Consider the following 55,592-nt stretch of genomic DNA (forward strand, 5'->3'; position numbering starts at 1 on the left):
AGACGGGACGCCGTGTACGGTTGGACTGTCCTGCGATATTTACCAGGGTAACTAATTGGACCCGCACGTACGGGTCGTCGGCGAGGCCGCGTCGACATTATCTGGAACGGCCGCTCGTGCCTGGTTCGAGAGACCGAACCACATTACATGGAGTACATAGATATGAAACCACTCAGATTCGCAGCAGTTAGTGTCGCCGCCCTCGCATTCGGGTACGTTCAGGCTCAGGATATGTCGCCTGCAACGCCGGCCACCAGTCCCGCTGTGTCCTCGACAGAGTCTGTTGGCGGTGTCCCGGCCACGACCAGCGAGTCAGGCATGTCAATGGGCAAAACCCGGGCCCAGGTCAATCAGGAATATCTGCGCGCGCGCCAGTCGGGTGAACTCGACAAGATAAACCAGCAGTATGGCGGGCAATAAAGACAGGGGGTGTACGATTCTAGGGTAGCCGACCGTTACAAGCTCGCCCGAACGCGTCAGGCGGCAAACGGTCGGCAATTGCCATCAAGTCCGGTGCCCGATACTACTTTTACGTGCGCAAGCTTGCAGGCTGGGTTCTGGGTTCATTCCTGGTCGCGGCAATCACGGGACGCACGAAATGACGGAACATCGCATGCGACCCGCAGCTAATTGCTTTCCAGTATGCGCAGCTTCTCATCGATGCCCGGCAGCGCATGCCCGCTGGCCCGGGCATCTCTAACGAGGGCCAAAGCGCCCGCCCTGCAATTAGCCAGGGCGTCATGCAAGCCCGGCTCGGCTGTCATAACGGCCACCGCTTTTGCGATTTCAACAGAGTCCTCGCTTAGCAGCGCGGGCACAACCTCATCGGCCGGCAGCAGCGTGCCTTCGCTCAGGAGATGGCGCATCCAGACCGTTCCATACAGCGCCTCGCGCTGTCTATGCTGGTTAGTTTCGGCCCGATTTAGCACCTCGAGCTGCTCGGGGCTGTTGCCCAGGGCGACGCGCCAAATGTCGAGAACGTGCTTACGCAGCTCCGCAAGAGCTTCTCCTAGGCTTGCGCTCTCACCGCCCTGCACGAGCCGCCGGGTCTCCAAGGTATCTAGGCGCACCCGAATTCCATTCAGAAAAGGGTGCCAGTCCATTGGCAGCTCAGTCTGTCCCAAAAACACCTCCGCGAGTTCTGCCACATCGTCCCGTATCGCCTTGAGCGCCCGAGCGTCCTTCACACGAGCTTCGTAGACGTCGTCCGCGTCAACCACCCGGCGTCGCTCAGAAAAGAGCGGATTGTCGTGGCGGCGCTGCAAGTGCCGCTCGAACGCCCCCGGATGAGCGCTCCACTTCCATTTCGGGAACGTGCGCGGGTCAAACGCGACGAGCGCCTGTTGCATTGGTGTAAAGATGGCGATAGCTTGCTGAGCCGCATGACTCAGGCACTCTGCCAGCGTGATGTCGTCACCGTTCATGTCGTCACCGACTATTCCGAAATAGGGCGAGTCGGAAGTCTGCAGGAGGAACCCAGTCGCCATGAAGAATTCCAACGGCAACTCGGTCGTCTCCCCATCGCGGGACAGGCTCCGTTCCTCGCGCGGAGTGTCCTGGTAGGCTTGGTTCACCCTGTCCTGGAGACTGAGCAGACTCTCAATCATCGTCCCCATCGAGGGGTCCGCCTCGTCGGCAAAAAGACAAAACGCGTCACGCGCCATCCGACTCGCAATTGCGTCGTACTTAGCCGAAAACATCCAGAACCAAATCGCCAATTGATAGCCTCTGGCGGAAATCTCAGCCGTCACTTCGATGTCCGGCGAGAAGGTGACCTCAGGAGTGCGCCATTGCGAGAAGGGGGGAACGTTGTGACTCAGGAACATGCCCAGCAGAAAGCGCACAGAGCCGTAAGCGTCGGTAGGCCACTTGATGGCAGAGGTTTGCGACGTCTTCCAGAATTTCCAGCTCATGTGGGACCCCGGTAGGTGCGGTTGAATGGCACGCGAAATACTACTCCAAACCATGATGCACAGTCGGCGGGTCTGCCCACACTCTTCGAACGTTCAGCGCCAGGGGACAGTGCCAGCCGTCCAATCGAAATAAACTAGGCTGATACAAGTTAAGCAGAACTACGAAACCATCTGGTCGACCATATGAAACCAACACCAAAAACTCTTTCAAAGCGCACTACCTCAAATCCGTCCCAGTCGGTGACCTGACTCGCACGGCATCCTTGTCGTCAACGCGATTTATGAAAACGTAAGCCGCGCAAAGATGGAGGGGCGTGACCTTGCCGAAGGTGAGAGAGACGAAAACGTTGTTTTGGAATTCCGGCCGAATCCGGCGCATGAAATGTTGGTCGCGTGTCTGTGGTCGCGCTGGTCCGGTCCGGGCGAGCCGGACTTGCTGTCATTCGCCGCGATAACAGATGAGCCGCCCCCAGAGATTGCTGCAGCGGGGCATGACCGCTGCATTATTCCCATAAAACCAGAGAATGTAGACGCGTGGCTCAACCCGAATGCATCAGACCTTGCGAGCCTATACGCGATACTTGATGACAAAGACAGCCGTACTTCGAACATCGAATGGCGGCATGAGCTTCACAAGGTCGCGCTAGTTAGCGTTACGCAAGACGCGGATACCGATGCATGGAATCTTGGCCTCACAGTGGCATTCTCGAACGGACGCAGTCTGAGCGTTGCTTTAAAGTACTCGTACACGTCCAGCTATTTCCGCGAAACAGCGTGCAACCAGACCGCTCAGGCATTGATGCCGGCGGTGCGGGACCAGAGTGCAAGGGTCGTGCATGCGCCTGACTTTCTGTCGTTGCTGAAGTGACATAGTCACACTCGCGCGGGGCGTCTGCTGTAGCAGGCAGCGACGCCCATGCTTTTTTCTTGCTCTTAACGAGACCGCAGTCGCGGAAAAAGACTTTGTAGCCGTCGCGCGCTCGACGGAGGTTGTCTGCCGCGGCTTTGCGCTCTGTCGGCGCGTGGCCGAACAGGGTGCCGGCGAACTGCGCGCCAGGTCTCCAGGTCATTGGGTGCTCTGGGGAGGTTCGACTTCCTCCTTGTTCATCTCAGCAATTCACGCGTCATCAGGTTGAGTAACCCCTGACGCGAAGCGCGGGCGCCCCTCATTGCCTGGTTTTCGCGGGACTCAGAGTGTCATCGGGCGACATCGAGTGCATATCGGTTTCGTGCGGGTCCATTTTTTTCATTGCATTTCCCGGCATCGTATCCAGCGGACTCGTGACGGGGTCCCCGTGGTACGTCATTCCTGCCGTTGCTGCACCGTGGGCATTGCCCGCACCGATTCCGCCCTGTCCATTTCCTCCACCTTGTGCGAACGTCGTACTACACACAACGACTGAAATAGCAGCGGTAGAACCAAGCATGAGTTTTAGCGTTAACTTGCGCATAACATTTCTCCTGGCGAGCTCGGCAGGAATTGGGGTCGCTGCGAGCTTACGTAAGCCGCTGATGACAGCCTGGTAGCGCAGCGGCAGAGGGCAGCCAGCTGATTGAGCCGGCAGATGCCGGACTTGCGTGACATCCGGACTCACGCATGTGGTTTAGTCGTGGTTGGGTACTGAAAATGACAGAGGCTGCAGTGGGTGTGCGCTCCTGGTCGTGCCGAAGTCGCATTCGTTTACATCGCCTGACTGCCTACAGTCACAGTCCCGCCGACGGCAAAGGCGTTGGATATTGCCGTCGACCTCGCTGCAGCCGAAAAAATCATCTTGCGTTTCATAACTGGTCTCATGAAAACGCAGCGCACAATTGCCCTGCCCTAACCGCATATACGGGAGACACAGGCTATTGGATTCAAATTGGGACATGCTGGCGAAAATGAAGTGATATTGCGATGGCGCAACGGAAGCACGGATGTTCTGCGGTATCGGAGCCCGTTGGGGAGGCCATTGCACGACCACCGATGCCGATATCCGCGTTTGTCAGGTTCAAAGGGACGTTGTGAAGTCCGTCAGCCACGCGGGGCTTGCAGACAGCAGCGCTGTCTCCAGCGTCTTGTCCAGCCCCGTAAGCACGAGCATGCCGACGGCGATGAACACCGCTCCGAGGATGATTGTCCCTGCCGTTCCCACTGGGCCAAGTCGGCGTCGCAGCTTCTGCGTCGAGGCCCGCGAAAGGGAGCCGAGAACCGCCAGCGGAAGCCCGGCTCCGACGCCAAATATGCCCATCAATAGTGCGATATTGCCGAGACTTCCACCTTGCGCGGCGAGCGTGGTTGCCGCGCCCAATGTTGGTCCGACGCAAGGACTCCAGACGGCTCCCAGCAGCAGTCCGACCGCGAACTGGCCTGGCAGGGTATCGCCCTTTATCCGGCTGAGCCAGTTCTGGCTGGGACCACCTATCCCTGCGGCCGCGCGATTGAAAATGGCCTGCAATCGGTGGGAAAACATCGCGAGTCCAAAAAGAATCATCAGCACGGCGGCCACGCGACGGAACACCTCGTTATCCAGTCCCAACGACACACCGACTGTCGCTACAAAAATGCCGATGACCGAGAAGGACACACCCAATCCGGCGGCGAGTGCAACCACCCCCAGCCGATGTGCCGCCAATGCAGACACAACGAGAATGGGAACGAGGGCAAGCACGCAGGGTGACAACGTCGTCAGGGCTCCGGCGAGGAACCCGAGCGCGTACGTACCAGGAGTGAAATCCATTACAGGGCCTTGGCGAACGTGTTCCTAATGTCCTGCTCGCGTGTCTGCCCCGTCGAGCGTGCAACCTCGTGGCCACCCTTGAAAACAACGAACGTCGACTGCTGAGTCACTTTCATCGCTCGTTTCAGGGCAACTTCCTTGTCGTAGTCGGCCACGAAAATGGTCACGTCCTTCATTTCCGGGCTCGCTGCCAGACGGTCCACAATGGGTTGTTGGACCTTGCAGGTCGGGCACCAGGTCGCATGGAAGTAGACGATGTTTGGCTTCCCGTCGGCGTTCAGCCTGTCGAACCGGGCCTGGTTAAACGGCTGCTCGCCAGCGAAAGCGGTACTGACGACCAGTAATAGGCTCGACGCGAGCAGATATCGGCGAATAACGTTCAGCATCGCGGTCTACCCCGAGATAAGCACAGTCTTATTGTTAGACGTTCGAGAGACGAAATGATTGCGCCTCTCGAGTTGCGGCTGCCGGTAAAGCGCAGGTGGCCTGCTGACCGCCAGACTCGTCACGCTGGTTAGTCCCGTCTCGGTTGTGTCGGTGGTGGTGTGTGCTACCGGCACACCTGGCGCTAACGCGTTCACGGGGTCAGCTCACCGCCGTTCATGAGCGTGTCGATGAGCGGGCACGACACCTTGCCTTTCGACGTCGAACAGCGCTGTACCAGTGTCGCCAACGCGGCTTCCAGCATGGACAAATCCTGGATGCGCTGGCGCACATCGACAAGCTTGTGTTCGGCGATAGCGCGCGCGGAGTTGCACGCTTGACCATCATGCAGAGACAACAGGGCCTCCACCTCATCGAGCGTAAAGCCAAGCGACTGGGACCGCCTGATAAAGCGAAGTCTCGTCAGTACGGCTGTCGGGTATCGGCGGATGCCGCCTGCTGGGCGGGGTGGCGCCGGCAGTAACCCGCGACGATGGTAGTACCTCACTGTTTCGACGTTGACCTCTGCCGCTTCAGCCAGCTGTCCGATGGTCATTTCCTGCATGGTGAGCTTGACTCCGTACTCAGGTACGCACCTAGACTAGACTCAACCAGTCCGAAAAGGAAGTGCCGTGCGACCTCGCTGGGCCACCACCGGCTCCCTGCTAGCCGGAACTGCTGCCGCATTTGGGGCATCCGCTTGCTGCGCAGGCCCCTTGCTCCTTGTCGTGCTGGGAGTCGGGGGCGCCTGGGGCTCGCGCCTGACCGCGTTGCAGCCGTTCCAACCCCTGTTTGTCGCCATATCCATCGCCTTTTTCGCGGTCGCTTTCCGCAGGCTCTACGCCAAATCCGAAGAATGTGCGGTGGGCGAGCTTGCGCGGTGCCTTCGGTGCGACATCGTCAGCGCTTCATTTTCTGGGTCGTGATGCCGGCCGCGCTCGCGCTGATGTCGTTCCCCCTGTATGCGCCGCTCTTCTATTGAGTACCTGCCATGAAGAAACTGATTGCTGTGCTCGTCGCGACGGCGTTGACCGTATCCGCGGCCCTCGCCGAGGGGCTTCGCACGGTCACCCTTGACGTCACGAACATGGATTGCGCTGTGTGTCCGATTACGGTTCGCAAGGCACTTGAGAAAGTGCCAGGCGTGACCTCGGCAAAGGTCGACTTCGCAAGCAAACGCGCGGAGGTGGTATTTGACCCGAAGAAGGTTTCGGTCGACGCGTTGACGAACGCCACGACCGATGCTGGCTATCCGTCTCACGTAAAGCAGGTGCAGTGATGGCTGCAGTCGTGCTGGATTCCACCATCACGTGTCCGGTGTGCGGACACAGGAAAGAAGAGACGATGCCCACTGACGTTTGTGTGTGGTTTTACGAATGCGAGCATTGCAAGGCAGTGCTCAGACCGAAATCCGGGGATTGCTGCGTGTACTGCTCGTACGGCACCAACAGGTGCTCGCCGATGCAGCAGTCCGGTTCCTGCTGCGCCTGACCAGGCTCACGCAATAGGCCACGCGCGACGCCGAGTCGGGGGGGCCGGCAGTCACAGCTTCAGGAAACTGCAGTAAAGAAACTGCTGGCTGGAGCCAGCCGGCGTGTGGTGGTCTTCGAGTGTGCCTGTTACCAACTCGAACCCTGCACCGAATTCATCGGAGAGCTGTTGTGCGTCGTATCGCCTTACTTCCAGCCCGCTGCACCTGTTTGGTCCCAGTGGTCCGAATGTGGCTATCACAACGTGGCCATTCGGCCTGAGTGCTCTCGTCAGCACGCGGATGTAAGCGTCCCGTTGCGATGGCTCCATCAGGAAGTGGAAGGCGGCGCGGTCATGCCACACGTCGTATCGGTGCTCAGGAAGGTCGACCACCGTAATATCGGATTCGACCCACGTTACCTGCCCGGAGATAGAACCCAAACGCTTCCTTGTCGCATCGATAGCGACGGCGGACATATCGAGCACTGTCAGGTCCCGGTATCCGCGCTGAAGTAAATCATCGACCAGCGTCGACTCTCCTCCGCCCACGTCAATAATCGCGGCGTTCCGGTCCGGCGCGATTTTTTCAATCAGCCTCAGTGAAGTGTCGAGGTGTGACCGATACCAACTGACTGCATCAGGAGCTTTGGACCGGTACACGTCTTCCCAGTGATTTTTGCTGTCCATCTCGCATCCTTAAACGCCGCACCTCGGGCAGTTCCATGATAAGCGAAGCCATTTGGCCACGAAACCGGTGCTGTTAGTCGAATAGCCGCACCTGCCTACGCGAAGTTCGATATTTTGGTATAGTTGGTCCAGAATCACTTCTGGATGTGACATGGCAAGGCCACTCGAGTTTGACCGAAACCACGCGCTTACATCTGCGGTCGACGCGTTCTGGCGAGACGGATACGCGTCCCTGTCTGCAAACGACCTGGCGGCACACATGGGCGTGGCCAAGTCGTCCATGTACAACACCTTCGGGTCGAAGCGGGATGTTCTGATTCAGGCAGTTACCAATTACGCAAGCACGCGAACTGCCGCTGTGCGTGCCACGCTTGGCGGGGGAAGCACAGGCGCAAAACTGCGCGCGATGCTGCTTGACGTCGCTAGCCACAATGACGGCGGACGGGGTTGTCTGCTTGTCAACACGGCAGTCGAACTGGGGCCGCACGACGAAGGTGTGAGACAACTCGTCAAAGCGGGGTTCGAGGGCATGATGGGCAGCTTCGAGGAGGTCATCCGGTCCGGTCAGGCACGGGGAGACATCGATTCGAAAGTCGACGCCGCGAAGCAGGCCATGACGCTAGTTGCGGGCATCGCCGGTTTGCGCGTAATGGCGAAGAGCGGCTTCACCAAAAAGCAGCTTGTGCCCTTCGTGGAGACTTTGCTCGCTGGCCTGTTGCTCTAATTTTTTTCTCTGTTTTGGACCGAATGGCTCAAAACATGGCGCTTGAAACCAATCCTTCGCACAAGGAGTTCACATGAACGCTACTGCAAAGCTTTCTTTTCCGCACCTTACCGTAGACACAGCCGATGCCCGCGCACGGGAAGTCCTGGAGACGGCACGCAAGGCAACCGGTGGCATCCCGAACATGTATGCGGGCATGGCCAACATGCCTGCATTGCTCGATACATATCTGCACGGCTATCAGCTCTTCCGGAAGGAGTCGACGCTCACTTCCGCAGAGCAGGAACTGGTTTTTCTTGTCATCTCGCGCGTGAATGAGTGCACATATTGTGTTGCCGCGCATAGCTGGATTGCTGACAAGGTATCGAAAACCCCGGAGCAGGCCATCCAGGCCGTGCGCGACGACGAAATGATTGAGGACCCAAAGCTTCGTGCGCTCGCCGAGTTCACACGGACGATGGTGATATCCCGTGGGAATCCGACACAAGCCCAGTTGGAGGCATTCGTGAGCGCAGGTTATACCGAGAAGAACGTGTTGGAAATCATTCTGGCCCTAGCCGTCAAAACCATCAGTAACTATTCGAATCACCTGCTCCATACTGAGGTTGATGCGAAGTTCGCGAGTACGGCCTGGGCGCCGAAGGCATAGCCCAAGGCTCGTCTGGTTACCGGCCGGTGAACAGAATCGTCTTTGAGCTGCAGCGAGAAAGGAACGTTCGAACGCGTAATTTTCTTGAGGACGCTTCGTTTGCCCTCGTGTGGGGCATCCGGGCGTCAGCGCTGCGCCACCCAGCTCAAAAGTCGATGACCGTACCGGCCACTCAATGACAGATAAAGCGCGGCGACGCCAAGGTTCCACAGCAATATCATCGCCGTTCCGTCGAGCGGGTGGAGAATTGACAGCGCGACCGCAGTTATTGCGGCAACCGCGAGACTGCCTACCATCGTGACCGGACCGGGTGACAGTCGAGCGACGTGGCGCAGCATAATCAGCATCACGAGCGATAGCGGCATACCGATTAATACCAGGGTAGCAAAGCATCTGGCCGTTTCGCCAAGTGACATGCCCTCCGGTCCAATCGTGACCCAATCGGTCAGGCAACCATAGCCAATCGTAGCTACCCAGGCGAGAGAAGCCGGTGCCGGCAACAGAAGCCAATGGCGAGACCTGCCTGGCACGCTGGCAAGAAATGCCGCTGTGGCGGCCAGAATACCTGTTGCCATCGCTGTAGCTACGCCGATGGCGAAGAGGGGCTGATGCAGTTTGACCGGCAGGTCGGCACGCACCCCATGTGCGATACCGACGAAGAGCATCACAGCTGCGGCAAACAACAACCAGCATGCAGCTCTCGCCGCGGGGGGCCGCAGACGCCGGACCGGTGTTGCGTCCGCGACCAGCACGTCAATCAGGTCGGAGGTCCGAGTCATGATTTGCTACCTCGCTGCCGGAACATTTCCCGTAATCGTTTCATTGCCCGGTGAGTGGCTACTTTCAACGCCGCAACCGACGTTCCGCTTGCAGCGGCGGCCTCCTGCAGAGACATTTCTTCCAGTTTGAGCATGCGCATCGCGTCGCGCTGTCCGACAGGCAATTGCTCGATAGCTTCCCTCACCAGGCGGGCATTCACAGCCTCTTCCTGTAAGTTCGCTTCATCAGCAGCAAAGGTTTCAGGCTCATTTTCCACTGAAGATTCATGTGAGCCGACGCGTCCACGCCGGCGCAGACCGTCGACGATGCGTCTGTTTGCGATAGCGACCAGCCACGGTCCGAACGGACGTGACGGGTCGTAGGTGTCGCGTACTGAGTGCAGGGTTAGCAGCACATCCTGAACCGTGTCCTCAATATCGTCGGCATTCCGGATGTGCCGCGCCGTGAGCGCACGAAGATAGGGGGTTATGTCGTGGAGCAGCCGGCGATAGGCTTCCTGGTTGCCGGTTTGCGCGCTGGCCATGGTGATGGACCAGTCCAGTTTGCCATCAGCACGGTTGGCCACAGGCTCAGCCTGACGGGCCGACGTGAACGACTCGCGGCCCTCTTTCTTGGAACCTGGAACGCGACTGGGTGGGGGTGGATGCCTGAGCATGCGGAAATTTTGTGGCGCGGACGGCAGATTGTCACGCAGAAAAACTTTGCCAGGGCCGTAACCTTTTGCAGCGGCCGGCCGAACTTTCCTACACGGCCAGAATGCCCGGCCGCAACCCTCAGGAGGAAGCGTGATGAACAAACATATTATGGCCGCCTCGACCTTGTCTTCGGCAATCGGCCTGGCACTCGCCATGCAGGTGGTACCGGTTCAGGCCCAGACCATGAAGGACATGAGCGGAATGCCGCAAGTTGTGAAGGACAACATGGCCCGGATGGAAGCGAACAAACTGGAGAAGTGCTACGGCGTCAATGCCGTATCGAAAAATGACTGCGCAGAGGGAGCGCACTCCTGCGCAGGGCAAGCCACCCAGGCACGTGATGCCAAGTCATTCGTGCTGCTTCCCGCTGGGGATTGCAGCAAAATCCAGGGCGGCAAGCTGAAGCCGGCTTGAGCGAACGGGGGAGTTCATGGATGCCGCTTATGCTGCGTCGCAATGTGCGCATGGCCTGATTCCGGCGTGCGCCGGGGTCGGGCTGCGCTCTCGTCATCATCATGAGGTTGTCGAAGGGCATCCACCAGCCGCCTGGTTCGAGGTGCACACCGAGAATTACATGGGCGGGGGTAGCGCGCCAGGTTACCTGGAAGCCATCCGCCGGGATTACCCAATCTCGCTCCACGGGGTGGGCCTTTCGTTGGGCAGCGCCGAAGGGATGGATGCCCAGCATCTTGAGCGTGTGCGCGCTGTCATCAAGCGTGTTGAGCCCGGCCTGGTTTCTGAACACCTGTCCTGGAGCCTAAGCGGTGGCGTCTACCTCGCCGACCTGCTGCCGCTGCCGATGACGGAAGAAGCGTTGAGCATTGTCTGCACTCATGTCGACCAGGCCCAGACTTACCTGCAGCGGCGGATTTCATTAGAAAACCCGTCCACCTATCTGCGTTTTCGCCACTCAACCATCCCGGAATGGGAATTTCTTGCAGAGGTCGCGCGACGCACGGGGTGTGGCATTCTCTGCGACGTTAATAATATTTATGTCAGTGCCAGCAATCACGGTTGGAACGCACTCGCCTATCTCGATGCTCTGCCGGCGAAGTCGGTTACCGAGGTTCACCTGGCCGGGCACAGCGTCCGACAGCTTGACCAGGGCCAGATAATTCGCATCGACGACCACGGCTCACGCGTCGCGCCTCCAGTGTGGGACCTGTTTGAGCAAGCCCTCAAGCGCTTTGGACCCGCTCCCACGCTGATTGAATGGGACACTGATGTGCCGGCGCTTGAGGTTCTGATGGAAGAAGCTGCGATTGCAGAGGCCGCTATTGAGAGGCAGCGAAATGACAACCTGTGCACCAACGCTGCTTGAGTTGCAATGTGCGGTCCGCCGGGACTTGCTTGGGATTGCCGATGGCGACGCATGCGAGTACGTCGTGCCGGACGGCCTGGCTCCCCAGGCACGGTTCGCCATTTACCGAAATACGGCGAACAGCACGCTGCTTACAGCGCTGCGGCTGACTTATCCGGCCGTGCAGGCTCTGGTCGGGTCCGAATTCTTCGAAGGCGCAGCCCGACTTTTTATTGAGCAATGCCCACCGTCGAGCGCACTGCTAGACAGCTACGGCGAGTCGTTTGCGGAATTTCTGGCACAGATGCCGGAAGCGGCGTCTCTTGACTATCTGCCAGATACGGCACGACTTGAATGGGCCGTGAATGAGGCGCTGCACGCGCCAGACGCAAAGCCGCTTGACTTACGGCGCCTTGAGCAATTCGACGCAGCCGACATGCACGCCGTAAGGTTTTTGCCGAGCCCTGCCGCACGGGTACTTGCGTCGTCCTTTCCCGTCGATGCCATCTGGCACGCGGTGTTGACGCGGGACGACAGCGCAATGGCGAACATCAATCTGGCCGCTGACCCGGTCTGGTTGTATATCCACCGAGGGCCTTCGGGCGTCGAGGTGAACCGGATGGCGGAAGGGCAATGCCGGTTCACGGCTGCCTTGCTTGCGGGGCGCCCCTTGCATGATGCCCTAGTCGACGTGCCGGACGCAGAGACATCTGTCTGGCTCGCACACCTTCTTGCGTCGGGATGCTTTGTCGACAGCTGCCTATCAGATGAGACATCCATCCAAACCAGCAAAGCAATTGGGAGGCAAATTACATGATGCCGGAATCGCAATCCGCTCATCGCAGTTCGATACTGACTGACCGCATCCTACGTGCCGTCGGGTGGCTGGAGCGGGTGCCGTACACGGTTCTCGCGCTTCCACTGAGGCTCGCGATTGCCACGGTCTTCTGGAACTCGGCGATGACCAAACTGGCCGACTGGAATGCCGCGCTCGAGTTATTCAGGGAAGACTATCGACTACCGTTGCTTCCTCCCGAGTTGGCAGCCTACCTGGCGGTGTCAATCGAACTAACGACACCTGTTCTACTTGTGCTCGGCCTGGCGACGCGCCCCGTAGCGTTGGTCCTGCTCGGCATGACGACTGTAATTGAGGTGTTCGTGTATCCGCAGGCATGGCCCACGCACATTCAATGGGCTGCAATGCTGCTGGTTCTACTGTGCCGGGGCGCCGGAAAATGGTCATTGGACTACTTGTTATACAGACGCTTTAGTAGCAGCCCGGCGTCAAGGGTGTAACGCGATGAATACGAGTGTCCGGAATCGACCATCACGTGTCCCGTGCACTGGCACATGAAGAGCGAGACGTTGCCCGCCAGACGCTTGCTTTCGGTTTTGCGAATGCGAGCATTGCAAGACAGCGCTCAGACCGAAGTCCGGGGATTGCTGCGTGTACTGCTGGTACGGCACGAACAGGTGCCCGCCGATGCAGCGGTCCGGCTCCGGCTGCATTGACTGACCCACTGGCTCATCCTCGTGCTGACCCTGTTCAACGGATTGCTTTATGCGGGCTACCTGTTCATTACCGTGTTGCCAGCGCGTTCACCATTGCACTGGCCAAGCGCTTTCACGAGTTCTTCGGCGTTGTAGCGGGAAAGACGCTGGGCATGATGCTGGCGAACGTGTGAGTCATCTACCTTGGCCACAGGTTCGCCGACCACTTGCCGACGAAGGCAGTCCACATCCTCGCCGCAGTTATCTTCGTCGTGCTCGGTGGACTTGCTCTCAGAACGGCTCTCTATCCTGCGGCGCATCCGATGTTCTGATTGCCCCGCGATGAGCACAGTTGCTGGTTTCAATCTGCTCGCGCTGAAATGCCTGGCGAAAGCGCTTACGGCGGACGAAGGCTAATATCGTGGCGTTCGTCATGGGGAAGAGAAAATTCAGCGCTGCGGTGGCTGACTTCCGTTCGGCGGAATCCTCTGGTAGACACGCTTGCCAGCGTGTCCATCGTTCTTCTTTCGGCCCTCCCATGAACATCGACCAGTCCGCCGACGCCAATTCATTATCTATTGACCAATAAGAGCCAGTGAAATGTTCGCGATTCTGCACGACTGCTTCGCGGATTTCAGGAAACCGTTGGAACAGCGCTTCAGCGACGACGATGTCGGCGGCGTTCACCTCTTGCATCGTGCTGGCCAGGCTGTGGGTCAATCGATTGCTCAGCCCGACGATGTCGCGTGGGGTGAGCGTGACGATGGGACAGAGGCCTTTTCCGGATAAGTCGGGCTCGCTCGGGACAGCCCCGCGTTGCCTTGATTCCCGGCGCGGTGCGACCTATTTTTATGATGTGTCCCCCGACACGTTAAGGAGTCTAAAATGCCATCCCCCAGAAAGTCCACGCAGAGTCCCGAAGCCGACATGTCGAGCCGGAAAAAAGAGGTAGCCGGGCCCAAAAAGGCCGCTGACAAGGCGCAAAGTCATAAGGCCACGCAAGTGGCGAAGCGCACCAAAAGCAGGCAAAAGGCGGAGTGACCCAGACGCCCGTCTACGCAGCTGGGACACATAGCGTTCGCCGCTATACTCGCTGGGGCTTGCCGTACCGAGGCGCGGTAGAGCGGGTCAGCGACTAACGGCGGGCGGCACCAATTTCGTCGTGTGGTGGCAAATTTTTGCAAGTTGCATAGGGTTTATACTTAGCTCGTCTCCTCCATGTCTCCTCCTGATATGGATTCAACCCGCCGCTTGGCGGGTTTCTTTTTGGTGCGCGAAGCATGCGCAACGGCTTGAGCATGCGCAACGGCTTGGGGGCACCCCCAGTCCAACGCGGCGACTCGTTCGTACGAATGCCCGGCGCAATCATCGTTCGACGAAGCCGTTGACCGGGCGTGAAATTGGCTGCCGGAGATGCAACGACCGGTTGCTCAGGTATTCGCGGAATCGATGCCGCTCAATTACCGCGTCCAGCCGCTTCGATGTTACCTGCTGCGCCAGGCTACTTGCAGCGATGCCAGCGCGCGAACATATCGCTCACTGCGCAGCCTATTATTGGTAGTGACGAAAACCTCCCGCTGCCAAGCGCATTTCATTCGGCCCACCGTGCGTTCCACCTTCATCAAATGGCTGTTCATTGTCTGCCTGCTCGGTAGCGGCATCCTGTATTCGATAGGGATACTGGCGTTATTCCCCTTCGTTGGGAGGTCTGGCCGCTACTGGCTCGCGGCGCAGTGGTGTCGTGCTATGGTTGTCGTGATGCGCTGGCTACCCGGCGTCACATGCTCGGTGGAGGGGCTCGAGCAGCTTCCGGCAGGGCCATCAATAATCTTGTGCCGTCATGAATCTACGTGGGAGACGCTGGCATTCCTCGCACTGTTTCCACGACGAATCAGCTTTGTGTTCAAGGAAGACCTTCTGGGTATTCCGTTCTTCGGATGGGTGCTGCGTGGCCTCGACATGGTCAGCCTGAATCGTGGTTCGCCGCGCCAGGCCCATCTGGCAGTGACACAGGAGTGTGCCGAGCGGCTGGCAAAGGGCGACGTCGTAGTCATATTCCCGGAAGGCACCCGCGTGCCGCAAGGGGCACCATTGAGACTGACGTCGGGTGGCATTCGTCTGGCATGCGCGACCGGCGCTCCCGTCGTCCCTGTCGTCCACAACGCCGGAAAAGTTTGGCCCGCGAAGGGATGGCCTGACAGTGTGGGGCACATCCGGGTGGTCGTCGGTCCTGCATTTTCACCCCGAGACACCTCACAACAGGAATTGAGCCGGGCAGTCCACGACTGGATGAAAGCTGAGTTGCTGAGGCTCTGATGGCCTCCGCGCCAGGTGGCTTCCCCATATGCCGTTGTCAGGTTGGAGACCTTCGCTGAAGCGTAGGTCTCCCGTTACCCAGCACCAAAAAATGAACTGATGGGCTCGGCGTGAAAAATGCCTTGGGCATTGGCGGCCCGCGAGCCGTTCGTGCAACACGGAAGACTGCGGCGACTACCCGTGTGCATCGACCCAAGCGCGAGCCCATTCTAGGCCGGCACGTTGCGCTTCATCTTCCGCATCGAAATACCCCAGGACACCAGATGCTTCAATGAGCTTTCCACCCGCAGTAATAGTCCCGCTAGCCGCGTACCGGTCCGGCTGAAGGATGTCTTCCTGTTGAAGGATGGCGTGCCCCCACACGCTGTAGCCGTTGTAACTCTGCGATTCCATCAGCGCGTGACCTCGGCTGACATGTTGCGGGAATCAACGCGAAGCACATTGCCCTCGGGCGTCAGCTGACGCGGAATTTCCGACATGTCTGGTTCGTCTGTCGGCACAGTCTTTTGCATGTTGCTTTGCTTCGCCACGAGCTTGGATTCAGACGTCGGCGCGCGTCGCACGTGCACTTTCACCGCATGGGGAACGACATGCCGATGAATTCCCAGCTTGTGCGCTGCCTTGACCCTCTGTGGGGCGGTCGCACGCGCCTCTGGCGGATTCCAGACCTCCGTATAGACCCCAGCCGCAAACGCGGCCGGCGCGAACGCCATCATCGACACGACTAATCCAACAGTTTTCACGAGTTCTCCTTGCCGGCTGTTCGTTTCAGCCAGTCTTTGCAGCCCATCCCCTGTCCGACGCACCCGCCATCACAGCCGGGGCAATAATGCCGGTCCCGTATGTCAGCGTTGACGCGCCACCCATTCTCGTTTGCTGGACTTGCTGTGCCAATAGCGCGGCTATTTTCGTAGGCGTAAAACGTCGGCTCGCCAGCCTTACCTCGTCTGACTGCCTCGTCAATCGTCTCATCTCCAAAGGCGGAGCGCAGCTTCGCCATGAAGGCGGCCATCTCAGGCATTGGATGACCGAGCCTCCGATTAAAAGTGTCAGTTCACTGTCGCAAAATTGCGTGTACGATACTGTATAAATATACAGGTTTTTTAGTGCGCCATGTCCACCGCTACTGTTCTGGCTGAAGAGATACACCCGTCCCTGTGGCGGGCGTCCCAGCTCGCGCGCGGTCGCGGACGGGTCGTTGACACCGGCTACCCGGCGCTGTCTGCCGAGTTGCCCGGCGGCGGCTGGCCGGTTGGCGCGCTCGTCGACCTACTGGTGCAGCAGGCCGGTGTGGGCGAGCTGCGGCTGCTGCGGCCAGCGCTGAGTGCTGCGGGGAATCGGCCGGTTGCATTCGTGCGGCCGCCGCATACACCGGATGGCCTGGGGCTCAGCTACATCGGCCTTTCCATTGACCACGTGCTGCGCGTGAATGCGAAGAAAACCGCGGATGCGCTCTGGTCGGCGGAGCAGATTCTTCGCGCAGGCAGCTGCAGTGCCTTGGTCTTCTGGACCCAGTATGCGCAGGCGTCATCCCTCCGACGATTACACCTCGCGGCGCAGTCATCTGAGACGCTTTTCATTATGGTCAGGCCGCTCGCCGCAGCGCAGGATTCATCGCCGGCGCTTCTCCGACTGGCGTTGAGACCATCAGCCGACGGCCTGACCGTCGATATCGTGAAACGACGAGGGCCCTCTCGCGCAGAGCCCTTATCAATTCCCCTCCAACCAACACCCGTCTTGCTTTCCCGACATGCGCGTCTTCCTCGCCGTTCAGTTGCCGAAGTTGCCGCTAGAGGTTTTCCGACCGAGGTGGTCGCCTGAGCCGACTCACGGCAGTGTGGTGCTAGAGAAAGACAAGGTGGTCATTGCTGACAGCGCGGCTCGCGCGACCGGTGTGCGTCTTGGGATGAAACGCGGTGGGGTGCTCACCCTGTCTCCCGAGACGGAGATGCACGAGCGTGAGGCGAGTCGCGAAGCAGCTGCGCAGCGTGAGGTAGGCGTGGCCTTGATGCGATTCTCGCCGGATGTTGCGTTGCTTGACGAAGCAACAGTCGTTGTGGAGGTCGGTGCGAGCCTGCGTCTTTTCGGCGGCCTGCTCGCGCTATGCCGCGAAGCAAAAGCGGTGCTGGCGACGCTGGGATTTACGGCGCGCGTCAGTGCGGCTCCTACCGGCCAGGGCGCATGGCTACTGGCAAAGTTCGGGAATCGGCGTGTGCTCAAGCTGGCATCGCTCGAGCAACGGCTGTCCGTGTTGCCAATGATGGCTGTGCCAGAGGTACGCCCCTTCGGAGAGTGGTTCTCCGGGCTCGGCTGCAAAACCATTGCCGACGTGAGACGCCTGCCACGCGCCGGCCTGCAGCGGCGATGTGGCGAACATCTTCTTGATTCGCTTGACCGTGCGTTCGGTACGGCGCCGGAATTGTTTGACTGGCTTGAACTGCCACCAACTTTTTCCGCCCGCATCGAGATGCCGGACCGGCTCGAGCATGCAGACGGTGCCGTGTTCGGCGCGCATCGACTCATCGTGCAACTGTGCGGCTGGCTTTGCGCAAAACAACTGGCGGTCACTGGGATAAAGCTGCTGCTCGAACATGAACGCGGGCGCGACGCCATTGAGCCAACCACCATTGACGTCGCATTGGGCGAGCCGACGTGGAAGGAGGAGCATCTTGTCAGATTGCTCAAGGAGCGTTTGCATCGCATCGAGCTGACTGCACCGGTCATCGCACTGAAACTCGACGCGTCGAAAGTGGAAACTGCGGCGCCGGCTTCCGACACGCTCTTCCCGGAGCCCGGCGGCTCGAGCGAAGACCATGCGCGTCTCCTCGAGTTGCTCGTTGCGCGGCTCGGTGAAGAGAATGTGCTTCGCCCCGCGCCAACTGCCGACCATCGCCCCGAGGTAGCAAACCGCTGGGTTCCAGTGACGCATAAGTCAAGGCAGGAAGCACTCCCACAGGGGCTTCCCAGGCCTACGTGGATGCTGGACAGCCCGGTACGGCTATTGATGCGTCAGCATCGCCCCTTTTTTGGTTCTCCGTTGCGGATGGTGTCGCCCGGTGAACGCATCGAAGCGGGCTGGTTTGATGGCGAACTGGTTACGCGCGATTATTTCGTCGCTCAGGCGGAAGACCAGAGTTGTTTTTGGATTTACCGTGAACGTGTGAGCAGCCGCGACGCAGAAGAAGAGCAGCGCTGGTATTTACATGGCCTTTTCGGATGATGTGCCATGGATTCCACGTTTTCCACACTACCGGCGTACGCCGAGCTGTTCTGCTTTTCAAATTTCACGTTCCTGCACGGCGCTTCCCATGCAGAAGAACTGGCTGAGCGCGCGGCGCAACTCGCCTACTCGGGTCTGGCGATAACTGACGAATGCTCGCTTGCGGGTATCGTGCGGGCGCACGTAGCAGCGAAGGAAGCGAAGCTTCCGCTCGTCATCGGCTCGTACTTCCAGCTCGTTAATGCCGACGGCTCACCGGCATTCGGCCTCATCCTCCTCGCCCAGAACCGAGAGGGATACGGGAACCTCTCCGAGCTGATTACGCTTGCCCGCACTCGTGCGCCGAAAGGCCAGTACCGGCTGACGCCACAGGACCTGTCGCGGCCAGACAGGGAAAACAGTCACCTGCGTGGCATGCCCGACTGCCTCGCGATACTGGTGCCAGACTTTCCCGCGAAAGAGGATGTCCTGGATGTGCAGCTTGAGTGGCTTGACCACACATTCCCGGGGCGTGCGTGGTGCGGGCTGGTGCTGCATCAGCGGGCGATGGATGACATCCACCGCGGCGCCATTGAATACGTTGCTGACAGGCACGGCATACCGGTCGTCGCGCTCGGCCACGTGGTGATGCACGTGCGCTCGCGCAAGCCGTTGCAGGATACGTTGACGGCCATTCGCGTTGGCAGGCCGGTGCACGAATGTGGGTACGACCTCGCGCCGAACGCGGAGCAGCATTTGCGGTCCCGGCTGCGGCTGGCGAACCTCTATCCGGAGTACGCGCTCAGTGAGACGACCAACATCCTCGCGCATTGCACCTTTTCGCTCGACGAGCTTCGGTACGAGTATCCCGACGAACTGGTGCCACCCGGATTGACGCCTGCGGCCTATTTGCGGCAGGAGACGTACATTGGCGCACAGCGACGTTTCCCTTCAGGCATTCCGCACAACGTTCAGGAGCAGATTGAACACGAACTTGAGCTGATTGCGGACCTGCAATATGAGCCGTATTTCCTCACCGTCTATGACATTGTGCGGTTTGCGCGCAGCCAGGACATTCTGTGTCAGGGACGAGGTTCGGCCGCCAATTCCGCGGTCTGCTACTGCCTGGGCGTGACGGAAGTCGACCCCGCGCGCGGCAACATGCTGTTTGAGCGATTCATATCGAAAGAGCGCGGCGAGCCGCCGGACATCGATGTGGACTTTGAACACCAGCGACGGGAAGAGGTTATCCAGTACATCTATCGCAAGTACGGTCGCAACCGTGCGGCGATTGCCGCGGCCGTATCGACATACCGTGCGCGCGGCGTGTTGCGGGAAACAGGCAAGGCGCTCGGTGTCGACATGCAGATAGTGGACGCGGTGGCGAAGTCGCATCAGTGGTTTGATAACCGTGCAGACCTGCTCAAGCGCTTCGAAGAGTTCGGGCTGAATCCGGAGACGCCTATCATCCGGGCGTGGGCATCACTGGCCGCGCAACTGTACGGTTTTCCCCGGCACCTGTCGCAGCACTCGGGCGGCTTTGTTATCAGTCGCGGAAAGCTCACGCGCCTGGTGCCCGTCGAAAACGCTGCCATGGCCGACCGCAGTGTTATCCAGTGGGACAAGGACGACCTCGAGTCGCTGGGCCTGCTCAAGATTGATGTGTTGGCGCTCGGCATGTTGTCGGCTATCCGCCGCACACTTGACCTTGTCTCGGAGCAGCGTGGCGAGCGGTTTGAGATGCAGGACATACCTGCCGAGGACCCACAAACGTACGACATGATTTCGTGCGCGGACACCGTTGGCGTGTTTCAGATTGAGTCGCGTGCGCAAATGTCGATGCTGCCACGATTGAAACCGCGTACGTTCTATGACCTGGTTATCGAAGTTGCCATCGTCCGCCCGGGACCCATTCAGGGTGGCGCCGTCCACCCGTATCTGCAGCGCCGGCAGGGATTCGAGCCGGTGACTTATCCCAGCGAGGCGCTGAAGACTGCTCTGGGTCGCACGCTTGGCGTGCCGATTTTCCAGGAACAGGTGATGCAGGTCGCCATCCTGGCAGCCGGCTTCACTGCTGGGGAAGCGGACCAGTTGCGAAGGGCGATGGCAGCCTGGAAGCGCAAAGGTGGCCTGGATAAATACTACGACCGTATCGTCAACGGCATGCTCGAGCGCGGGTACGACAAGACATTTGCGGATGGCATCTTTCAGCAGATTCTCGGCTTCGGCGAATACGGTTTTCCAGAAAGCCATGCGGCCAGCTTCGCGCTGCTGGTGTACGCAAGCAGTTGGCTAAAGCGTCACGAGCCGGAAGCGTTCCTCGCAGCGATGCTGAACTCCCAACCAATGGGCTTTTACTCGCCGTCACAACTGGTGCAGGATGCGAAGCGCCATGGAGTCCAGGTACTGCCGGTGGACGTCACGATAAGTGGGTGGGACTCGTCGCTTGAGCACATAGGCGGTGCTGAGAAGCCCGCCGTCAGGCTTGGTTTGTCGTTGCTCCGAGGCATGCGCGACGGCGCCGCAGAGCGTATTGAGAATGCGCGAGCCGTGCGGCAGTTCACGACAGTGCCCGACCTCGCGCGGCGCGCGCAACTGGACCGTCACGACCTGCAGGTGCTGGCCGCGGCGAACGCACTGTCATCTCTTGCGGGCAATCGGCGCGAAGCGTTATGGCAGTCGGTTGCCTCCGTGCCTGACAAAGACATGCTCTCGGTTGCGACGGTTGTAGACGAAACACCAGAGCTGGGTGCGCCCTCCGAAGCGGAAGATATCATCGGTGACTACCAGTCGACGGGGCTAACACTGGGACGACATCCTCTTGCACTACTGCGCCCGCAGTTGCTTGCCAACAAACTGATGCCGGCCTCAACGTTGCAGACCTATCGGAACGGCCGGCTCGCTCGCGGCTGCGGCATCGTCACCGTGCGTCAACGGCCAGAGACTGCAAAGGGCGTTATTTTTATCACCATTGAAGACGAGACGGGCAACGTCAACGTCATCGTCTGGCCCAAAGTGCTTGAGAAGCAGCGCAAGGAAGTCCTTGGCGCATCGTTACTCGGAGTGCTTGGCGTATGGCAGTGCGAAGGTGAGGTACGGCATCTCGTGGCTCAACGCCTCATCGACATGTCGTATCTGCTCGGCGAGCTGCCATCAATGAGCCGGAATTTCCACTGACCCGTCGCTCCACTGACAGAAGACTGGCACCCCCTTGTCGCGCGTGCGTTGCCATCCATTGATGGCCCGACGAGCTAAGTTACCGTACGACAGCGCCCTCAGCCTCATCGATATCCTTGAAATCCGCGAGCGCAACAACCTTTTTTGGGTTGTCGATGTGCACAACGAGGGTGTCCTCCGCGAAGGTCAATCACGGCGTCCAGTGCTAAGTCGGTGCCACTGGTACTGGCGTGTCGGCGCTGTATGAGTCCCTGGCTACGCAGCGCATCACACAAACAACAGCCCCGGCCTAGTTGCCCGTATCGTTAATGTAGGCGTACCGAAATCCTTTATTCATCACTGGTTTGAAGACGTTCTCTTTTATGATTTCCCAAACACATATGACAAGGACCGCGCTTTGGGCTGCCACGACGTTCAGCCATAACCTCTGCCGCTCCGCTAACGCGAGTAGGTCGCGGACCTCACTGGGGGCAGTGTAAGGCATCAGCTTTTCCAGATATCGGTCCGGGTCCAAGGTTAGTGGGCTTATTACTCGCGTAGCGAGTTGCATGAAATCCATTCCGCGGAAGACAGAAAACGGTGCATCTATGCCCACGCGCACGATGAACGCAAAGTAGAAGATGTAAAGTAAGAAAATCAGGTGACATCGACGCGTGAATAGTGGCTCAGAGCGGGCCAGCGGAAGGCTCGTACTCGCCCACTTGAAGAATATGTGCGGCCCCTCGAGCATGCCCGCAATGGCTAAGAGGCCTAGCAGGGAGACCTCGTATAGCCCTATCGACGAAAACTGAGAGTTACTTTCTGCGATGGCGGAAATAGTGCGGTCTGCTTCAGACCTACAGGAGGTGAATAGCGCATCACCGACGACGTACGTCGAAGGAAGGTCACTTACGTCTGCCGGCGCCGATTGGTGAGAGCAGAACGGCAGGTCGTTCTCGATGACGCGCAGTGCAGCTTCAGAGGTACTGAGTATTGAATGTGACGCCTCGATGTACTTGAGCAGTACGAACATCGAGAAACAAAACGGAACAAAATAGCCCAAGAAGACGCTGACGCGACGGAATTGACGACTGAGGCACTCGCGGTTTTCGTCGCTTAGCTCCGGCATAGTGGACGAAACCAAGAACGCCAAAGCAAAAATCCAATATCTGAGCCCACGTTGCTGCGACCACAGCATGTCGATGTCGAACTCGCCGCTTGATAGACGCCAATGCTGGTAAGCGCGGACGGTCCAGAACACCGCGAGGAAGGTGACACAGTACGCCAAAAAGGTGTAGGACGACGATATATGGCCCAGCGCAGTCATGATGGAGAGCTCCTATCGTCGCTGTTACCCGCCATAACACGCGAAAGACGCTGGGGGCAGAGCCTGTTTGAACCAAAGTGAGAGTATTACGCACGGTCTGTCAATATCGACGTCGATGCCCACCCGGAGTGTATGGGCCTATGAAAGCCTACTAGCACCAACGCGGGAAGAATACTGTGATTTTATACAGCCCATTTTGGTATCGCACCGCAAATCGGGGCAATTCTCCGGGCTAGGAACGCAGGGCGCCAAGCCGTCATGCCGTGGCCGAACAGCCAGCCTGTCACGGCTTCCTCGCCGCTGCCGGCCTACGCCGACGCTTCATTGAGTCTCAAACTCTTCGTTCCCGAGCGGGGCATCACACGCGGAGGAGATAGTTGCCCGCCCGGTGCAGTTAGGCTACTCCGCGCGAGCTAGCGCGGATGAGTGCTAGCTCGCTGGCGTGGTCCGCGCGCGGCAAAACTACCGCTGGTCGCCAGCCACCGTGTTCAATCGACGCGTTTAGATACAGACAAACACATCCCTAATTCGCCGACTCAAAGACGACGCGCTGCTGCAGTCACTCGTTATTGAGCCGACTGCCCGCCAGGTGGGATTATCATGGAGGCGCAAACCGGAGGTTCAGATGTGCTACTCGGCCCAGATTCAAGCTGACTATCGCAAGTTCGTACGGATGTTTGGTGCGACGATGAGCATCAAGGAATTCGCGCGTCTCTTCTTCGAGCGGGCCGAGGGTAGCAAGGCAAAGATTCCCAAAGCGATGGAAGACGCGTTTTCCGAGGCTCAGTCTGATGCCGAGCGCGAGGTGAAGGCACTCATCGACCGGTTTAACGCGGAGCAGGTCACGAAGCTTGAACAGGACCTCTTCAAACTGCGTGCGCGCCTCGCCGACGCTGAACGCTCACTTCAGACGAAGGTCACCAAAGCCACCACCGAAAGCAGGCGCATCGCGACCGACAAAATCGCGTGGACTCTCGGCAAACTGGAGGATATCCGGCGGACTGAACCTCAGGCTCGTGACTCGCGCATCTTTCCGGGTCACTATGCGCCCGTAATGGTCATGGAGAACGGCCAGCGCGTCCTAAAACCCATGCGCTATCAGTGCCGCATTGCGGGCAAACCGGCATCGTATGACGTCAAATTCCCCGGAACCTATAACGCGCGCAGAGACAATCTAGAAGGTTTCTGGAAGCCGCTGTTCGGTTACTTGCACGGCATCCTTGTCGTCAACGCATTTTATGAAAACGTCAGCCGCGCAAAGATGGAGGGGCGTGACCTTGCCGAAGGTGAGAGAGACGAAAACGTTGTTCTGGAATTCCGGCCGAACCCCGCTCACGACATGCTCGTCGCCTGTTTGTGGTCACGCTGGTCTGCACCCGGTGAACCGGACTTGCTGTCATTTGCGGCGATAACGGATGAGCCGCCAGCCGAGGTTGCTGCTGCCGGCCATGACCGCTGCATCATTCCTATCAAACCGGAAAACGTCGATGCATGGTTAAACCCGGATGCGTCAGACTTGGCGGCCTTGTACGCGATACTTGATGACAGGGACCGGCCGTACTATGAGCATCGGATGGCTGCGTGACAGCTTGCCGAGAACTCGCCTACTCCTCGCGTTTACCTTCGGTGCAATCTGGCTTAGCGAGGTGGTTGAGCAGTATCACCGCCAATGCGCCTGAAACTCTTGGACCTTGGGCCGCTTGAGTTGGACGCAGAACGAGCGTCGCGCGCTTCCTTGCTAATAGCCTCGAACTGGGCAGCAAAATCGGGATGCCGTTCATTCAGCCAGTGAAACACATGCTCATTGCTCACAAGCGTTGCCACATACGCAGCCGATACCGTGAGATGTAAGTGCTCTATGCCGTACCGTTCGTCAGTCTGAGCCACCGTGGCCTGAAGCGTAGCCAGTTCCCGTTCGAGCCTGGCGAGCTGCTCTACTACTTCATTGTCCGATTTGCCACGAGTGCCGGCGCTATGTTCAAGCTGTTCCGGCGGAGTCGCAGCCACGATAGCTCGTGCGAAGGCTGAGGTGAAATTTCCCTGTCCACACATCAGCTCGACAGCTTCGATTTGCCGTAAAGGTTTCATCAACTTCAACGCATTGAATGTCGTCGCAGGACAGGCTTTGTCTGCAAGCAGCGCCGCTGCCTCATGTGATATGCCATCGAGCAAGCCAGCCCGCCGCTTGACGGTGTTGACTTCAATGCCCAACACCAAGGCAATTCTTTCGCGTGGCACGCCCCTTTCGATTGCCTTGGCAATCATGCGTGCGTCCTGCGCCGATGTCAGCCGGCTAATATGCTTGTTGTACGTGTACGCTTCATCGTCCGTCGCGATGAGGCACAAGCCTTCAGTCGAACCGAGACGACGAAGTGCTTCTACCCGCAACCTGCCATCCAGGATGTGGAACGCGTCTTTGTCACCTGCAATGCGCAGCACAATCAGTGGTTCGACGAGACCAATGGCCGCGATAGAGGCAAGAATCTGCAAGAATTTCTTGCCGGCTGTGGCGGTTTTGGGCAGCGGCCTTGACGAGTTCAGTGCATTCAGCTGAAGCATGACCGGCTGGCTCTCGAATGCGGCCTTCAGGGGTTGCGCTGTCGGCTTGTTCATGATTGCCCATCCGCCCGAATACGCTGGTCGAGAATGCGCGGAAGAGTCGTGAGTCCCTCCTGCGCAAGAAGGCTGATGAATCCGTCTTCACGCATCAACTGGCGCAGAGCATGAACAATAAATAGCAGCCGCGCATGGGTCACCTCGACCTTCTTTGCGAGCACCCTCTGCCGGTCACTTTCGCGCATATATAAACGGCGTAGTTGGTCCGGTGCCAGTTCGCGGGGACGAGGAGCCGCGGGCTCCCTGTAGGCAGGCAGGGCCTTTCCTCCTGACCTGATGCGACGGGCCAGCAATCTGCGGACAATCGCAAGCTGCGGCCCTTTCAATGTCCCGTCTTCGTATGCATCGACCAGCGCGGCCTGCACGTCTGTGTCGTTGGCGCGCGCGACGTGCATAGCGATAGCGATGGGCATGGTGCCTGCCTCGACAGCTGCGATAAGCCGTTCTTCCCCATGGTCGAGAAGGAACATCAGGTTTTCCAGATAAGCGACGGATAGGCCTACCTTTTCGGCCACGAGGCTATCCGAATACCCGGCCTGCCGCAGACTCTGAATGTCCCTGAGTAACTCCAGGGTAGTGTGGTTTCGTCTCGCAATATTTTCGACCAGGCTCATGACAAGACACTCGTCTTCGGCTCTATCAACGATATGTGCGGGGATGGTGTCATGACCGAGCGCTTGCACCGCTTCGAGTCGCCCCTGGCCGCAAACGAGGTCAAACCCTGCCACATCGTCGGAGTATGCTCGACGGCTAACCGTTATCGGCTTCTTCAATCCCACTGCCGCGACGCTGTCGATAAGCGCCTGTTTTTGACGCTTGCTACGGGTCCGGGGGTTAAGCACCCGAATCAGCTTGACCTGAATATCTGTGATTGGAGTGAGGGGATTGGCTTCCATCGAACACCTCCTTGCTGGTCCGCGCCGTCAGTTCAAGCAAAATGCTTTCGTCCGGATACCGGAACATTTCGAAAGGTTCATTACTGCCGCAGCGGGTGGACAGTGAGAAATCGTATCCGGGCACTAAACTGCCCCGCGGGAACACATAGAAATCGAGTGGAGTTTCAAATGCGGAGTCCAGCCGCAGTATGACGAGGATGTCAGGCGAAGAGTACGTTGGCCAGCGCACTCTCCAGCGCGGGCTGCGACGGTCGTAATGAAGAATCAACCGGACGGCGAATCTGATGACCAGTTCATCGTCTACCCGAATGGTAGTGTCGTCATTAGAGATGTCCACGCGATGGCCCAGAGCCGTCAGGGCATCAGTCGTCTTTCCGATGCATCCCTGTAAGGCGGCTCGAGAGGCCCGAAAGATTTCAGGGTCAGCGCCGTGATAGCTCGGCTCATACCCGACTCGCGCGTACGCATTCTTTATGCAGCCGAATCGCTGGGAATATGTCTTTCCCGCAGGCAACGCTGGCGCTTTGTCGATTTCTTTGGCGCTAACTACGTCGGCGGAACGCACAAAGTCGCTCAGTCGTTTCAGGATTTCGTCGTCGCTGAGGTTTTGCGTCCTGTTCGTCCGAATTCTTTCAGCGGCGTCAAACATCGTCCGGTCGACGAGGGGCGGGAATGCGCCTTCTGAACGAGCCCAATCTGAGGGCGGATTCCTTTGCCAGTTTGCGTTCAGTTTCTTTGATGTCCTGGCGTAGACATTGGTACCAACGTATTTTTCGCTGCTCAGAATGTCGGTAATTTGTTGTGGGTTCCAGGGGCGACCGTGCGCGTTACAAATACCGAACGCGTTCAGCCTGTCCGCAATCCTTCTGCAGCCGACTCCCTGACAAACGTACCAATCGTAGATGCGACGAACAAGCGCCACTTCGTGTTCGTCGCCGGGCGTCACGATAACTCTGTCTGTCTGGATGCTCTTATGTTCCCATTGGCGGAGGGCACCCTTTACCGTGCCATCTGAGGCGACCAGTACCCGCTGCAAGCCATATCCGGGAGCTGCACCCTGCCAGAAGCCTCGCTCGGCAAGCCGACATTGGCCGATAAAGACCTTCCGGGAGAGTTCGCGGCTGTATTCACCGGCCATTGCTCGCTTAAGCGTCTTCATCAACGTCGCTGATGCGCTGCCATCCCATGCGAACTGTTCTGCGCAATACACCACCTGTACACCTGCCTTGCGGCACATGTATTCGTAGTGTGCGCTCTCGTCAACATCCTGAAAGCGTCCCCAGCGGCTCACGTCATAAACAAGTACAACGCTGAAGGCATGGTTATCCGCCAGTGCGTCCTGGAGCAACTGAAGTAGAGCGGGCCGCCCTTTAAGCGTCACACCGCTTTTTCCTGCGTCCTCGTAGGTGGCGACGACGGATATTCCCTGTATTGCAGCGAACTCAGCGATGGCCAGCTTCTGGTTCTCGGTTGAGTACTGCTGGTGGTCCGTAGACATGCGCACATACTGCGCTGCGAGCCTGCCAGCAAGGGAGGTCGAAGCCTCAGCCGCTTGCTGCATCTCTGTCTCCTGTCCGGCGCGGTATTTAGTGATAGCTTGGTCGTAGACCAAGTCAAGGAAGAAAGATGTCAGTTCCCGGCCCTTCAGTTAGGGCCTCAACCGCGAGACCCACCGGTGCTCCGACTGACCGCGAAAAGTATTTTCCTGCGTCGGTCACGCCCCTAATGTGCCTGTCGCGTATGTGATTACAGAGATGGAGTCCAATTCTGGGTATCGGCGCTTTCTCAACTCTGCATTTTTCGTCGGTCACGCGTCCAAACAAAGCGAGCTGCCAGACAAGGATTATTCCTCCTGGTTGCAATGGGTAAGCATCTGGCTCGTCGGACGCGTTAGTTGGGGTTGTCAGCCTCGGTGTCTTCTACCTGCGTCGCCAGCCTCACTATTCGCCAGCGCGAGGGGTTTGCAGGCACCGATTGTGGCCGTTCCGTTTGTTCACTTTGTTACCTCAAGCTGGCGCGACGACCCGTTGAGGGTAGATTTCGCTTGATGCCAACAGGGAAGACGGGCACCGGGAATAATGGCGGCCGCTTAACCGCATCCCTTGCCCGCATGGCTGCGTCGTGCGAGTCACGAGAGCGCTTACTCAACAAACTCAATGATGGTGTTGCCAGCAGATTCTGGCGTGACGGCGATACCGTGCTCGGTTTCCGCATGTGCTACGCCGTTCTCGGAAAGAATGAGCCCAGTCGATTGCAAATCACGAACTCGGACCTGCAAGGCAATGCCGTGCGGTTTGTCTGTATAGCTCACTGGCATTCCAACTGACTTGAAGCGGTTATTCGCCTGAGCGTGCGTCAGGGCTACGAGGCGCCCGCAGCCTGTGTTCGATTCGACGTGACCATCAATCCGCAGCGTGCTTTCCGGTCCAAACAGTTTCGTCCATCGGGCCTCGAGCAGGCCAAGGTCCGGTGTGACATAAACAACCTCGTCAACTGCGATTGCGCCGTTGGGATGGCTTTGCCAGTCTTTGCGCCAGATGAATTCCGGGCGGTGTTGCTGGCACAAGAAGTTGGACGCGTCGCCCAGTTCAGGGTCCATCACCATTCCCAACGACACAACGGCCTCATCGGGTGTTCCGTCCGCTTTGGTCAGCTTACGTCGAAAGTCGACACGTTGCTGAACTGGCAAGCCGGTCGCTTTGACAGCCGCGAAGTCGCCTTCGATATCCTTGCTGTGGAGTGCGACAAGCCCGAGGCCTTCAGACCGCTCGAGAAACTGTCCGAGGGTTCTGCCATAGCAAAACCCGTCTACCTCGCCAGTGCCGAACTTGGATGGGTCATTGATGCCGATGAGTTCGATGAAGTTGTTCTCGAACATCATCAAAGTAAGTACCGAGCCCCACGGGTGATAGGAGATGGGGCTGGGCGAAAAGCCAAGTCTGATGAACTTCTCAACGGCCTCGGGGTGGTTTCTCACAGAGACCACCGGGTGGTCGATGCCCAAGCGATTCTGGTTCGGAGGAATCATCCGTTTGTCCTAGTTGTTGCGGGCGCGGTGATGGCGGCGTACGTTTCGGAAACCGCCTTGATGACCTTTGCGGGAATCCCGGCAGCCACCATTCCGGCCGGAATCGAAGAGCGAACGACGCTGCCCGCTGCGATGACCGCCCCTTCGCCTATCTCGATGTTTCCAAGAATGACGGCGTGTGCCGCCAGGGTCGCACCTTGGCGAATCTTCGGATGACGGTCGCCAGCCTCGCTGAACGTGCTTCCCAGCGTGACGCCGTGCCACATGCTCACGTTGTCCTCAACCACGGCCGTCTCGCCGATGACGATGCCCATCGCGTGGTCAACAAATAATCCCTTGCCGAGGCGCGCGGCGGGATGAATGTCCACGTTGTACAGTTTTGCACCCCAGTTCTGAAGCAGCACGGCGAACGTGCGCTCTCCTGCCATCCAGTACGCGTGGGCAATACGATGAAGCTGAATCGCCTGAATACCCCGAAAGGAGAGGAAGGCAGTAAGCGCATTGGGGCATGCAGGATTGGATGTTGCAACCTTGTGCACATCCGCCGCTGCGCATGCGTCGATGCCGTCGCGCTGGATGACCTGAGAGAACTCGTCTGCAAAGTCCGGCAGCGTGCTGTCCAGCCTCACAAGCTCAGCCGCCATCTGCGAAGCGAGCCCATCTGCGTATGTCGCGTGTGAGAGCACCGTGCTGTCGAAGTACCGCTGCATGCCGGGGCGCCCTTGGCATTCAGCATCTGCCTCGTCGCGAATGGTTTGCCAGATGGTTGTATGGTCGATGTTATCCAAAGTCAGCCTCCTGTCACGATAGTCTCCCTCTGACAAAAACAATCACCAATGCTGCCGATGGGGAAAAGTGTTCTAAATATTAGAGCCCTCCGGATGGCGTTGTGGTGATTTCGCACGGCTTACATGGCACATGGGGATTGTGAGGCACTCCCGGGAAAGGCTTATCTGCTCTGGCTGCAAAGGCAAAGGACGGTGGCTGGGAATGGGCTTCGTGGCCGCTACACTCGGGGCGGTGCTGGTGCTTTCGGGAAGACATGGCAATCCCGTTCCTTCCGCTGTGCCACCGCGAACATCTGAGTAATCACCTGCGGTCGGTCACCGGAAGGCTCTCATCTGCGAGTTCATCATCTGAAGCATCTTGTTGGACGCTACTGAGAGTTTTCGGCCGACTCGGCTGATGAGGTGCGCCTCCGCCTTTTCCAGAAGAGGATGGCTGATTTCTATTGCGAACAGTTCACCGGCGGCAATTTCGGTCGCCACCGCAAACTCAGGAAGACACGTAATTCCCAGCCCAGATTTCACGAACTGCTTCAGGATGGCGATGGAGTTCGTGGTGACTATCGGCTCCAGTCGCACCTTCTCGGCGAACTCGACCGCCTGAAGCATTTGTCGTGTGCCGTAGGTCGGGTGCGTGGCGGCAAGAGGGTACGTAGCGAGTTCCTGTACGGTCATGGACTTTTTCTTGCCAAGCCCCGTGAAATTCGGGCCGACGATTGCCATCAGCGGTTGCTGTTTGATAGCGCGTGAAACAATTTTCGGCTCCGGTGGGGGGTTGTAGACCAAACCAATCTCACCCTCATCTTCTGAAATTTTCCGCATCACCTCGTTCGTGCCGGCCAGGTCCAGATTGACCGCTATACCGGGAAACTGTTTGCAGAAATGCTGCATCGGGCCAGCCAGCAAATCGGAAACGAACCCTTCACCCAGTACAACGCTGACGTGTCCTGTACGCAGGCCTCGCAGTTCCTGAAGCCGCGATAGCAGGTCGTCCTTGTGGGCCAGTTGTTCGCGGAAGTATTCGATGACTTGCGCGCCAGCCTCGGTCGGTTTGACGCCGCGTGCATGTCGCTCAATGAGTGTCGCGTCGAGTTCCGTCTCCAGCAAGCCTATCTGCCGGCTGACTGCCGAAGGCGCGACGTTTAGCGCATCTGCCGCCGCGCGAATCGTTCCGCACCGCACCGCCTCATAAAAATAGACGATTCGGCTCTCTGTAAGGGTCTCAGCCACACTCGCTCCGTTCGAATAATTAGAACAATCTCAATATTGGCGTTGATTGATTATAGGGTCTCAAAAGTCCAACATGGCAACTCAACCGCGCTGAACGGCGAGTGGGCGTCTCCACTTGGTCAGCGGCGAATTTGCCAGGGGAGTGGACTTATGAAGACGGTTGGTGTCATCGGACTCGGGAACATGGGGCGTGGAATGGCCCTATCGTTGAAGCGCGGAGGCTACAAGGTTCTTGGATTTGATGCGGCACCTGGCGTGGCCGAGAAGCTCCAGGACGAAGGCGTTGAGGCGCGCGCCTCCGTCGCCGACATCTCGCGTGATTCCGACGTACTTATCCTGAGCCTGCCGACGTCGGACATCGTAGAGAAGGTGGTGCTCGGCGAAGGCGGTGTTGCAGCCAGCGCCAAAAGCGGCCTTATTGTCGTGGACACCACCACGGCGGACCCGAACAGCACACGAAAGGTGGCGGCAGCGCTGCGCGAAGTAAAGGTGGGCTTTGTCGACGGCCCGGTGAGTGGTGGTCCGAAGGGCGCCGCTACCGCCACGATGACAATGGTTCTGGGCGGCTCGGAACAGGATGTCGCGACTGTCGAGCCCATTCTTTCGGTCATCAGCGCCAAACGCGTACACGTCGGCCCTGTGGGCGCAGGTCACGTAACAAAAATCATCAACAACCTTCTGACCGGCGTACACCTTCTGGCAACCAGCGAAGCCGTCCGTGCGGCGGAAGCCGTTGGCGTTGACCCGCAAAAGCTGGTCGAGGCGCTAAACGGCGGCTCGGGCCGCAATAGCGCGACGTTGACGAATTACCCCACGTGGATATTCAACGACAAGTTCGACTCCGGCTTCACGATGAAGCTGATGCGTAAGGACGTTCGCCTTGCGATGGACCTGCTGCGCAGCATCGACGCCAATGCGCCGATAAGCGCGGAAGCGGGCCGCTTGTGGGCGGAGAGCGCCAGCTCCATTGGTGATGCGGAAGATTTCAATCGCATCGTCCAGTTCGTTCCGGAACGGTAATCGACAGCTACAGGAGTATTGAAAGTGGAATTCAACGAAGCAGAACAGTTGCTGGCCGCATTTGCGCATTTCTTCCCGGGCGTGAAGACCATCGGTTCTTTCGTCGGTGGCGAGCTTGTCGAAGGTACCGGCGACGATATCCAGCTTTACAACCCTGCAACAGGAAAGGCGAGCCTCGCATACAAGGACGGCGGAGCCGCAATCGCGGCACAGGCTGCCGATGCGGCAGAACGTGCGCAGAAGGAGTGGTGGGCGTTGACCCACGCGGCACGTGGACGGGTGATGTTTGCCATCGCGCGCGAATTGCGCTCCGATGTCGAGAACATTGCACGCCTGGAGTCGATTGGCTCTGGCAAGCCGATTCGCGACTGTCGCGGCGAAGTCGCGAAGGTGGCAGAGATGTTCGAATACTACGGCGGCTGGACCGACAAGTTTTACGGCGAAGTGATTCCGGTGCCGACGTCGCACTTGAACTACACGCGTCGTGAGCCTGCAGGTACGGTGTTGCAGATTACACCGTGGAACGCGCCCATCTTCACATGCGGTTGGCAAGTTGCGCCGGCCATCGCGATGGGCAACGCTGTTCTTCTCAAACCGTCCGAATTGACGCCCTTCACATCGCTGGTCGTCGGCATGCTTGCCGAGAAAGCGGGAGCACCGAAGGGGCTCATCAATGTCCTGTCAGGATACGGCCACACGGTCGGGCAGGCAGCCATTGGCAACAAGGCTGTCAAGAAAGTCGTGTTCGTCGGCTCGCCCGCGACCGGTATCCGGATTGCAGAAGCCGCCGCGAAGCGTGTGCTTCCGTGCGTACTTGAGCTCGGCGGCAAGTCGGCGAACATCATCTTCGGCGACGCAGACCTGAAGCGCGCAGCGCTAACCGCCCAGGCCGCGATTTTCGCCGGCGCGGGCCAAAGCTGCGTCGCGGGTTCGCGGCTGCTGGTGCAAAGGTCGATTTACAACGAGTTCGTCGAAATGGTCGCCACGGGCGCGAAGAAGATTAAGGTCGGGGCGCCACTGGACGACGCGACGGAGGTCGGTCCGATTAACAATCGCCGGCAGTACGAACACGTCATGAAGATGATTTCGAGTGGCGTGGACGCTGGTGCAACGCTGTCAGCCGGTTCTACGGACGTCTCCGAGGGTGGCTATTTTGTTTCGCCGACCGTGCTGTCAAACGTGACGAACGACATGGACGTCGCGCGCACCGAGATTTTTGGGCCGGTCGTGGCCGCCATTCCATTTGATTCAGAAGAGGAAGCGCTCGCCATTGCGAACGATACAGAATTTGGACTTGCAGGCGCAGTGTGGACGACCGATGTCGGTCGCGCGCATCGCGTGGCGGCGCAGGTCAATGCCGGAACATTCTGGATTAATGGGTACAAGACCATCAATGTCGCGTCGCCGTTCGGTGGCTATGGTCTGAGCGGCTACGGACGTTCGAGCGGTGTCGAAGCGCTCTACGAATATACGCAAACCAAGAGCGTTTGGGTGGAAACGGCCAAAGAGCCGGCTACGGCGTTTGGCTATCTGTAACAGCGCAGTGCCCTCGCTCACTAGAAGAGCGAGGGCGTGAGGAAACCAGAAAAGGGAGCAGTGATGGAACACACGCTAACGTCGCCGCGCACTGAAAGCAATGGGATAAGAAGCGCGAAGCTGTTCTTGTACGCGGCGGTCATCCTTCTCATCGCCGAGTTTATAGGCTCATTTACCTTCAAGGTCGGGCCCGGGAAGGTGGTCCTGCTTCCGATGATATGGGCGCTACTGCTCGGTGCCGCACTCGGCCTTACGAGTGACCGCTGGCGAAGCGCGGCACGGCTCGATGCGAAGACGCAGTTCCTTGCCGCTGCGATTTTGCAGCCAGCGCTACTTCTGTTCATCTCGAAGCTTGGTCTTCTTGTCGGAAGCGCGTTGCCCAAGCTTGCAGCAGCCGGGTGGGCGTTGGCGTTCCAGGAGCTGGGGCACTTCGTTGGCACCATTCTCCTCGGTTTGCCAATCGCCCTCCTGCTTGGTATCAAGAGAGAGGCAATTGGTGCGACCTTCTCCGTCGGTCGCGAACCCAGTCTCGCCATCATCGGCGAGAAATACGGGATGGATTCGGCGGAAGGACGCGGCGTTCTGGCCGAATACCTGACCGGGACCGTGTTCGGCGCGGTCTTCATTGCAATCTTCGCGGGCTTTGTTGCCAGTCTGAACATCTTCCATCCCTTGGCTCTGGCGATGGGTTCGGGGGTTGGCTCCGGGAGCATGATGGCCGCGGCCTCGGGTGCGATTGCGGCACAGCAGACGCCGGAGATGGCCAAATCCGTGCTCACGTTTGCGGCCGCCAGCAATCTTATCACTACCACCATCGGAACGTACTTCACTCTGTTCATCTCCTTGCCGATGGCTGTATGGGGCTACCGGCTTCTCGAGCCGATTATCGGTCGAACGACCAAGGCATCCGGCGCGTCCGATGCGATTTCAGCCGCTCGTCCAAAGCTGGGCGACGTGCAGACTGAAGCTCCAGAACTTGGCTACGGCGGCAAGTTGCTCGCATGGGGCGTGACGGCGGTCCTGGCGCTGGTTTGTGACTGGATTACCCATGGGACCACGCCCATCGAGGGCCTGCCCGGGATGCTGGTGATGGTCCTTGCTGTCATCGTAGGGGATGCAATCTGCAATGCGACCGGCCGCAAAATTCCTGCAGTGTGCTGGGTATCGCTTGTTGCCATGTTCCTCACTTCGCCGCTCTGCCCTTGGGGCGCGCAAATCGCGACTCTCAGCGCAAAGAACGACTTCCTCGGCGTCACTACTCCAATGCTGACGTTTGCAGGGCTCTCCATCGCAAAGGACGTTCCGGCGTTCCGTCGGCTCGGCTGGAGAATCGTTCTGGTCTCGTTCGTAGCGAACGCAGGGACGTTCCTCGGCGCCACGCTTGTCGCTCAAATCTTTCACGTCTGACCACTCACGCTCGCGTGGCGATGCATGGCAACGGAACGCATTACGTTTCGCTGGACTCAGTCATCCGCACCATGATGCTGACCGGTGCCGATATGAAGACGAAGTACAAGGAAACGTCCAGAGGCGGCCTGGCCGTCAACATCATTGATGTGCTGATGCGACGAAATCGCGCAGTCAACCACCGCCACGTTTTTGAGGAGCCTTTGATGTCAACTCCTGTTGCGACAGCCACAACGTTCGACTGGGTCGAATCGTTGATGAGGATGGACACTACTAGTCGGAACTCGAATCTCGGCTTGATTGAGACCGTGCGCGACTACTTCAGCAGGAATGGCCTCGTCAGCACGTTGACGTACGACGAAGGTGGGAAAAAGGCAAACCTTTTTGCGACGATTCCTGCGCGAGATGGCGCGACCAACGGCGGCGTCGTTCTCTCCGGGCACACCGATGTGGTTCCCATAGACGGTCAGCAGTGGAACACCGACCCATTCGTTCCGGTCCTGAAAGACGGCCGTCTGTATGGACGGGGCTCGTGCGATATGAAAGGCTTTATAGGCGTGGCCCTGGGCCTCGTGCCAGGTATCGACCGTGCGCGTTTGTCCAGTCCCATCCACTTCGCGCTTTCCTACGATGAGGAAATTGGATGCGCAGGCGCGCCGTCGATGATTGCCGATTTACTGGAGCGAGGCATTCGGCCCGACGGGTGCATCGTTGGCGAGCCGAGCAGCATGCGGGTCGTTGTGGCCCACAAGGGCATTAACGCATATCGCTGTTGCGTCAACGGACACGCGGCGCATTCGTCACTTACTCCGAAGGGCGTCAATGCCATCGAATACGCAGCGCGGCTGATTTGCTTCATCCGGGACGTGGCTGAGCGTTACAAGTATGAGGGGCCATTCGACGAGGCATTCGATGTACCCTTCACCACGGTTCAGACAGGCACCATCAGCGGCGGTATCGCGGTAAATACCGTCCCCGCCCATTGCAATTTCTCATTTGAGTTCCGGAATCTTCCCGGGGTCAACGCCGAAGGTATCTATCAGCAGATTAGGGAATACGCAGAACAGACGCTGCTCCCGAAAATGAGAATGGTCCGGGAAGAAGCAAGCATCACGTTCGAGAAGATTTCCACAGCACCCGCGCTGGACACGGCCGAGCAGGAGGCCATCAACGGGCTGGTCCGGGCGCTTTGTCGTGACACGGACACACGGAAGGTGGCTTATGCGACGGAGGCCGGACTGTTCCAGAAGGCCGGCATTCCGAGTATCGTCTGCGGCCCGGGGAACATCGAACAGGCACATAAGCCGAACGAATTTGTCGAAGTGCAGCAACTCGAAATGTGCGAGAGCTTCCTGAAGAAGCTCGTGGCGAGTCTCTCGGTTAAGTCTGACTGAGTAAGCAGCCAGCAGCCTCGTTTTAGCGCTGCCGCCACCGGGACACGTACAGATGCCTCGAAGAAGGTCACGGTTCGGTTGCCGGTACCAGACATCGCGTTTGCGGGCACCTCAGTCCATCCTCCAAATCACATTCTCGCCAGTTAGGGCAGGAATTCGACATTGCCGCGACGTCAGCGAGAATGTTACCTCGCCCGTAGCGCTCGCGCGTGCCGAGGCGGCCCGAGGAGAAAAGCGATAAGCGCCGAGCGTCCCAGCCAGGAGACATCTTCGGCTTCGCCTATAGGCCGGATTGTCTAGCGCCTGCGGACAGGTCTTCGGGGATGTTGCCAGCGTTCTAATAAACAGAACAAGAACGTGAACCCAATGCTATTGGTGAGTAATTTTGTTGAGCCGACACTGCTTTTCACGAGTAGCGGACACGCCTTTTTAGCGGGCCGCCTCGGGTGAGCGATTGGCGGGGTTATCCGTCGGATAAGGTTCTTCTGGTAGCAGTTCGGGAATTTGACTTGCGAATGTGCTGCTCAGAGAAATCTTAATAATTCGGACACCATATGAAGATATACATAAACGAACGTTCTAGCACGGTCTGGAGATAGTCATGAGCCTTACGAAGAAAGTGGTCGTTGTCGGCGGTGCAGTTAGCGCCCTTGCATGTGGTGGTGTGTATGCGCAGGATGACACCGTGAAACTCGGATTTGCCGGTCCATTGACTGGTCAGAACGCAAATCTGGGGAAAGACGTTGAGCGCGGCGCGCGGATGGCGGTTGACGACCTGAACGCCAGTCCCCCGATAATCGGTGGTCAGAAGGTGAAGATTTCCCTTCAGGTCGAGGACGACGCCGGTGACCCACGTCAGGCGACACAGGTCGCGCAGCGGCTCGTTGATGCCGGTGTGAAAGGTGTGGTTGGCCACTTCAACTCCGGCGCGACAATCCCTGCTTCGAAAATCTATTACGACGCACACATTCCGCAAATCTCGCAGTCGTCGACGAATCCGAAGTACACGATGCAAGGATTCAATACGGCCTTCCGTCTGGTTGCCAACGACGCTCAGCTAGGCTCAGTGCTAGGGAAGTATGCTGTTCAAAAGCTGAACGCGAAGACGTTCGCCGTAATCGACGACCGTACTGCGTATGGCGAAGGCATCGCTGACGAATTTTCGAAGTCGGCAACGGCTGCCGGCGCGAAACTCACCTCCCGACAGTACACAACGGACAAGGCGACCGACTTCAGGGGCGTGCTGACATCTGTCAAGGGTGCATCGCCCGATGTTGTCTTCTACGGCGGCATGGACGCGCAGGGTGGTCCAATGCTGAAGCAGATGGCTCAGCTTGACATTGCGGCAAAGTTCATGGGAGGCGATGGGATTTGCACGGGTGAGTTGCCTTCGCTTGCTGGCTCCTCGTTACAGAACCGCTCGGTTGTCTGCGCCGAGGCTGGCGGAATCACGAGCGAATACCAGCCTGGCATGCAGGCATTCAAGGACCGCTTCAAGAAGAAATATGGCGAGGACGTGGTCATCTATGCACCGTACGCCTATGACGCGATAATGATTCTGGTCGACGCTATGAAGCGGGCGAACTCATCGGACCCGGCAAAGTATCTGCCGTACCTCAAAAAGACGGACTACAAGGGCATCATCGGCGAGACGCAGTTTGACAATAAGGGCGACCTCAAGGACGCAACCTTGACGCTCTATACGTTCAGGGATGGCAAACGAGAAAGCTTGGGCGTGCAACATTAACCTCGTCTATCTCACTGGTGACATCGGTTGATTGATGTCGCCAGTCCTAGTCAGTAACAGCAAGATTGTCTGCGAGGTGAACGTTGTCAGATGCTGCTCGGGTCGTCGTGGCGGCCGAGGTTGATTCGTTTGATTGGGTTCATCGGCTCATGTCGATGGATACGACGAAGCGCGAATTGAATCTGGGACTTATGGAACTCATGAGGGACCATTTCGTCAGGCGAGGTCTTCCGGCTGACCTCACGCGGTGCAGCAGCGGCAAGAAGGCTTTTCTCGTGGCGACAGTTCCGACATACGACGGTCGAACTCGAGGCGGAATCGTACTGACGGGTCACACAGACGTATTCCCGGTTGAAAGTCAGTCATGGGACACGGACCCCTTCAGACCAGAGGTCAAGGACGGTCGCGTGTACGGGCGCGGCGCTTGTGACATGAAAGGCTTCATCGGAGTGGCACTGGGGCTTGTTCCCGTAATGCAATCGGCGCCGCTGGCGTCGCCATTTCACTTCGCTTTCTCGTACGACGAGAGCTTTCCATGCGCAGGCGCGCCGTCGCTTTTCGCCGACTTCGTTAAGCGTGACGTGAGGCCTCAGCGCTTTGTCTTCGGTAAACCTAGCTCTATGAAGGTTGTTGCACGCCGCGGCCGCGTTGGCGCCTATTGCCGATACATCAGGAGGCGCGCACCACTCAGGGATGCCGAGCGGACCGCAGTGTTGTATGCGGCTGAGAAGGGGCTGTTTGATGTCGAAGGTACCAGCGACATTGTGTGTGGTCCTGGCAACATCGAACAGGCGCATGGGTCGAACGAATACGTGGAACTGCAGCAGTTGGCTGAGTGCAGCCGGTTTTTGAAGCGCCTTGTGGTTAACGCTTGCATCGCAGAGTCCTTTCGACGTTAGAGCCAATGCTAATTTGAGCGCGAATGAAATTTGGAGCACCATCGCGACGGCAGCATGCAGTCTTCGAGCGCTGTGGTGAGCCAGAATTGCTTTCCTTCGCTGCTATCATGGACGACCGCCCCGGCGGAAATAGGTCAGGAAGAAATGCCTGCAATTCGTCAATGGTCGACGTTGGTGCTAGCGACGACAGCGGCGCCAGATAAAGCCTCACTGCGCGTTAGAGGCTTCCGCTGAACTACCTTTTTGGGCTCCATGCAAATAAGCAAGCCCCCGGCATCCGTCCTACGGTTTGCCTTTGAGCCTAAATGGAGCCAACAGTGACTGCACATCCACCTCCTGCCCCTGAAGCAGAAGCAGACGCGCGTGAAGCACGGTGTTTTCGAGAACGAGCTTGGCTGTGCTCAGCAGGTACAGCGCGTGGATATCAGAGACCGACATGTTGCCGGCTTCGACCTGGTGATGACGCTCGACGAGAGAGGTCATGACCAAGCGCCTGAGCTCCTGCTCTCCGAACGGCAGGTCCGCGTAGTCAATGGGGTCATCAGCTTCGACTTCTTGCAGCATGTCAACAAGCGTTTCTGTGCTCACTTCCATGTGTCTGCTCCTTGATGTCGTTAAGGACCAGCATAGCCAAACAGCCTCATCCAGCACCCTTAGCCTACCGGTTCTACTGGCCGGAGTCCAGCTTGGAACGTCTCAACGTTAGCCCGTTGGGACGTCGCTATACGTCCGCCCAAGTATCAAAGCTTGTAGTCCGGTTGTCGACGACGGACGTGCCTCCGCCAGAAACTGCGGCCGCAGGTCACGACCGCTGCATTGTTCTCATAACGCCTGAAAACGTTGACGCGTGGCTGAATCCGGATGGGTCGGACTTGGCGGCGCAGTATGCGATACTGGATGACAGGGGCCGTCCTTACTACGAGCACCTGCTGGCTGCCTGACCGTTCGCAATCATCTGCAACTGACGAATGCACCTTTGGATTCAACCTTGCGCGCGTTGCGCTGACCTGTACGGTAAGTCGGCGGCCGAGCTTCCGCACCAGGACCTCACGCTTAACGGTGCCGGCGCGGTGAAAGACGCGCGAGCAGAAGAGCACTACACCTGCGTTCGGTGCCGCGCGGTGTTTGCGCGAATTCTCGCCGGGCCGCCGACGCGGCAGATTTGGATGATGCTTAACGCCGGTCAGCATTGACGCAACGCTTGCTCAAAACTCTCAGCAGCTCGAGTTTAGTCACGCTTCGATTGCACCAAATCGTGCGCAAGCTGCGCTCGATTTTCGCCGGCAATACGCCTCGTAAACGGGGATTCCGGGACGACGCACTCCGCTCGTTAACTTAACCGGTGCGCGAAGACAATAGTTACACGTCCCATTCCGGGGCGAACGGCGGGGTGACGAAACGGTGGTTCTTCGGCAACACCGCAATAGCGTGACGGTCCTCATCGTCGAGTTTCACCGCCAGCGCGTCGAGATTGGATTTTTGACTTTCGCGGCGTTGAGCCTTAGGAATCACGGCGACCCCGTCCTGTTCCAGTAGCCAGGCGAGTGCAACTTGGGCAGCAGTCGCGCCATGCTTGGCGCCGATTACCTGAAGTACGGGGTCGCTTGCTGCCCTGCCTTGTGCAAGCGGGGCATAGGCGACGAGCGGAATGCCTTTCTCGCGCAAGTAGCTCAGCATTTTCGACTGGTCCAGGAACGCGTGGTATTCAATCTGGTGGCAGGCGATGGGTGCGCCGATTTCCTCGATGGCTGTTCGCAGCATCGTCATGTTGAAATTGCACACGCCTATTGAGCGGACTGTCCCGTTTTGCAGAAAGCCTTGCATTGTCTCCATGACTGCGCCGAGGTCCATGTCACGCGACGGCCAATGCACCATGTACAGGTCAACGTGGTCGACACCGAGCTTTCCGAGGCTGGCGTCCAGTGCGCGGCGAAGGGACTCCGGCTTGAGATTCTCGTGCCATACCTTGGTCGTCAGATGCAGTTGCTTTCGCGCGAGACCCGAGGCAGCAATTGCGGCGCCGACAGCTTCCTCGTTCTGATACATCTCGGCGGTGTCGATGTGTCGGTATCCGAGTTCCAGTGCACTTTCAACTACCGGTTGGCAACCTCCGCCCGGCATACGGAATGTGCCAAATCCGAGGCGCGGCAGTTCAATTCCCTGTGTTTTCAAAGCTTCCATTGATGCTCTCCCAAGCTGGTTCGGGTCCGCAGCGCAAGCCACCGCGGAGTTCAGGAGGACAATCTCTCATTTTCTGATTGTTGAATAAAGTACGTGCCGTTCAAATCAGTCGTGACTAAACTCTTCGAATGAGATGAGCATCGGAGTGGGCATGACGTTTGATGGTCGACTGTTTTCTGGTATCACCGTACTCGCCGCAGTCGCGGAGAGCGGCAGTTTCGTGCGCGCAGCACACGCTCTCGGATTGTCGCCATCGGGGGTCAGCCGCGCTGTTTCACGCCTCGAAAAGCGGGTAGGTGTGCGGCTGCTTGACCGTACGACGCGCTCGCAGACACTGACCGATGAAGGGAGGCGTCTATACGAAGCGGTTGGCCCGCACCTGACCGGTATCGAAGAGGCGGCTTCAGCGGCATCGGGTTCGGCGAACGTCGTGCAGGGAAAACTTCGTGTTAACGTCGACCCGTTCTTTTCAAGGACCGTGCTGGCGTCAAGGTTGCCAGATTTCTTGGCACACCATCCTGACCTTTCGCTCGAACTCATCATGCGCGACGACGTCGGCGACCTCGTGGCAGATGGATTTGACCTTGCGGTGCGCTTTGGCCCCCCACCAATAGATACACTGATTGCGCGCAAGCTGCTCGAGACGCGCATCATTACGGTCGCGTCTCCGCAGTATGTGGCTGAGCACGGGAAGCCAGGCAATCCGGAGGAGGTGAGGAAACATCAGCGAATCATGTTTTATAACCCGGTGACGGCCAAGCCCTTCGAGTGGGAATTCCATCGGGGTAAGAAGGTCACCGAGATACCCGCAGAAGGGCGCCTTCTCGTGTCGGATGTGGAAACCATGCTCGGCGCGTGTATCGCCGGCGCTGGCATCGCCCAGGTGATGGAGATTGGCGTCGAGCAAGTAATGCGCGACGGCTTGCTCGTGGATATCTTCCCGGACTGGTCGGATGAAAGATTTCCACTGTATGCGCTCTTTCCATCCCGGCGGCATCGAGCTGCGAAAGTCGAGGCGTTCATCAATTTCTGCCTCGAGTCACTATCGGCAGCCACACCCGTTACGCGCCGTCAGATGAGCCTCCGGGGGGAACGGCGGCAGCGTAAAAGCTAAGGCGCGCACGCCATGGCGACTATGACATCTGATATCAAAACCGAGTACGGAGTAACTGGTAATGCCGCAAGACTCGATACGGCTCGCTGGCGCGACTTCCACTGCTGACTCGCTCTTCGCGCAGTTCAGGGCACGTGTTCTCCTTCTCGCCGCCTTTGTCGGCTCCATGTGGGCGGTCTTTCTTTTGTCCGCCGCGCTGCCGTTCCTGCATTTGAACCGCCATGGGGTGATGCCGCGCACGCTTGGCGGGCTGCAGGGCATCCTGTTCGCACCGTGGTTGCACGCAAGCCTCACGCATCTGGTGGCAAACACGGGTGGACTGCTCATCCTGGGAGGGCTGTGCATGTGGCCGCGAATCGCAAACTTCTGGCAGGCGACAATCGGTGCGATGCTTGGTGCAGGCTTGTGCGCCTGGCTGCTCGGCGCGCCTTACACGGTGCATATCGGCGCGAGTGGCCTGGTGTTCGGTTACGCTGGTTACCTGGTCGCTCGAGGCTACTACACGCGGCACCTTCTCGCGATGATTGTGGCGTTGTTCGTGGCGACGAGCTATGGGCTGACCATGGTGTTCGGCCTGATGCCGCTCTACCCTGGCGTATCGTGGCAAAGCCATCTCGGTGGTGCGCTGGGTGGCATCCTTGCCGCGCGCGCAGCGACCCGCAGCGCACGACTTTTATGACGCAACAATCCCGGCCGCATTCACACATTGAGCGTACCCTGATACCCGGCTGTATCGCCCAGTTCTTCTTGAGCGGCCCGATTAAATGAAGGCCCGTGCCCCCCAGGCATAAAAGCAAAAAAGCCCCTCAGACTTCCGTCGCGAGGGGCGCTTCCTTTCCAGCGGCTCGGTTTAGAGAGCTGCGTCCTTCAGCTTCTTCAGCGGACGCACTTTCAGACGCACCGAAGCGGGTTTTGCGGCAAACCATTTTTCCTCACCCGTGAACGGGTCCTTGCCGAAGCGTTTCTTCTTTGCCGGCACGTCCTGAGCGACAACCTTAAGCAGACCTGGCAGCGTGAACTCCTTCGCGCCCTTCTTGTGGACCGATGCGAGCACCGTTTCTTCCAGTGCTGCCATCAAAGCCTTCGCGGCTTTCGGCTCGACACCTGCGCGCTCGGCGAGGTGGGTAGCGAGCGAAGCCTTCGTGAACGAATCCTTGATGGGCTTCAGCGGCGTGGCAGCGGCCGCCTTCTTCGTGACAGGAGCCGCAGCCTTCTTCACCGTCGGCGCCTTCGCCTTTTTTTCGACCGGCGTTACAGCTTTCTTCGGCGCCGGCTTTGCTGCAGCTTTCGTTACACTCGTTGTTGCCATGGGTTCCTCGTCATTGGTCAAAGGTTGGCCCGAGACCCTTGCCTTTGCACAGTCACCGACAATACGCAAAGGTCCAAATCCTCAGGCTGGCGCTAGCGTAGCAATCCGGATTTGAATCTGCAACGGGGGAGGCCCTAAAACAAGGGGTTTGACGCCGAGGTGACGCAAAAACGATGACCTGTACCACTCCACTGAAGGCTGCACCCAGGTAAACGGCTATGCGAAAGGGTTTGAAGCACGGGCAAGAGGAGCAAACCTCTCGCACGAGTCCAGCGTCGGGTGCCCATGCAGCTCAACGACGGCAACGCACCGGTCTATTCTGCGTTCCTCCCCTGCGGACGCCAGGACCTATTTAAAAGGGCAATCGCACTATGAGCTCCGGACCGGCTGTAGCTGGCATCGATATCGGCGGCGACCGGAAGGGAAATCATCTCGTTATCCTGCGTGGCACCCAGATTGTGTGCAGCCTCAGCCAGGATACGCCGAAGCATATGCTCGAAAAATGCCTCCAATTTAAAGTTGCAGCGGTAGGTATTGATGCACCCTGTCGGTGGCGGATTGGCGAGGCCGGAAGGCAAGCTGAGAGAGCGCTTGCGCGGCAACGAATCTTTTCGTTTGCCACCCCGACTCGTGAACTGGCCATGGCGAGTAAAAGCGGATTCTACGGATGGATGTTCAACGGCGAGCAGGTATATGACACATTCAGCCCACACTTTCCTGTTTTCAAGAACGGTGGAGAAATTGGGGGCCGGCTGTGCTTTGAGACGTTTCCCCACGCAATAACTTGTGCATTCTTTGGGAAGGAAGTCGCATCTGCGAAGAAAAAGGGAACTCAGCGCCGGGAAATCCTCCAACGTGAGGGGGTTGAAGCAACGTCACTGCGGTCTATCGACGACGTTGATGCGGCGCTGTGTGCGTTGACGGCAAATTATCTACTTGACGGAAAAGTCGATGCGTACGGCGATGAGCCAGGGGGATTCATCGTGGTCCCACGCTTCCTGCGGTCGAAGTAGAAGAAGTCATGTCAGACCTTTCTCGCGATTGAACTGGCACGCCTGATGCGGAAGAGCCGCCAAGTGTCGCGTGAGTATGAAGGGCACAAATTTGGAGTTCGCTCACAAGCGACCGCGGTTCAATCACGGTAATCACGTTCTAGGAGAACTCGTGCATCTGAGACGACATCTGGCACTGCTGCTGTCACTGACAGCTTTGGGTTCAACCGGCGCATGGGCGAGCGATATTCAATGTGCAACCACGCGGCAACCGGCTGAGCGCGTGATATGCGACCACGCCATTCTGAACAATGAATACGACGGTATCTTCGCACAGCAGCGGGCTCTGCTGACCAGCGGGAAACTTTCGCCCGAACAACTCACCCAGTGGAGACAATCGCGCAACGCCTGCACCGACGTCCACTGCATTGACGGCGTCTTTGCTCGGTGGACGGTGATGGCCAGGTCTGTCGAAATTACCTCTCGCGCCGCAGGGGCTCCGGTTATGGCCTCGCCTTCTGCAATGGCCCCTGTCGGACCTATTTCGGACGCAATCGCCCTTCCCGCATCCCAGGCCTCCCCGACATCGGAAGCATCTCTAGTGCGGCAAGGGAGTGCCGCTGGTGTGGCGCTTCCACAGCCTGTCGCGAGTCAGGCCTCGTTGACTGCTGTCATCTCTGCTGCTTCCAGCGCAAGTGACTCTCGTAGCGCTACGGGAATGAGTACCGGCCTGATGGCTGTCGTGCTCCTCGCGATTGCATGCGGCGCATTCGTCATCCGCCGAACCAAGAGCGTTCGCCGCAACGGGGACCCGACAAAACATGTCCGAGGTAAGGACTAACGCTGAGCTGCATTCACTAAAAGGCAACATCGCGCTGCAATATCAGCGGGTCGCCCTCGAAATCAATGCTCTAGCCTTTTCTGGCCTGAACGTGGCATATTGCGACCACATTCATGAGGAGGCCACTTGATGGCAACGACTTTGGAAGCAATTCAGGCGAAGATGAAAAAACTGCAAGCCCAGGCGGACGCTTTGATTGTAAAAGAATCGACAACGGTCTTGAAAACCATCCATGAGCTGATGGAAAAGTACGGCCTCACGACTGCGGATATTGATGCGCATGCTGGCGGCAAGCAACGAGCGAAGAAGGTCGGAACAAAAGCTGCCACCAAAGGAAGCGCTACTGCGGCCAAATATCGCGACCCGAAGACCGGTGCGACTTGGTCAGGACACGGCCGTGCGCCAGGTTGGATTGCTTCGGCGAAGAACCGCGACAAGTTCTTGGTTGGCGGAAGTACGGCGACCGCGAAGGCAGTTCCTGCGAGCAAAGCGAAGGCTGCTGGCAACTATGTCCGCGGGCCGCAGCCGGCGATGTACCAGGACCCAAAGTCGGGCGCGACGTGGAGTGGACGTGGGCGCGCGCCGGCGTGGCTTGCAATCGTCAAGGACCGCAGCAAGTTTCTGATTGTAGGCGGCGCTAAAGCGGTTGTTGCGACGAATGCAACTGCCGTGAGCAAGGCGAAGGTTGCGGTGAAGAAGGCCTCGAAGGCAGTTGGTACGACTTCCACCAAGGGTCAGCCGAAAGGTCCGCAGCTGGCCAAATATCGCGACCCTAAGACGGGTGCGAGCTGGAGCGGACGTGGTCAGGCGCCTGCGTGGTTGGCTGGTGCGAAAGACCGCAGCAAGTTTCTGATTGATGGCGCCAGTGCGACGGCCGATTCGAAACCGACGGTCGCGAAGGCAGTTGCGAAGAAGGCCCCGACGGTGAAGAAAACTGCTGTCCAGAAGGCCGTGAGCGCGACGGTGCCGGCCAAGAAGGCGCCGGCGAAAAATGCGCCGCGCCAGAGCGTGGCCGTGCCCGCTCCGGTGGCCGCAGTTGAGTCTGGCGCCGAGTTGACGACCTAAACGTAGTTGTCAGGTGCCCGGTGGACCAGCGATTTTCTGGCTCCGCCGGGTACACCAAGCCGACGACGTTTTATTGCGCCTGTGCTGCCTGACGTTGCGCGGCCTGCTGTTGAGCTTCCTGTTGAGCGTGCTGCTTCGCAAGGTGCCTGCCGACCATGCAGCCACCGACCGCACCAACGACAGCGTGGTGCCCCGCATAATGCCCAGCGACCCCGCCTACCACCGCGCCCTTGAGGCAGCCGGCGGCGTTTGCCGTGCCTGCCGTTGCGAAGACCAGCGTCATTGCAATCAGGGCGATTCTTATCGGGTTTGCTTTCATTCGAAGGCACTCTGAGGTTGGATTTTTCCGATGTGGCGCCTTCCGGCGCCGTTTCAATACCCGCGCCAATCACGATGCTCGCGCCACTCGTGCTCACGCCATTCCTGCCGGCGCCATTCACGTTCACGCCACTCGCGATGTTCGCGCCATTCGCGGGCTCGCCAGTCGTCATCACCGCCGTACGCGACGGCGACAGGTGCGGGAGCGTACATGACGGGAGGTGGCGGTGCGTACACTGGCTCTGCTGGCGCATACACGGCGCTGGGGATGCCCAATCCAATGGCGACGTCGACGTGTGCCGATGCTGCCGTTGATGCTGCCAGTACTGCCAGACCGAGCGCTGCGCCGAGAATCTTCTTGTTCATCTTCGCTACTCCTCGCACCTTGAGTGCAATGTCAGTGACTACGGCTCGGAGTGTAAGGAGCAATGTCGGACACATGTGAAACGGCGGTGCGAGATTCGTAACGCGGGATTACCGACCTTATTGCCACCCGGGCAGCCGTATGCGAAAGATGTGGATATTCTCGACACACTTTCTAGGATGCCGATACCGGAAAAACCCGAGCACTTAATGCCACGCGTGCAAAGAGATGCTCAACGCGAGCGCGGCCGTTCCTTATCCGGCAGCGAGGTGCCGCCTTCAAGGGGGAATCTCTGTTTGGAAGCCGTCACCGGCGTGAACTGGCGCTCGCACGCACTCATGCTGCTGCGAACTTTAGTCCGTGTTGAGTTTTGTCATTCTTCCGCGGACGCGGCGTCCAGGCGGCTGGACCGAGAGTCGAACCAACTTCTAATCGTAGGCAATCCGAATAGCAATATCCCGCCACAACGCAGTGCGTATCCGAAAAGAGCAAAAAGAAATTTTTGGTAACACACGCAGCCTATACTGGGTGTGAAATCGGTGAGGTCTAAGAAATTTAAACCACGCCTTTCTATTGTTAATGTCAGTTGGGAGCTTAACTCTTTCAGAGTACTCGTCACACACTTCGTTGTGCACCATCACATCGGGCAATCCTCCCACACTCGTACGCGGTCGTCTCGAATTCGAGACGACACTATGCGAGACGTGCCGCTTCTTTGTCCGAATTCGAACAGTTCTGCGAACAGCCTCGGCCAACCTATTGCGCCACTGCCACCCGGCATCGCGTTGGCCGTTGTCCGTTGCCTATTGCGAACCTCGTCCGCACGATTTCGGCCCTTCCAAAAACATGCTTTGACTTGTTGGAGGTTGCCATGAATCACTTGAGCCTAACTATCAAGAGAGGATTGCAGACATCTGCAGTCGTCGTATCGCTTGCGACAGCGTTATCCGGATGTGGGGGAGACAGCGGCGGCGTTGGTACGGTCAATTCGGCAGTCGCTCAAAACGCAGCCCCCCCGGCGGGCTCTGTCAATCCTCCGGTCGTTCCGCTCAACGCGACGTACCAAGGCAAGACGTACACCCAGTGGGAGGTATCGTTCTGGCAGTGGGCACTGGCCTTGCCGCTCGGTCCCCTCCCACATCCGTTTAATGACTGCACCAACCGTCCCATCTCGGCGGGACAAACCGGACACGTCTGGTATTGGTCCGCGCCCGACCTTCCAAATGAGATTTGCAACCAATCTGCGAACATTATTCCTGCAGGGACATCCATCTTTCTATCCACGCTCGATTTGGAGGCCTCATCGCTGGACGCCCCTCCCTTCCAGGCCTCCACGGCGGCAGGTCAACTGGCCATTGCCCAGCAGTTCGCGAATTACATCCAGGACTTGTTCGTAAGCATCGACGATGTCCCGGTCGCCAATGTAACCGCGTACCGGACGACGACCGGCCAGTTCACGTTTACCGCTCCTTCGCCGTGGATTTTTAACACTATCGGCGGAGACGGTACGGCCGTAGGTGATGGCTACTTCCTGATGCTGAAGCCGCTACCCGCCGGCTCACACAAGATTCACTACGGCGGCAAGTTCCATATCCCCGCGGGCGTGTTCGGCCCAGACCCGGTGGACGTCATCAAGGACACTACGCTTCTGATTACGGTTGGGGCGGCTTAGATAGACAATGTCTACCTACCCAGCCGTAAGTTGCATTCGGCGTAACGACAACGGGCGGCACTGCGTGGTGCAGCCCGTTGGGTGCAACAAGCATTACCTCTGAGGAGCCCTGAGCTTTCGTCAGTGTGAAGTGAAACTCCCGAATGCTCTCGACGGAGCATGCGCGGGCGTCCGGCATTCGGAGCGTCCAATGGAAGCGCAGCAACCGAATTGGCTGCGAGCGGTAATCGAGGAGAAGCGCAGTGGCAGTCATTCGCCTCGGTGCCTGACAAAGACATGCTCTCGGTTGCCAAGGTTGAAGACCAAACACCAGAGCTGGGAGCGCCTTCCGAGGCTGAAGACATCGTCGGCGACTAGGGTACAGGCTACTGGCGGAGAAGGTTGTTTCAGCCATTGAACCGATTTGCGATGCTAGGAGCCCGCTATAGATTGCCTAGAGTGCGCAGAGCGCGTTTGCGGGACTCACGAATTGCAAAATGTATTTTGAAGGAGAAGCCAGCGAGCGGTCGGGCTGTCCGCTGACTCCGGATAGGCGATGCTTGTTCTAGGCCATTCCGCTGAAGCACTCGACTGCCCATCGATATTGCCAAGGCGACGGTGCAGCTAGCGACTGAGGTACTCGGAGGAACCACAGGCCCAGCCCAGGTGCAGCGTGACCCTACCGACCTTCTTCGCGCTATGTACGTGATTCAACTCGGCATCGATGCCAAACAAGGCAGCAAATGCCCTATAGTCATCGAACCAGGCGTGCGTTTGGCTGAATGAGTGGACGAGCATCAGCGCATGGGAAGCGTTAAAACGCTCAGCCTCGAGGATTGCCGAGGCGGTCCTGTGTAGCAGTTGATACCGTATCGACGGAGGTACTTCGCGCAAGCCGAGGGTCTCAGTGAGGAATTGAAGGCGGACATGCTTTCCTGGAGTACGGGGCTCGAGCCACTCTGCCACCGTGCGGTCAAACGGTTCGGCGACCTTGCCCTCGATTGCGATGGAGACCAGTTCTTCGTCCCGCCTGCCCAGCACCCAGACGTCGTTCTGCGACTTCGTGCTGCCTCCAGGAAGCGCGACCTGGTGCTCTGGGATGCCGAGTAGCATTGTAGTGCCACGAAGAGCATCACAAGTACCCAAGGCCTCCAAGACTTCCTTTGGAAATCCTTCGGCATCCTGCCAGCAGTGGGCAAGGCTTCGGGCCGAATATCCTGTTCTCCAATGCTTCGTTGGCTCGGCGAGGAATTGTGCCCAATTGTCGGCAGCTGAAGCCGGTATGTAGATTTTGCCCATCGCAATTCCTTCCGAATCCAATTCGCGTCAGGGAGCGGCGCGCCTCCCCTCCGGGCGAGTCACGTGCAGGAAGCCCTCGGCATTTCGGCCAAAGGGGGAAATCAATCTATTCTTTGAACCGCGTAAAGAATGGCCTTATCCAAGTCGGTGCGGGCTGTGTATCCACCACACCAGGTTTCTCACAGGTACCCGGTGGAGCAGCGACCTGCTCGCCTCACCGGGCAAACCAAGGGCACGACGGTTTATTTTGCCTGTGCTGCCTCGTGCTGGGCAGCCTGCTCCTCGGCGTGTTTCTTCGCCACGTGTCTTCCCACCAAGCAGCCGCCAACTGCCCCCGCGACCGCGTGGTGCCCAGCGTAGTGGCCCGCGACACCGCCCACGACCGCGCCTTTGAGACAGCCAGCGGCGCTCGCTCTTCCTATTGTTGCCACGGCTACAGTACCGGTCAACAAGACGATTTCTATCGGATTAGCTTTCATTTGAAGGTGCTCTGAGTTGTATTTTGGGGTCGTCGCGGCTTCCGGCATTGTTTCAATACCCCCCAACGGCGACGTCCGCGCTCACGACGCTTGCGCCATTCGCGAGTCCGCCAGTCGTCGCAGTTGCCGTAGGCGACGGTCACGGGCGTAGGCGGTCAGCGGCTAGCGTATGCAAATTACGCATTCGCTTCGACCGACCAGACTATAGCCTCGTACTGTCTTGGCTGCTCTTGCTTGCGCTGTCATCCGCGCAAGGTTAGTTGACCGGCCCTATTCGCGAGACTAAGCGAACGGGTTATCGACAGTACCGGTCGGAGCCGGCGGCTCGTCGGCGATGTGTTCCGGCAACGACGGGTCCGCCTGCAGCACATCGACGACGCTTCCGATGGCCTGCTGCAGCGCGAGTGCTGTCTTCAGTCCAACCCTGTCGCGGGTGAGTTCCAGTGTGCCCGATATGACAATACGTACCAGGTCGTTGGTTACTGTCAACGCGTCACCGTCAATGTTCAGGACGTCCGTGTCATTCGCAAATGCCTTAAACACCACTCAGCCCTCCGATTCGCTTGTCCTTCATGGACTCCGGGATGCCGGGGAAGCGCAGACCGCTCGCGGCTTCGAGTTCGTGCACGCTCTTCACGTCGTACCGATTCGTGGCTTCGTTATTAGCCACGATGGCAAACGCGAGTTGCTGCGACGGAATGTATACGACTTTGAACAGCTGAGTGGGTACGAAGACGCCTGTTGCGCCGATAGTTTTCAGCTGACGGCCGGTGAACATCGGGCCGGTCACAACATATGTGTCACCAGCACTGACCGCCATACGGCGAACCGCCTCCTCAATATGAGCCCACAAATGACGGTTATTCGTCGGATTCTGTGGGACCATGTTTGCGAGCGTGAACGATTCCGCCATGGCTTCGTCGTTCCACCGGTCGCCCGCGGGGCTCATATGCCCGCGGTCGAAGCCGCTCTTTCGGTAGTCGGCGAGCGTCGCACCGTCGCCTTCCGGCAGAGCGGTCTCCTCATAAAACTTGTTTGTACGGAGTTCGCCTCTCGCGGCGCCCATATGAGCGCGCGTCAAGTGTTCGGCTGACCAGAGCGGCCCGTGCGTGACGCCGGAGTGAAGGACTGTGAAATCCGAGTAACACAACACCTTGGTCTTTGTCGCCAACTTTGCATTCGCGAGGACGGGAGGCTGTCCGTTCGGACTGAACTGAGGACATGCCGGGCCAGCGGAAGCATGCGTTGCCACTGCGGCTAGCAGAGCAGCTAAGAGTTTTTTCATTCGCATTGTGAATACGCAGGTTAGTACACCGCCCGCATCTCTTCAGCTTCGAAGCTCGAGCTTGTAGAAGAAGTTCTCGATGGCATAGCGGTGTCGATTGAATGAGTCAAGGTCCCTGACGCGATTTTTCAGGTACACGTAGTGACGGCACTCTTTGGCCTTGCTCAGGCGGTCAATGCCTTGCATCGCCGCACTAAATTCGGCCAAAGATAACGGCTTGGGCATGGTCAGCTTGTCCACGTCAGGCAAGGCGGCCGCGTCCGTTTGGCGCGTGTCAGGCCACGCCGGGGTGATAAGCAGCCCCTCGGGCAAAATCTCGATGGTAAAAAGGAACTCGACCTTCCCGGTTTGCTCGTTTGCCCAGCACGGCGGGTAGTCGCGCCCGCCGCGCGCATCCAGCCGCGCCTTCAAGAAGGCGACCTGTCCACGCAAATCAGCGTTTTCCTTTTTTAGAGTTCCTGGCATTAGCGGGTTCTGCCCTGTTTCTCGCTCAAGCTTGCTCGCCGCGACGAGTTGCTTGGCTAGCTGAGCTTCCTGCCCTGGGATGTACCTTTCGTTGAGTTGTTCGCGTAACTGCTGCTGAATCTGGCCTTTCAAGGTGACGCCGGCGAGCGCTTCTGTCATGACATCTCGCGGGACCGAGGGGCGCGTGGGGCCGCTCGCCGGTTGCCCCGATTCGTCCTCCGCCTTCAGCTGCTTCTTCAGTTTGGCCTTGAGCGCCAGCGCATCAGTGACTTCCTTTTGAATCGTGTCGCTCGCCCCGGTGCCTGCGCGCGCCGCATCGAGCGTATTCTTTACCTCTGTCAGGGCGCTGAGCTGCGCATCGAGGTCGTCGACGCGTTTTTTGAGCGCATCGCGTTCTTGCACAAGCTTCGACTGCGAAACGAGCGACGAAATGATGTCATCGGGCTTCGCTCCCCTTTCTGACAACGTTTTTGCTAGTTGTGCGCGGGCCGTCTCCAGCAGCTCGCGTTCGGCTGTGACGTTGCCGGCCGCGAGCAGCGCTTGCTCGAACTGCCGCGCACGTTCGTCAGCCTGAAAGAGCATCCATCCCAGCAGCAGAAGCAGCAAGAATGTCAGCGTGAACGCAATCTCAGTCAGGGAGAGCTGGAAAATCTGGTCATTGGCTCGCTGCACATCGGACTCCTTTCCCTAGAGTTCCGCGCGCGGGAGTTCGTTGACCGGCGGATGAGTGGTCGGTGGGTGCTCCGAATTCCATGCGGGGACTTGAAGGGCCGACCCGTTGCCATGCTGGAGGACATGACTACCATCAAGCCCAGAAGGCGTGAGCGGGGCCGGCACTTTCCCGTTCGAGGAATTCGCGGGGAACGCCGAGCGGTCGCGAGTGTAACTGTGTAACTCGCGCACCAAAGTGGCCAAGTGCTCCGTCATCGCGTGAACGGCCTCCTTCATCCCCGGCAGTTCATGCATCGCTGCATGGAGTCGCTGTGCCGTGTGTTGCGTTGTAGCGTGAGTTTGCTCGGCCGTTACTTGGGCGTCCACCACGCGTTGCGAAAGCGCGAGCACACCGTGGGAGCATTGGTTGACAGCGGCCGCAACATCGCCAAGGGTACTAGTAAGTCCTTGCAACTCTCGGGTCGCTTGGCCTAGCGCCGCCGATTGTCCGGCAGCTTCGGCGGATACCGATGTTAGGGTCTTCTGCTGTGTTGCAATGTCCGCAACTGTAGTTTTGACTGCCTCACTGAGCGACTGAAATGTCGGCATGACATTCGCCAGACCTGCGGCCTGCGCCGTGAGAGCCTGTGCGGCGGCCGTCAGCGCTTCCCGTTGCGAAAGCACGTTATCGCTAAGTCTGCCCAAGCCATCTTGAGTAGCCCGCAGCGTCCCGTTGAGAACGCTCAGGGTATCGAGTTGTGCTTGCGAGCCGACGAGTAGAGCGTCTTGGCTGGCGGCGAGTTGAATAACACGCTCCAGCATGGCGTCGACGTCGCCGCTACGCGAGCGCATTGCTGCCGCTGCAGTCCGCAACGAGTCGACGGATTGATGCACTTCCCCCGCCGCCGTGCGAACTGTTGTCGCAATGTCGTGCGTGCTCTGGCTGAGCTGCGCCATCGGTTCACTGAGTTTGCTCGAGAAGTAGTCGTCTGGAAATGTGGTTTGCTCGAGTCGCCGGGTCACCTCGTCAGCGAACTGAATAACCCTGGCCTCGACACTCTGGAGATTTTGCTTCATCCCGTTCGAGTAGCCGTCAACGGAGTGCGATAGCCTTCGACTGGCCTCCTTCACTTCGTTGAGAGATGAGCTGAAGGCTTTCGTGTTCTCAGCAGCCAGTCGCTGGAAGAACTCGGTCAATTTCTGCCCGTAAGACTTGGTCAACTCCTCAACGCCGACGCTCACTTTGGCGACGGACTGGTTCGTGGCGTCATCCACTTGCGTTTGAAGGTCTCGGAGATTATCAAGAACCATCGTGAGTTGCTCGCGCAGCCGGTGTGACGCATCAATGAGTCCTTCCTCGGCCGATTTAACCGCGTCGTCAAGGTCCTCGCGAAAGCTTACCCAGTACACCCGGACCATCAGACCGAATACAGTGCTAACCATCGCTGCGCCAAATCGCACCGCGATGAGCGACATCTTGGTGCCGATGCTGGGCAGGTCAAGAAGGCAAAAAATAATCGACGTAATCGTGAAAATGAAGCCGAGGTAGTAGCAACTATCCGCAAACTTCTCATCGGAGACGCTCTTATCAAGCCGTTTGCTGCCAATCAGGATGTACACGGCCATAACGGTCAGCGGAATGGTAAAGCCGAACAACCAGGGGTCGTTGATGGCCCAGCCGATGCCAGAGGAGGTCACCTTCAATAGAAGCGTGACAACGAAGAGCTTCTGGACGGGTACGGACAAAATCTTGCGCATGGCTTCACCCCTCGAGCGGTCTGACTGCCACAATGTGCGCGCCGCCAGCAGCAAAGTAGTCCTCCCAGAATTTCAGGTTCCGGCGAGTTTGTAGCTTCGGCGTGTTGAGAAGGTACTCAATCTCTACCTCGACCCCTGAGAGGTCAGCAGTCACTTTCCGGCCGTAGTCGGAGTCGTGAAACCGGTTGAAATCGAAGTTGCCACGGTACATCGAATATTCGGGCGTGTTGTGCAGCATGTCGGAGACGATGAAGAGGCGGTGCGGACCCGTTACATTTTGCTTTCGGAAACCATTGATGGCGGTCATCTCGAGCATCTCGAATATCGGCGAAAACCTCGACGACTTTTTCGCCTCGAGTTCGTCCGCAAGCCGCAACATCGGTTCGCGGAAGCCCTGTTCGAACCGCTTTTT

General features: G+C 58.5%; 56 protein-coding genes and 4 pseudogenes (1 of these 60 running past the window's edge). 30 read left to right on the top strand and 30 right to left on the bottom strand.

Annotated elements, in window-relative coordinates:
• Positions 1–162 precede the first annotated feature (162 nt).
• Positions 163–420 carry a DUF4148 domain-containing protein gene (locus WN982_RS19560; protein ID WP_341313550.1) on the top strand — a complete coding sequence of 86 codons (258 nt, stop codon included), beginning with the start codon at positions 163–165 and terminating at the stop codon, positions 418–420.
• A 206-nt stretch (positions 421–626) separates the two neighbouring features.
• Here WN982_RS19560 and WN982_RS19565 read toward each other — a convergent pair whose 3' ends face one another.
• Positions 627–1,913: a tryptophan leader peptide gene (locus WN982_RS19565; RefSeq protein WP_341313551.1), complete on the bottom strand. Its 1,287-nt coding sequence runs from the start codon at positions 1,911–1,913 to the stop codon at positions 627–629.
• Between the two features lie 250 nt (positions 1,914–2,163).
• Here WN982_RS19565 and WN982_RS19570 point away from each other — a divergent pair.
• Positions 2,164–2,540: pseudogene (locus tag WN982_RS19570) on the top strand (SOS response-associated peptidase family protein); the annotation flags it as partial.
• Positions 2,541–3,904: 1,364 nt separating this feature from the next.
• On the opposite strand, the gene WN982_RS19575 reads toward WN982_RS19570, so the two are convergent.
• The 3 genes from WN982_RS19575 to merR form a co-directional block, all read right to left on the bottom strand.
• Positions 3,905–4,633: a cytochrome c biogenesis CcdA family protein gene (locus WN982_RS19575; protein WP_341313552.1), complete on the bottom strand. Its 729-nt coding sequence runs from the start codon at positions 4,631–4,633 to the stop codon at positions 3,905–3,907.
• Positions 4,633–5,019 carry a thioredoxin family protein gene (locus WN982_RS19580; RefSeq protein ID WP_341313553.1) on the bottom strand — a complete coding sequence of 129 codons (387 nt, stop codon included), beginning with the start codon at positions 5,017–5,019 and terminating at the stop codon, positions 4,633–4,635. Before WN982_RS19580 ends, WN982_RS19575 begins: the two co-directional genes overlap by 1 nt.
• A gap of 191 nt (positions 5,020–5,210) precedes the next feature.
• Positions 5,211–5,621 carry an Hg(II)-responsive transcriptional regulator gene (gene merR / locus WN982_RS19585; RefSeq protein ID WP_341313554.1) on the bottom strand — a complete coding sequence of 137 codons (411 nt, stop codon included), beginning with the start codon at positions 5,619–5,621 and terminating at the stop codon, positions 5,211–5,213.
• 67 nt (positions 5,622–5,688) lie between these two features.
• Here merR and WN982_RS19590 point away from each other — a divergent pair, with 67 nt between their 5' ends.
• From WN982_RS19590 to WN982_RS19600, 3 genes are all read left to right on the top strand, one after another.
• Positions 5,689–5,982, top strand: coding sequence for a mercuric transporter MerT family protein (locus WN982_RS19590; RefSeq protein WP_341313555.1), 294 nt, complete (start codon positions 5,689–5,691; stop codon positions 5,980–5,982).
• Positions 5,983–6,047: 65 nt separating this feature from the next.
• A complete protein-coding gene (gene merP / locus WN982_RS19595; protein ID WP_341313556.1) occupies positions 6,048–6,335 on the top strand; it encodes a mercury resistance system periplasmic binding protein MerP in 288 nt (95 codons plus the stop codon).
• The gene (locus tag WN982_RS19600) at positions 6,335–6,547 is read left to right on the top strand and encodes a GDCCVxC domain-containing (seleno)protein (protein ID WP_341313557.1); all 213 of its coding nucleotides are present in this window, start codon (positions 6,335–6,337) and stop codon (positions 6,545–6,547) included. The genes merP and WN982_RS19600 overlap by 1 nt, the downstream gene beginning before the upstream one ends.
• 51 nt (positions 6,548–6,598) lie before the next feature.
• Here the strand turns inward: WN982_RS19600 and WN982_RS19605 are convergent, their stop codons facing one another.
• Positions 6,599–7,213 carry a class I SAM-dependent methyltransferase gene (locus tag WN982_RS19605; RefSeq protein ID WP_341313558.1) on the bottom strand — a complete coding sequence of 205 codons (615 nt, stop codon included), beginning with the start codon at positions 7,211–7,213 and terminating at the stop codon, positions 6,599–6,601.
• Positions 7,214–7,364: 151 nt separating this feature from the next.
• Between WN982_RS19605 and WN982_RS19610 the strand changes: the two genes are divergently transcribed.
• Positions 7,365–7,937: a TetR/AcrR family transcriptional regulator gene (locus tag WN982_RS19610; RefSeq protein WP_341313559.1), complete on the top strand. Its 573-nt coding sequence runs from the start codon at positions 7,365–7,367 to the stop codon at positions 7,935–7,937.
• Positions 7,938–8,010: 73 nt separating this feature from the next.
• Positions 8,011–8,586 carry a carboxymuconolactone decarboxylase family protein gene (locus tag WN982_RS19615; RefSeq protein WP_341313560.1) on the top strand — a complete coding sequence of 192 codons (576 nt, stop codon included), beginning with the start codon at positions 8,011–8,013 and terminating at the stop codon, positions 8,584–8,586.
• Positions 8,587–8,711: 125 nt separating this feature from the next.
• On the opposite strand, the gene WN982_RS19620 is transcribed toward WN982_RS19615, so the two are convergent.
• A complete protein-coding gene (locus tag WN982_RS19620) occupies positions 8,712–9,365 on the bottom strand; it encodes a DUF1109 domain-containing protein (protein WP_341313561.1) in 654 nt (217 codons plus the stop codon).
• Complete coding sequence (locus WN982_RS19625; protein ID WP_341313562.1) at positions 9,362–9,931, bottom strand: sigma-70 family RNA polymerase sigma factor; 570 nt, start codon at positions 9,929–9,931, stop codon at positions 9,362–9,364. Before WN982_RS19625 ends, WN982_RS19620 begins: the two co-directional genes overlap by 4 nt.
• Before the next feature lie 223 nt (positions 9,932–10,154).
• On the opposite strand from WN982_RS19625, the gene WN982_RS19630 reads away from it, so the two are divergent.
• From WN982_RS19630 to WN982_RS19655, 6 genes and pseudogenes are all read left to right on the top strand, one after another.
• Positions 10,155–10,475 carry a DUF2282 domain-containing protein gene (locus WN982_RS19630; protein WP_341313563.1) on the top strand — a complete coding sequence of 107 codons (321 nt, stop codon included), beginning with the start codon at positions 10,155–10,157 and terminating at the stop codon, positions 10,473–10,475.
• Positions 10,476–10,491: 16 nt separating this feature from the next.
• Positions 10,492–11,382: a DUF692 domain-containing protein gene (locus WN982_RS19635; RefSeq protein ID WP_341313564.1), complete on the top strand. Its 891-nt coding sequence runs from the start codon at positions 10,492–10,494 to the stop codon at positions 11,380–11,382.
• Positions 11,354–12,178 carry a DNA-binding domain-containing protein gene (locus tag WN982_RS19640; RefSeq protein WP_341313565.1) on the top strand — a complete coding sequence of 275 codons (825 nt, stop codon included), beginning with the start codon at positions 11,354–11,356 and terminating at the stop codon, positions 12,176–12,178. The genes WN982_RS19635 and WN982_RS19640 overlap by 29 nt, the downstream gene beginning before the upstream one ends.
• Positions 12,175–12,657, top strand: coding sequence for a DoxX family protein (locus WN982_RS19645; RefSeq protein ID WP_341313566.1), 483 nt, complete (start codon positions 12,175–12,177; stop codon positions 12,655–12,657). Before WN982_RS19640 ends, WN982_RS19645 begins: the two co-directional genes overlap by 4 nt.
• Positions 12,658–12,784: 127 nt before the next feature.
• Positions 12,785–12,877, top strand: a pseudogene (locus WN982_RS19650) (hypothetical protein); the annotation flags it as partial.
• 85 nt (positions 12,878–12,962) lie between these two features.
• Positions 12,963–13,184, top strand: a pseudogene (locus tag WN982_RS19655) (TMEM165/GDT1 family protein); the annotation flags it as partial.
• On the opposite strand, the gene WN982_RS19660 reads toward WN982_RS19655, so the two are convergent.
• Positions 13,144–13,572 (bottom strand): hypothetical protein, encoded by a 429-nt coding sequence (locus WN982_RS19660; protein WP_341313567.1) that lies wholly within the window; start codon positions 13,570–13,572, stop codon positions 13,144–13,146. The pseudogene WN982_RS19655 and the gene WN982_RS19660 sit on opposite strands and share 41 nt — an antisense overlap.
• A gap of 885 nt (positions 13,573–14,457) precedes the next feature.
• Here WN982_RS19660 and WN982_RS19665 point away from each other — a divergent pair.
• Positions 14,458–15,168 carry a lysophospholipid acyltransferase family protein gene (locus tag WN982_RS19665; protein WP_341315844.1) on the top strand — a complete coding sequence of 237 codons (711 nt, stop codon included), beginning with the start codon at positions 14,458–14,460 and terminating at the stop codon, positions 15,166–15,168.
• A 174-nt stretch (positions 15,169–15,342) separates the two neighbouring features.
• Here the strand turns inward: WN982_RS19665 and WN982_RS19670 are convergent, their stop codons facing one another.
• From WN982_RS19670 to WN982_RS19680, 3 genes are read right to left on the bottom strand one after another with little or no spacing between them, the layout of a single operon-like run.
• A complete protein-coding gene (locus WN982_RS19670; protein ID WP_341313568.1) occupies positions 15,343–15,561 on the bottom strand; it encodes a hypothetical protein in 219 nt (72 codons plus the stop codon).
• A complete protein-coding gene (locus WN982_RS19675; RefSeq protein WP_341315845.1) occupies positions 15,561–15,884 on the bottom strand; it encodes a hypothetical protein in 324 nt (107 codons plus the stop codon). Before WN982_RS19675 ends, WN982_RS19670 begins: the two co-directional genes overlap by 1 nt.
• A gap of 23 nt (positions 15,885–15,907) precedes the next feature.
• The gene (locus tag WN982_RS19680; RefSeq protein WP_341313569.1) at positions 15,908–16,189 is read right to left on the bottom strand and encodes a hypothetical protein; all 282 of its coding nucleotides are present in this window, start codon (positions 16,187–16,189) and stop codon (positions 15,908–15,910) included.
• Positions 16,190–16,281: 92 nt separating this feature from the next.
• On the opposite strand from WN982_RS19680, the gene imuA reads away from it, so the two are divergent.
• Genes imuA through WN982_RS19695 form a run of 3 tightly spaced genes read left to right on the top strand, consistent with a single transcriptional unit; the run spans position 16,282 to position 21,544 of the window.
• A complete protein-coding gene (imuA, locus tag WN982_RS19685; protein ID WP_341313570.1) occupies positions 16,282–16,989 on the top strand; it encodes a translesion DNA synthesis-associated protein ImuA in 708 nt (235 codons plus the stop codon).
• Positions 16,919–18,388 carry a DNA polymerase Y family protein gene (locus WN982_RS19690; protein ID WP_341313571.1) on the top strand — a complete coding sequence of 490 codons (1,470 nt, stop codon included), beginning with the start codon at positions 16,919–16,921 and terminating at the stop codon, positions 18,386–18,388. The genes imuA and WN982_RS19690 overlap by 71 nt, the downstream gene beginning before the upstream one ends.
• A 6-nt stretch (positions 18,389–18,394) precedes the next feature.
• Positions 18,395–21,544 carry an error-prone DNA polymerase gene (locus tag WN982_RS19695; RefSeq protein ID WP_341313572.1) on the top strand — a complete coding sequence of 1,050 codons (3,150 nt, stop codon included), beginning with the start codon at positions 18,395–18,397 and terminating at the stop codon, positions 21,542–21,544.
• 289 nt (positions 21,545–21,833) lie between these two features.
• On the opposite strand, the gene WN982_RS19700 is transcribed toward WN982_RS19695, so the two are convergent.
• Complete coding sequence (locus WN982_RS19700) at positions 21,834–22,850, bottom strand: hypothetical protein (RefSeq protein WP_341313573.1); 1,017 nt, start codon at positions 22,848–22,850, stop codon at positions 21,834–21,836.
• Between the two features lie 625 nt (positions 22,851–23,475).
• Between WN982_RS19700 and WN982_RS19705 the strand changes: the two genes are divergently transcribed.
• A complete protein-coding gene (locus WN982_RS19705; RefSeq protein ID WP_341313574.1) occupies positions 23,476–24,435 on the top strand; it encodes an SOS response-associated peptidase family protein in 960 nt (319 codons plus the stop codon).
• Between the two features lie 53 nt (positions 24,436–24,488).
• On the opposite strand, the gene WN982_RS19710 is transcribed toward WN982_RS19705, so the two are convergent.
• From WN982_RS19710 to WN982_RS19735, 6 genes are all read right to left on the bottom strand, one after another.
• Complete coding sequence (locus WN982_RS19710) at positions 24,489–25,463, bottom strand: plasmid partitioning protein RepB C-terminal domain-containing protein (RefSeq protein WP_341313575.1); 975 nt, start codon at positions 25,461–25,463, stop codon at positions 24,489–24,491.
• On the bottom strand, positions 25,460–26,362 hold the full coding sequence (locus WN982_RS19715; protein WP_341313576.1) for a plasmid partitioning protein RepB C-terminal domain-containing protein: 903 nt from the start codon (positions 26,360–26,362) through the stop codon (positions 25,460–25,462). The genes WN982_RS19710 and WN982_RS19715 overlap by 4 nt, the downstream gene beginning before the upstream one ends.
• Positions 26,301–27,923, bottom strand: a complete 1,623-nt coding sequence (locus WN982_RS19720) for a recombinase family protein (RefSeq protein ID WP_341313577.1) — start codon at positions 27,921–27,923, stop codon at positions 26,301–26,303. The genes WN982_RS19715 and WN982_RS19720 overlap by 62 nt, the downstream gene beginning before the upstream one ends.
• A 579-nt stretch (positions 27,924–28,502) precedes the next feature.
• Positions 28,503–29,390, bottom strand: a complete 888-nt coding sequence (locus tag WN982_RS19725; RefSeq protein ID WP_341313578.1) for a VOC family protein — start codon at positions 29,388–29,390, stop codon at positions 28,503–28,505.
• Positions 29,387–30,178: a serine O-acetyltransferase EpsC gene (gene epsC, locus WN982_RS19730; protein ID WP_341313579.1), complete on the bottom strand. Its 792-nt coding sequence runs from the start codon at positions 30,176–30,178 to the stop codon at positions 29,387–29,389. Before epsC ends, WN982_RS19725 begins: the two co-directional genes overlap by 4 nt.
• Positions 30,179–30,493: 315 nt before the next feature.
• The gene (locus WN982_RS19735; protein ID WP_341313580.1) at positions 30,494–31,405 is read right to left on the bottom strand and encodes a LysR family transcriptional regulator; all 912 of its coding nucleotides are present in this window, start codon (positions 31,403–31,405) and stop codon (positions 30,494–30,496) included.
• A gap of 90 nt (positions 31,406–31,495) precedes the next feature.
• Between WN982_RS19735 and WN982_RS19740 the strand changes: the two genes are divergently transcribed.
• From WN982_RS19740 to WN982_RS19765, 6 genes are all read left to right on the top strand, one after another.
• Entirely contained in the window at positions 31,496–32,425 is a 930-nt protein-coding gene (locus WN982_RS19740; protein ID WP_341315846.1) for an NAD(P)-dependent oxidoreductase, read from the top strand.
• 24 nt (positions 32,426–32,449) lie between these two features.
• Positions 32,450–33,961 carry an aldehyde dehydrogenase family protein gene (locus tag WN982_RS19745; protein ID WP_341313581.1) on the top strand — a complete coding sequence of 504 codons (1,512 nt, stop codon included), beginning with the start codon at positions 32,450–32,452 and terminating at the stop codon, positions 33,959–33,961.
• A 63-nt stretch (positions 33,962–34,024) separates the two neighbouring features.
• Complete coding sequence (locus tag WN982_RS19750) at positions 34,025–35,368, top strand: DUF3100 domain-containing protein (RefSeq protein ID WP_341313582.1); 1,344 nt, start codon at positions 34,025–34,027, stop codon at positions 35,366–35,368.
• A 20-nt stretch (positions 35,369–35,388) separates the two neighbouring features.
• Complete coding sequence (argE, locus tag WN982_RS19755; protein WP_341313583.1) at positions 35,389–36,762, top strand: acetylornithine deacetylase; 1,374 nt, start codon at positions 35,389–35,391, stop codon at positions 36,760–36,762.
• 601 nt (positions 36,763–37,363) lie between these two features.
• Positions 37,364–38,509, top strand: coding sequence for a branched-chain amino acid ABC transporter substrate-binding protein (locus WN982_RS19760; protein WP_341313584.1), 1,146 nt, complete (start codon positions 37,364–37,366; stop codon positions 38,507–38,509).
• 200 nt (positions 38,510–38,709) lie between these two features.
• Positions 38,710–39,408, top strand: coding sequence for a M20/M25/M40 family metallo-hydrolase (locus WN982_RS19765; RefSeq protein ID WP_341315847.1), 699 nt, complete (start codon positions 38,710–38,712; stop codon positions 39,406–39,408).
• A gap of 282 nt (positions 39,409–39,690) precedes the next feature.
• Here WN982_RS19765 and WN982_RS19770 read toward each other — a convergent pair whose 3' ends face one another.
• Complete coding sequence (locus tag WN982_RS19770) at positions 39,691–40,002, bottom strand: hypothetical protein (RefSeq protein ID WP_341313585.1); 312 nt, start codon at positions 40,000–40,002, stop codon at positions 39,691–39,693.
• A gap of 167 nt (positions 40,003–40,169) precedes the next feature.
• Between WN982_RS19770 and WN982_RS19775 the strand changes: the two are divergent.
• A pseudogene (locus WN982_RS19775) lies at positions 40,170–40,349 on the top strand (hypothetical protein); the annotation flags it as partial.
• Between the two features lie 418 nt (positions 40,350–40,767).
• On the opposite strand, the gene WN982_RS19780 reads toward WN982_RS19775, so the two are convergent.
• On the bottom strand, positions 40,768–41,589 hold the full coding sequence (locus WN982_RS19780) for an aldo/keto reductase (protein WP_341313586.1): 822 nt from the start codon (positions 41,587–41,589) through the stop codon (positions 40,768–40,770).
• Positions 41,590–41,740: 151 nt separating this feature from the next.
• On the opposite strand from WN982_RS19780, the gene WN982_RS19785 reads away from it, so the two are divergent.
• Both WN982_RS19785 and WN982_RS19790 read left to right on the top strand, forming a co-directional pair.
• Positions 41,741–42,703, top strand: coding sequence for a LysR family transcriptional regulator (locus WN982_RS19785; protein WP_341313587.1), 963 nt, complete (start codon positions 41,741–41,743; stop codon positions 42,701–42,703).
• Between the two features lie 61 nt (positions 42,704–42,764).
• Positions 42,765–43,382, top strand: coding sequence for a rhomboid family intramembrane serine protease (locus WN982_RS19790; protein WP_341313588.1), 618 nt, complete (start codon positions 42,765–42,767; stop codon positions 43,380–43,382).
• 171 nt (positions 43,383–43,553) lie between these two features.
• On the opposite strand, the gene WN982_RS19795 is transcribed toward WN982_RS19790, so the two are convergent.
• On the bottom strand, positions 43,554–44,012 hold the full coding sequence (locus tag WN982_RS19795; protein WP_341313589.1) for an HU family DNA-binding protein: 459 nt from the start codon (positions 44,010–44,012) through the stop codon (positions 43,554–43,556).
• 371 nt (positions 44,013–44,383) lie between these two features.
• Here WN982_RS19795 and WN982_RS19800 point away from each other — a divergent pair, with 371 nt between their 5' ends.
• Positions 44,384–45,025, top strand: coding sequence for a DUF429 domain-containing protein (locus tag WN982_RS19800; protein WP_341313590.1), 642 nt, complete (start codon positions 44,384–44,386; stop codon positions 45,023–45,025).
• A 949-nt stretch (positions 45,026–45,974) separates the two neighbouring features.
• The gene (locus WN982_RS19805) at positions 45,975–46,910 is read left to right on the top strand and encodes an H-NS family nucleoid-associated regulatory protein (RefSeq protein WP_341313591.1); all 936 of its coding nucleotides are present in this window, start codon (positions 45,975–45,977) and stop codon (positions 46,908–46,910) included.
• Positions 46,911–46,980: 70 nt separating this feature from the next.
• Here WN982_RS19805 and WN982_RS19810 read toward each other — a convergent pair whose 3' ends face one another.
• Positions 46,981–47,229 (bottom strand): hypothetical protein, encoded by a 249-nt coding sequence (locus WN982_RS19810; protein ID WP_341313592.1) that lies wholly within the window; start codon positions 47,227–47,229, stop codon positions 46,981–46,983.
• 53 nt (positions 47,230–47,282) lie between these two features.
• Complete coding sequence (locus WN982_RS19815; RefSeq protein WP_341313593.1) at positions 47,283–47,594, bottom strand: hypothetical protein; 312 nt, start codon at positions 47,592–47,594, stop codon at positions 47,283–47,285.
• A gap of 869 nt (positions 47,595–48,463) precedes the next feature.
• Here WN982_RS19815 and WN982_RS19820 point away from each other — a divergent pair.
• The gene (locus WN982_RS19820) at positions 48,464–49,264 is read left to right on the top strand and encodes a hypothetical protein (RefSeq protein WP_341313594.1); all 801 of its coding nucleotides are present in this window, start codon (positions 48,464–48,466) and stop codon (positions 49,262–49,264) included.
• Positions 49,265–49,867: 603 nt separating this feature from the next.
• Here WN982_RS19820 and WN982_RS19825 read toward each other — a convergent pair.
• The 7 genes from WN982_RS19825 to WN982_RS19855 all read right to left on the bottom strand — a co-directional run.
• A complete protein-coding gene (locus WN982_RS19825; RefSeq protein WP_341313595.1) occupies positions 49,868–50,542 on the bottom strand; it encodes a hypothetical protein in 675 nt (224 codons plus the stop codon).
• 242 nt (positions 50,543–50,784) lie between these two features.
• On the bottom strand, positions 50,785–51,021 hold the full coding sequence (locus WN982_RS19830; protein WP_341313596.1) for a hypothetical protein: 237 nt from the start codon (positions 51,019–51,021) through the stop codon (positions 50,785–50,787).
• 282 nt (positions 51,022–51,303) lie between these two features.
• Positions 51,304–51,564 (bottom strand): hypothetical protein, encoded by a 261-nt coding sequence (locus WN982_RS19835; RefSeq protein WP_341313597.1) that lies wholly within the window; start codon positions 51,562–51,564, stop codon positions 51,304–51,306.
• A complete protein-coding gene (locus tag WN982_RS19840) occupies positions 51,557–52,306 on the bottom strand; it encodes a DNA/RNA non-specific endonuclease (protein ID WP_341315848.1) in 750 nt (249 codons plus the stop codon). The genes WN982_RS19835 and WN982_RS19840 overlap by 8 nt, the downstream gene beginning before the upstream one ends.
• Before the next feature lie 42 nt (positions 52,307–52,348).
• On the bottom strand, positions 52,349–53,443 hold the full coding sequence (locus WN982_RS19845; RefSeq protein WP_341313598.1) for a hypothetical protein: 1,095 nt from the start codon (positions 53,441–53,443) through the stop codon (positions 52,349–52,351).
• Positions 53,444–53,458: 15 nt separating this feature from the next.
• The gene (locus tag WN982_RS19850; protein WP_341313599.1) at positions 53,459–55,180 is read right to left on the bottom strand and encodes a hypothetical protein; all 1,722 of its coding nucleotides are present in this window, start codon (positions 55,178–55,180) and stop codon (positions 53,459–53,461) included.
• Between the two features lie 4 nt (positions 55,181–55,184).
• On the bottom strand, positions 55,185–55,592 hold the 3' portion of the coding sequence (locus WN982_RS19855; protein WP_341313600.1) for a hypothetical protein. The gene runs 333 nt beyond the window's last position; only the last 408 of its 741 coding nucleotides appear in the window; its start codon lies beyond the right edge, outside the window — the gene reads right to left on this strand; the stop codon is at positions 55,185–55,187.

Origin of the sequence: Paraburkholderia sp. IMGN_8 (assembly GCF_038050405.1) — a bacterium.
GTDB lineage: Bacteria > Pseudomonadota > Gammaproteobacteria > Burkholderiales > Burkholderiaceae > Paraburkholderia.

What these genes read in the sequence shown, in the direction of transcription:
- WN982_RS19560 (WP_341313550.1), top strand. Translation starts at nt 163, where the DNA reads ATGAAACCACTCAGATTCGCAGCAGTTAGTGTCGCCGCCCTCGCATTC.
- WN982_RS19565 (WP_341313551.1), bottom strand. Translation starts at nt 1,913, where the DNA reads ATGAGCTGGAAATTCTGGAAGACGTCGCAAACCTCTGCCATCAAGTGG.
- WN982_RS19575 (WP_341313552.1), bottom strand. Translation starts at nt 4,633, where the DNA reads ATGGATTTCACTCCTGGTACGTACGCGCTCGGGTTCCTCGCCGGAGCC.
- WN982_RS19580 (WP_341313553.1), bottom strand. Translation starts at nt 5,019, where the DNA reads ATGCTGAACGTTATTCGCCGATATCTGCTCGCGTCGAGCCTATTACTG.
- merR (WP_341313554.1), bottom strand. Translation starts at nt 5,621, where the DNA reads ATGCAGGAAATGACCATCGGACAGCTGGCTGAAGCGGCAGAGGTCAAC.
- merP (WP_341313556.1), top strand. Translation starts at nt 6,048, where the DNA reads ATGAAGAAACTGATTGCTGTGCTCGTCGCGACGGCGTTGACCGTATCC.
- WN982_RS19600 (WP_341313557.1), top strand. Translation starts at nt 6,335, where the DNA reads ATGGCTGCAGTCGTGCTGGATTCCACCATCACGTGTCCGGTGTGCGGA.
- WN982_RS19605 (WP_341313558.1), bottom strand. Translation starts at nt 7,213, where the DNA reads ATGGACAGCAAAAATCACTGGGAAGACGTGTACCGGTCCAAAGCTCCT.
- WN982_RS19610 (WP_341313559.1), top strand. Translation starts at nt 7,365, where the DNA reads ATGGCAAGGCCACTCGAGTTTGACCGAAACCACGCGCTTACATCTGCG.
- WN982_RS19615 (WP_341313560.1), top strand. Translation starts at nt 8,011, where the DNA reads ATGAACGCTACTGCAAAGCTTTCTTTTCCGCACCTTACCGTAGACACA.
- WN982_RS19620 (WP_341313561.1), bottom strand. Translation starts at nt 9,365, where the DNA reads ATGACTCGGACCTCCGACCTGATTGACGTGCTGGTCGCGGACGCAACA.
- WN982_RS19630 (WP_341313563.1), top strand. Translation starts at nt 10,155, where the DNA reads ATGAACAAACATATTATGGCCGCCTCGACCTTGTCTTCGGCAATCGGC.
- WN982_RS19635 (WP_341313564.1), top strand. Translation starts at nt 10,492, where the DNA reads ATGGATGCCGCTTATGCTGCGTCGCAATGTGCGCATGGCCTGATTCCG.
- WN982_RS19640 (WP_341313565.1), top strand. Translation starts at nt 11,354, where the DNA reads ATGACAACCTGTGCACCAACGCTGCTTGAGTTGCAATGTGCGGTCCGC.
- WN982_RS19645 (WP_341313566.1), top strand. Translation starts at nt 12,175, where the DNA reads ATGATGCCGGAATCGCAATCCGCTCATCGCAGTTCGATACTGACTGAC.
- WN982_RS19670 (WP_341313568.1), bottom strand. Translation starts at nt 15,561, where the DNA reads ATGGAATCGCAGAGTTACAACGGCTACAGCGTGTGGGGGCACGCCATC.
- WN982_RS19675 (WP_341315845.1), bottom strand. Translation starts at nt 15,884, where the DNA reads ATGATGGCGTTCGCGCCGGCCGCGTTTGCGGCTGGGGTCTATACGGAG.
- WN982_RS19680 (WP_341313569.1), bottom strand. Translation starts at nt 16,189, where the DNA reads ATGCCTGAGATGGCCGCCTTCATGGCGAAGCTGCGCTCCGCCTTTGGA.
- imuA (WP_341313570.1), top strand. Translation starts at nt 16,282, where the DNA reads ATGTCCACCGCTACTGTTCTGGCTGAAGAGATACACCCGTCCCTGTGG.
- WN982_RS19690 (WP_341313571.1), top strand. Translation starts at nt 16,919, where the DNA reads ATGCGCGTCTTCCTCGCCGTTCAGTTGCCGAAGTTGCCGCTAGAGGTT.
- WN982_RS19695 (WP_341313572.1), top strand. Translation starts at nt 18,395, where the DNA reads ATGGATTCCACGTTTTCCACACTACCGGCGTACGCCGAGCTGTTCTGC.
- WN982_RS19700 (WP_341313573.1), bottom strand. Translation starts at nt 22,850, where the DNA reads ATGACTGCGCTGGGCCATATATCGTCGTCCTACACCTTTTTGGCGTAC.
- WN982_RS19705 (WP_341313574.1), top strand. Translation starts at nt 23,476, where the DNA reads ATGTGCTACTCGGCCCAGATTCAAGCTGACTATCGCAAGTTCGTACGG.
- WN982_RS19710 (WP_341313575.1), bottom strand. Translation starts at nt 25,463, where the DNA reads ATGAACAAGCCGACAGCGCAACCCCTGAAGGCCGCATTCGAGAGCCAG.
- WN982_RS19715 (WP_341313576.1), bottom strand. Translation starts at nt 26,362, where the DNA reads ATGGAAGCCAATCCCCTCACTCCAATCACAGATATTCAGGTCAAGCTG.
- WN982_RS19720 (WP_341313577.1), bottom strand. Translation starts at nt 27,923, where the DNA reads ATGCAGCAAGCGGCTGAGGCTTCGACCTCCCTTGCTGGCAGGCTCGCA.
- WN982_RS19725 (WP_341313578.1), bottom strand. Translation starts at nt 29,390, where the DNA reads ATGATTCCTCCGAACCAGAATCGCTTGGGCATCGACCACCCGGTGGTC.
- WN982_RS19750 (WP_341313582.1), top strand. Translation starts at nt 34,025, where the DNA reads ATGGAACACACGCTAACGTCGCCGCGCACTGAAAGCAATGGGATAAGA.
- argE (WP_341313583.1), top strand. Translation starts at nt 35,389, where the DNA reads ATGCATGGCAACGGAACGCATTACGTTTCGCTGGACTCAGTCATCCGC.
- WN982_RS19760 (WP_341313584.1), top strand. Translation starts at nt 37,364, where the DNA reads ATGAGCCTTACGAAGAAAGTGGTCGTTGTCGGCGGTGCAGTTAGCGCC.
- WN982_RS19765 (WP_341315847.1), top strand. Translation starts at nt 38,710, where the DNA reads ATGAGGGACCATTTCGTCAGGCGAGGTCTTCCGGCTGACCTCACGCGG.
- WN982_RS19770 (WP_341313585.1), bottom strand. Translation starts at nt 40,002, where the DNA reads ATGGAAGTGAGCACAGAAACGCTTGTTGACATGCTGCAAGAAGTCGAA.
- WN982_RS19780 (WP_341313586.1), bottom strand. Translation starts at nt 41,589, where the DNA reads ATGGAAGCTTTGAAAACACAGGGAATTGAACTGCCGCGCCTCGGATTT.
- WN982_RS19785 (WP_341313587.1), top strand. Translation starts at nt 41,741, where the DNA reads ATGACGTTTGATGGTCGACTGTTTTCTGGTATCACCGTACTCGCCGCA.
- WN982_RS19790 (WP_341313588.1), top strand. Translation starts at nt 42,765, where the DNA reads ATGCCGCAAGACTCGATACGGCTCGCTGGCGCGACTTCCACTGCTGAC.
- WN982_RS19795 (WP_341313589.1), bottom strand. Translation starts at nt 44,012, where the DNA reads ATGGCAACAACGAGTGTAACGAAAGCTGCAGCAAAGCCGGCGCCGAAG.
- WN982_RS19800 (WP_341313590.1), top strand. Translation starts at nt 44,384, where the DNA reads ATGAGCTCCGGACCGGCTGTAGCTGGCATCGATATCGGCGGCGACCGG.
- WN982_RS19805 (WP_341313591.1), top strand. Translation starts at nt 45,975, where the DNA reads ATGGCAACGACTTTGGAAGCAATTCAGGCGAAGATGAAAAAACTGCAA.
- WN982_RS19810 (WP_341313592.1), bottom strand. Translation starts at nt 47,229, where the DNA reads ATGAAAGCAAACCCGATAAGAATCGCCCTGATTGCAATGACGCTGGTC.
- WN982_RS19815 (WP_341313593.1), bottom strand. Translation starts at nt 47,594, where the DNA reads ATGAACAAGAAGATTCTCGGCGCAGCGCTCGGTCTGGCAGTACTGGCA.
- WN982_RS19820 (WP_341313594.1), top strand. Translation starts at nt 48,464, where the DNA reads ATGAATCACTTGAGCCTAACTATCAAGAGAGGATTGCAGACATCTGCA.
- WN982_RS19825 (WP_341313595.1), bottom strand. Translation starts at nt 50,542, where the DNA reads ATGGGCAAAATCTACATACCGGCTTCAGCTGCCGACAATTGGGCACAA.
- WN982_RS19830 (WP_341313596.1), bottom strand. Translation starts at nt 51,021, where the DNA reads ATGAAAGCTAATCCGATAGAAATCGTCTTGTTGACCGGTACTGTAGCC.
- WN982_RS19840 (WP_341315848.1), bottom strand. Translation starts at nt 52,306, where the DNA reads ATGAAAAAACTCTTAGCTGCTCTGCTAGCCGCAGTGGCAACGCATGCT.
- WN982_RS19850 (WP_341313599.1), bottom strand. Translation starts at nt 55,180, where the DNA reads ATGCGCAAGATTTTGTCCGTACCCGTCCAGAAGCTCTTCGTTGTCACG.